Origin of the sequence: Dyella sp. AD56, assembly GCF_002878475.1 — a bacterium.
GTDB lineage: Bacteria > Pseudomonadota > Gammaproteobacteria > Xanthomonadales > Rhodanobacteraceae > Dyella.
The window spans coordinates 1-44,213 of the sequence record NZ_NRDP01000014.1; the positions used below are offsets into that span (position 1 = coordinate 1).

42 protein-coding genes and 1 pseudogene are annotated in these 44,213 nt (G+C 60.5%); 22 read left to right on the top strand and 21 right to left on the bottom strand.

The window, feature by feature from the left end:
- Positions 1 to 178, bottom strand: a 178-nt coding sequence (locus DyAD56_RS10855) for a transposase (protein WP_146010483.1), incomplete at its 3' end; no start/stop codon positions are given.
- A 189-nt stretch (positions 179 to 367) separates the two neighbouring features.
- Here DyAD56_RS10855 and DyAD56_RS10865 point away from each other — a divergent pair.
- Complete coding sequence (locus tag DyAD56_RS10865; RefSeq protein ID WP_158241312.1) at positions 368 to 1,258, top strand: inovirus-type Gp2 protein; 891 nt, start codon at positions 368 to 370, stop codon at positions 1,256 to 1,258.
- 16 nt (positions 1,259 to 1,274) lie between these two features.
- Here the strand turns inward: DyAD56_RS10865 and DyAD56_RS10870 are convergent, their stop codons facing one another.
- From DyAD56_RS10870 to DyAD56_RS10890, 5 genes are all read right to left on the bottom strand, one after another.
- Positions 1,275 to 1,955, bottom strand: coding sequence for a hypothetical protein (locus DyAD56_RS10870; protein WP_146010484.1), 681 nt, complete (start codon positions 1,953 to 1,955; stop codon positions 1,275 to 1,277).
- Positions 1,956 to 2,067: 112 nt separating this feature from the next.
- Positions 2,068 to 2,919, bottom strand: a complete 852-nt coding sequence (locus DyAD56_RS10875; RefSeq protein ID WP_102302792.1) for an HNH endonuclease — start codon at positions 2,917 to 2,919, stop codon at positions 2,068 to 2,070.
- A gap of 3 nt (positions 2,920 to 2,922) precedes the next feature.
- The gene (locus DyAD56_RS10880; RefSeq protein WP_102302793.1) at positions 2,923 to 4,485 is read right to left on the bottom strand and encodes an AAA family ATPase; all 1,563 of its coding nucleotides are present in this window, start codon (positions 4,483 to 4,485) and stop codon (positions 2,923 to 2,925) included.
- Between the two features lie 66 nt (positions 4,486 to 4,551).
- The gene (locus tag DyAD56_RS10885) at positions 4,552 to 5,571 is read right to left on the bottom strand and encodes a hypothetical protein (RefSeq protein WP_102302794.1); all 1,020 of its coding nucleotides are present in this window, start codon (positions 5,569 to 5,571) and stop codon (positions 4,552 to 4,554) included.
- Positions 5,568 to 6,821 carry a hypothetical protein gene (locus DyAD56_RS10890; protein WP_102302795.1) on the bottom strand — a complete coding sequence of 418 codons (1,254 nt, stop codon included), beginning with the start codon at positions 6,819 to 6,821 and terminating at the stop codon, positions 5,568 to 5,570. Before DyAD56_RS10890 ends, DyAD56_RS10885 begins: the two co-directional genes overlap by 4 nt.
- Before the next feature lie 538 nt (positions 6,822 to 7,359).
- On the opposite strand from DyAD56_RS10890, the gene DyAD56_RS10895 reads away from it, so the two are divergent.
- The 4 genes from DyAD56_RS10895 to DyAD56_RS10910 are packed head-to-tail and all read left to right on the top strand — an operon-like array spanning position 7,360 to position 9,472.
- Positions 7,360 to 7,785 carry a YeeE/YedE family protein gene (locus DyAD56_RS10895; RefSeq protein WP_102302796.1) on the top strand — a complete coding sequence of 142 codons (426 nt, stop codon included), beginning with the start codon at positions 7,360 to 7,362 and terminating at the stop codon, positions 7,783 to 7,785.
- Positions 7,782 to 8,213 carry a DUF6691 family protein gene (locus DyAD56_RS10900; protein ID WP_199178943.1) on the top strand — a complete coding sequence of 144 codons (432 nt, stop codon included), beginning with the start codon at positions 7,782 to 7,784 and terminating at the stop codon, positions 8,211 to 8,213. Before DyAD56_RS10895 ends, DyAD56_RS10900 begins: the two co-directional genes overlap by 4 nt.
- A gap of 8 nt (positions 8,214 to 8,221) precedes the next feature.
- Complete coding sequence (locus DyAD56_RS10905; protein ID WP_102302797.1) at positions 8,222 to 9,088, top strand: MBL fold metallo-hydrolase; 867 nt, start codon at positions 8,222 to 8,224, stop codon at positions 9,086 to 9,088.
- 39 nt (positions 9,089 to 9,127) lie between these two features.
- Positions 9,128 to 9,472, top strand: a complete 345-nt coding sequence (locus tag DyAD56_RS10910; RefSeq protein ID WP_233202378.1) for a metalloregulator ArsR/SmtB family transcription factor — start codon at positions 9,128 to 9,130, stop codon at positions 9,470 to 9,472.
- A 63-nt stretch (positions 9,473 to 9,535) separates the two neighbouring features.
- On the opposite strand, the gene DyAD56_RS10915 is transcribed toward DyAD56_RS10910, so the two are convergent.
- A complete protein-coding gene (locus tag DyAD56_RS10915; protein ID WP_102302798.1) occupies positions 9,536 to 9,742 on the bottom strand; it encodes a CsbD family protein in 207 nt (68 codons plus the stop codon).
- 278 nt (positions 9,743 to 10,020) lie between these two features.
- Here DyAD56_RS10915 and DyAD56_RS10920 point away from each other — a divergent pair, with 278 nt between their 5' ends.
- Positions 10,021 to 10,569: a DUF308 domain-containing protein gene (locus tag DyAD56_RS10920; RefSeq protein ID WP_102302799.1), complete on the top strand. Its 549-nt coding sequence runs from the start codon at positions 10,021 to 10,023 to the stop codon at positions 10,567 to 10,569.
- A 75-nt stretch (positions 10,570 to 10,644) separates the two neighbouring features.
- On the opposite strand, the gene DyAD56_RS10925 is transcribed toward DyAD56_RS10920, so the two are convergent.
- Both DyAD56_RS10925 and queF read right to left on the bottom strand, forming a co-directional pair.
- Positions 10,645 to 11,250: a hypothetical protein gene (locus DyAD56_RS10925; RefSeq protein ID WP_102302800.1), complete on the bottom strand. Its 606-nt coding sequence runs from the start codon at positions 11,248 to 11,250 to the stop codon at positions 10,645 to 10,647.
- 148 nt (positions 11,251 to 11,398) lie between these two features.
- Positions 11,399 to 12,223, bottom strand: coding sequence for an NADPH-dependent 7-cyano-7-deazaguanine reductase QueF (queF, locus tag DyAD56_RS10930; protein WP_102302801.1), 825 nt, complete (start codon positions 12,221 to 12,223; stop codon positions 11,399 to 11,401).
- 207 nt (positions 12,224 to 12,430) lie between these two features.
- On the opposite strand from queF, the gene DyAD56_RS10935 reads away from it, so the two are divergent.
- The 4 genes from DyAD56_RS10935 to DyAD56_RS10950 all read left to right on the top strand — a co-directional run bounded on the left by DyAD56_RS10935 (position 12,431) and on the right by DyAD56_RS10950 (position 20,240).
- Positions 12,431 to 14,341 (top strand): M1 family metallopeptidase, encoded by a 1,911-nt coding sequence (locus DyAD56_RS10935; protein ID WP_233202379.1) that lies wholly within the window; start codon positions 12,431 to 12,433, stop codon positions 14,339 to 14,341.
- A gap of 121 nt (positions 14,342 to 14,462) precedes the next feature.
- Positions 14,463 to 16,652 carry a penicillin acylase family protein gene (locus tag DyAD56_RS10940; RefSeq protein WP_102302803.1) on the top strand — a complete coding sequence of 730 codons (2,190 nt, stop codon included), beginning with the start codon at positions 14,463 to 14,465 and terminating at the stop codon, positions 16,650 to 16,652.
- A 456-nt stretch (positions 16,653 to 17,108) separates the two neighbouring features.
- Positions 17,109 to 18,713, top strand: coding sequence for a S8 family serine peptidase (locus DyAD56_RS10945; RefSeq protein ID WP_102302804.1), 1,605 nt, complete (start codon positions 17,109 to 17,111; stop codon positions 18,711 to 18,713).
- A gap of 210 nt (positions 18,714 to 18,923) precedes the next feature.
- The gene (locus tag DyAD56_RS10950; protein ID WP_102302805.1) at positions 18,924 to 20,240 is read left to right on the top strand and encodes an amidohydrolase family protein; all 1,317 of its coding nucleotides are present in this window, start codon (positions 18,924 to 18,926) and stop codon (positions 20,238 to 20,240) included.
- Positions 20,241 to 20,291: 51 nt separating this feature from the next.
- Here DyAD56_RS10950 and DyAD56_RS10955 read toward each other — a convergent pair whose 3' ends face one another.
- Positions 20,292 to 20,903, bottom strand: a complete 612-nt coding sequence (locus tag DyAD56_RS10955) for a LysE family translocator (protein ID WP_102302806.1) — start codon at positions 20,901 to 20,903, stop codon at positions 20,292 to 20,294.
- Between the two features lie 104 nt (positions 20,904 to 21,007).
- On the opposite strand from DyAD56_RS10955, the gene DyAD56_RS10960 reads away from it, so the two are divergent.
- From DyAD56_RS10960 to DyAD56_RS10970, 3 genes are all read left to right on the top strand, one after another.
- On the top strand, positions 21,008 to 21,472 hold the full coding sequence (locus DyAD56_RS10960; RefSeq protein WP_199178945.1) for an Lrp/AsnC family transcriptional regulator: 465 nt from the start codon (positions 21,008 to 21,010) through the stop codon (positions 21,470 to 21,472).
- 78 nt (positions 21,473 to 21,550) lie between these two features.
- On the top strand, positions 21,551 to 22,018 hold the full coding sequence (locus DyAD56_RS10965) for a nuclear transport factor 2 family protein (RefSeq protein ID WP_102302807.1): 468 nt from the start codon (positions 21,551 to 21,553) through the stop codon (positions 22,016 to 22,018).
- A 50-nt stretch (positions 22,019 to 22,068) separates the two neighbouring features.
- Positions 22,069 to 22,419 carry a UBP-type zinc finger domain-containing protein gene (locus tag DyAD56_RS10970; RefSeq protein ID WP_102302808.1) on the top strand — a complete coding sequence of 117 codons (351 nt, stop codon included), beginning with the start codon at positions 22,069 to 22,071 and terminating at the stop codon, positions 22,417 to 22,419.
- A 4-nt stretch (positions 22,420 to 22,423) separates the two neighbouring features.
- Here DyAD56_RS10970 and DyAD56_RS10975 read toward each other — a convergent pair whose 3' ends face one another.
- Positions 22,424 to 23,650 (bottom strand): MFS transporter, encoded by a 1,227-nt coding sequence (locus DyAD56_RS10975; RefSeq protein ID WP_199178946.1) that lies wholly within the window; start codon positions 23,648 to 23,650, stop codon positions 22,424 to 22,426.
- A 228-nt stretch (positions 23,651 to 23,878) separates the two neighbouring features.
- Between DyAD56_RS10975 and DyAD56_RS10980 the strand changes: the two genes are divergently transcribed.
- Positions 23,879 to 24,868 (top strand): alpha/beta hydrolase, encoded by a 990-nt coding sequence (locus tag DyAD56_RS10980; RefSeq protein ID WP_102302809.1) that lies wholly within the window; start codon positions 23,879 to 23,881, stop codon positions 24,866 to 24,868.
- A 42-nt stretch (positions 24,869 to 24,910) separates the two neighbouring features.
- On the opposite strand, the gene DyAD56_RS10985 is transcribed toward DyAD56_RS10980, so the two are convergent.
- Positions 24,911 to 25,468, bottom strand: coding sequence for an isoprenylcysteine carboxylmethyltransferase family protein (locus DyAD56_RS10985; RefSeq protein ID WP_158241313.1), 558 nt, complete (start codon positions 25,466 to 25,468; stop codon positions 24,911 to 24,913).
- Between the two features lie 182 nt (positions 25,469 to 25,650).
- On the opposite strand from DyAD56_RS10985, the gene DyAD56_RS10990 reads away from it, so the two are divergent.
- A complete protein-coding gene (locus DyAD56_RS10990) occupies positions 25,651 to 27,411 on the top strand; it encodes an aspartyl protease family protein (protein WP_102302811.1) in 1,761 nt (586 codons plus the stop codon).
- A 112-nt stretch (positions 27,412 to 27,523) separates the two neighbouring features.
- Here DyAD56_RS10990 and DyAD56_RS10995 read toward each other — a convergent pair whose 3' ends face one another.
- Positions 27,524 to 27,991, bottom strand: a complete 468-nt coding sequence (locus tag DyAD56_RS10995) for a MarR family transcriptional regulator (RefSeq protein ID WP_199178947.1) — start codon at positions 27,989 to 27,991, stop codon at positions 27,524 to 27,526.
- Positions 27,992 to 28,052: 61 nt separating this feature from the next.
- On the opposite strand from DyAD56_RS10995, the gene DyAD56_RS11000 reads away from it, so the two are divergent.
- Positions 28,053 to 29,198, top strand: a complete 1,146-nt coding sequence (locus DyAD56_RS11000; protein ID WP_102302812.1) for an NAD(P)/FAD-dependent oxidoreductase — start codon at positions 28,053 to 28,055, stop codon at positions 29,196 to 29,198.
- Between the two features lie 14 nt (positions 29,199 to 29,212).
- Here DyAD56_RS11000 and DyAD56_RS11005 read toward each other — a convergent pair whose 3' ends face one another.
- The 3 genes from DyAD56_RS11005 to DyAD56_RS11015 are packed head-to-tail and all read right to left on the bottom strand — an operon-like array spanning position 29,213 to position 32,697.
- A complete protein-coding gene (locus DyAD56_RS11005; RefSeq protein WP_102302813.1) occupies positions 29,213 to 29,653 on the bottom strand; it encodes a MarR family transcriptional regulator in 441 nt (146 codons plus the stop codon).
- Positions 29,650 to 31,092 (bottom strand): MFS transporter, encoded by a 1,443-nt coding sequence (locus tag DyAD56_RS11010; protein ID WP_102302814.1) that lies wholly within the window; start codon positions 31,090 to 31,092, stop codon positions 29,650 to 29,652. Before DyAD56_RS11010 ends, DyAD56_RS11005 begins: the two co-directional genes overlap by 4 nt.
- Before the next feature lie 54 nt (positions 31,093 to 31,146).
- Positions 31,147 to 32,697 carry an FAD-dependent monooxygenase gene (locus tag DyAD56_RS11015; RefSeq protein ID WP_102302815.1) on the bottom strand — a complete coding sequence of 517 codons (1,551 nt, stop codon included), beginning with the start codon at positions 32,695 to 32,697 and terminating at the stop codon, positions 31,147 to 31,149.
- A gap of 84 nt (positions 32,698 to 32,781) precedes the next feature.
- Here DyAD56_RS11015 and DyAD56_RS11020 point away from each other — a divergent pair, with 84 nt between their 5' ends.
- Positions 32,782 to 33,420, top strand: coding sequence for a TetR/AcrR family transcriptional regulator (locus tag DyAD56_RS11020; RefSeq protein WP_102302816.1), 639 nt, complete (start codon positions 32,782 to 32,784; stop codon positions 33,418 to 33,420).
- A gap of 129 nt (positions 33,421 to 33,549) precedes the next feature.
- On the opposite strand, the gene DyAD56_RS11025 is transcribed toward DyAD56_RS11020, so the two are convergent.
- A complete protein-coding gene (locus DyAD56_RS11025) occupies positions 33,550 to 36,393 on the bottom strand; it encodes a TonB-dependent receptor (protein ID WP_102302817.1) in 2,844 nt (947 codons plus the stop codon).
- Positions 36,394 to 37,220: 827 nt separating this feature from the next.
- On the opposite strand from DyAD56_RS11025, the gene DyAD56_RS11030 reads away from it, so the two are divergent.
- Complete coding sequence (locus DyAD56_RS11030) at positions 37,221 to 38,402, top strand: hypothetical protein (protein ID WP_102302818.1); 1,182 nt, start codon at positions 37,221 to 37,223, stop codon at positions 38,400 to 38,402.
- A gap of 90 nt (positions 38,403 to 38,492) precedes the next feature.
- Here DyAD56_RS11030 and DyAD56_RS11035 read toward each other — a convergent pair whose 3' ends face one another.
- The 3 genes from DyAD56_RS11035 to DyAD56_RS11045 form a co-directional block, all read right to left on the bottom strand.
- Complete coding sequence (locus tag DyAD56_RS11035; protein ID WP_233202380.1) at positions 38,493 to 39,386, bottom strand: pepsin/retropepsin-like aspartic protease family protein; 894 nt, start codon at positions 39,384 to 39,386, stop codon at positions 38,493 to 38,495.
- 65 nt (positions 39,387 to 39,451) lie between these two features.
- Positions 39,452 to 39,673 carry a helix-turn-helix transcriptional regulator gene (locus DyAD56_RS11040; RefSeq protein ID WP_102302820.1) on the bottom strand — a complete coding sequence of 74 codons (222 nt, stop codon included), beginning with the start codon at positions 39,671 to 39,673 and terminating at the stop codon, positions 39,452 to 39,454.
- Positions 39,673 to 40,371: a DUF2975 domain-containing protein gene (locus DyAD56_RS11045; RefSeq protein ID WP_146010485.1), complete on the bottom strand. Its 699-nt coding sequence runs from the start codon at positions 40,369 to 40,371 to the stop codon at positions 39,673 to 39,675. The genes DyAD56_RS11040 and DyAD56_RS11045 overlap by 1 nt, the downstream gene beginning before the upstream one ends.
- 127 nt (positions 40,372 to 40,498) lie before the next feature.
- Here DyAD56_RS11045 and DyAD56_RS11050 point away from each other — a divergent pair, with 127 nt between their 5' ends.
- On the top strand, positions 40,499 to 41,029 hold the full coding sequence (locus DyAD56_RS11050) for a DUF3455 domain-containing protein (RefSeq protein ID WP_158241315.1): 531 nt from the start codon (positions 40,499 to 40,501) through the stop codon (positions 41,027 to 41,029).
- 241 nt (positions 41,030 to 41,270) lie between these two features.
- Here DyAD56_RS11050 and DyAD56_RS11055 read toward each other — a convergent pair whose 3' ends face one another.
- Positions 41,271 to 42,716, bottom strand: a complete 1,446-nt coding sequence (locus DyAD56_RS11055; RefSeq protein ID WP_102302823.1) for a DUF1254 domain-containing protein — start codon at positions 42,714 to 42,716, stop codon at positions 41,271 to 41,273.
- Between the two features lie 479 nt (positions 42,717 to 43,195).
- Between DyAD56_RS11055 and DyAD56_RS11060 the strand changes: the two genes are divergently transcribed.
- From DyAD56_RS11060 to DyAD56_RS11070, 3 genes and pseudogenes are all read left to right on the top strand, one after another.
- Positions 43,196 to 43,459 (top strand): hypothetical protein, encoded by a 264-nt coding sequence (locus DyAD56_RS11060; protein WP_102302824.1) that lies wholly within the window; start codon positions 43,196 to 43,198, stop codon positions 43,457 to 43,459.
- An 82-nt stretch (positions 43,460 to 43,541) separates the two neighbouring features.
- Positions 43,542 to 43,883: a hypothetical protein gene (locus DyAD56_RS11065; protein ID WP_102302825.1), complete on the top strand. Its 342-nt coding sequence runs from the start codon at positions 43,542 to 43,544 to the stop codon at positions 43,881 to 43,883.
- Between the two features lie 126 nt (positions 43,884 to 44,009).
- A pseudogene (locus DyAD56_RS11070) lies at positions 44,010 to 44,213 on the top strand (IS3 family transposase); the annotation flags it as partial.

Below are 44,213 nucleotides of genomic sequence, written 5' to 3' on the forward strand. Positions count from 1 at the left end.
TCTCCAGATCCTTCAGTCGCTTTGCTTCGGGCACGCTCATGCCTCCGAATTTACTGCGCCACAGGTAATAAGAAGCCTCACTGAAGCCGTGCTTGCGGCACTGCTCCTTGACTGGCATGCCGGCTTCAACCTCTCGCAGGAAGCCGATGATCTGCTCTTCGGTAAAACGCTTCTTCACGTCCAATCTCCTTCGGTTGGGGGATTGGACTCCAAATCGAATCGCTACTCAAAAGCGGGGGGACGTCGAGGTATTCGGAGTGCGTTCCCGAAAGAAAAGCATCAACTTCATCCGCTGGTTGAGCTGTTCGAACGGCACATGGAGAGGTACGGATTTTGGCGCGGATATCGGCCCAGTGGCGAGTCCGACGTGCGTCGGCTCAACGCCTGTGTGACAGCCATACGCAATGAGGCGAAGTCCGCGGCTTTCCGCAATCGCCTGGACAAGCACCTCAAGCTGGTTCGCAACAATACGCGTAGCGCACTCGATCTAGTCCACGCGTTATTTGGGTTGTATAGCCAGCTACTCGTGATTCGTATTGATCTTAGCTACGAGCGCCACCCGCGAAAGGGATGGCTAGCTCTGCCAGTTATGGATGGTGATGCATTCAGTGATCGAGCCCGGCTGATTCGCTACCTGATGCGCAAATGTCCATGTCGACCGGTGGCCTACGTGTGGAAAACCGAGTGGGCGGAGCACACTGGTTGGCACACACACTTGCTGCTGTTCTTCGATGGAAATCGGCATCAGCATGACATCTCGATTGCTCGCATGCTTGGCAAGCACTGGAACGAAGAAATAACCCGAGGTAAAGGGCGACATCACATCAGTAACTTCGATCAGCATCAAGCGCGTGGCGTCGGAAGGATCCGTTACGATGATGCCGCCAAACTGTGGGCGTTGTGCACCATTGTGGTGCCTTATGTCACGAAGACTGATTATTACCTCAAATTGGTCGTGCCTCCCAAGACGCGCACCTTCGGGCGTAGTGGGCTACCCAAGATTCCCGCGAAGAAAATGGGCCGTCCGAGAATCAATACCTCAACACGAATGTTCGACTATACCGGCGTGCTGAATCACCCAGGCTATAGCAGGCGTGGGGTGGGGAAGCAGCAACCAAAATTCAACATGCCCCAGGGGCTGGCATATCGCAAACAGTTTGGTACGGAGCAGGACGCGGACAGCTCGTCCCGCACGAGCAAATACCAGGCTCTGGGGAGTGAACGCGACGCTTGCATCAAGATGGGATGGCAGATCTAGTCGGGCGCACCGCGTTTCAGTCACCGGAGACGTGGGTGGACCGGCCATGATAGGCCTCATGAACGTAAGGCTGCTTTTGTTGTAGCCATTGCAAGACCAGCGTACCGGGATCGACTTTCCACAGGAGTCCGAAAGTCAGCCTGTACTCATCCAGAAGTGTCTGCAACTCAGCCTGACCGGCGGCGGCAGCTTGATCGATGTTTCTCCAACCATCCTTGGGACGAATCTCAAGAAGACGTTTGGCGAAGCGTTGTATGCATTCTTCCTGAGTGGACAGCTTGTCTCGCTGATGTATGCGACGTTTTTCGAGTTTGGGGAGTATCGCGGACGCTTGGGCAATATATGTCTGAGCGGCGTCGATGTAGCCTTGTTCAAGTGAGGCGGTTGCTTGAATCAGAAAAATGGCGGCATCGGCGACTTTTGCACGCATTCCCGTGTCCATGACGGTGCTACGTGGATACAGCTCCAATAGCTGAGCTTTGGCATCTTGACGGTGCTCCGGACTCAATGCGCGGCGACAGATCACCTTGAATTCGATGCATTGATCCGGGGTAAGGTAAGGTTCGGTGAGCGCTAGGAAGATCAAATTCAACCCCACCTCAAGATTGCTAGGTTGCAGCGGAATATCGCTCTCACATACCTGGAAATCGCTGTGATTATTATCTCCACGAGCAGATTTCTTTGACCTTGGCGCCATGGATGGAGTCGGTAAATATTTGAATTTTAAAGATGTCAGTGCGCGAGCCCGTATGTGCTAGGCACATCAGCGTGTGCTCAAGGCGAAGGCGCTTAGCGGATCCAACTGATCACTACGGCTGCGCCTGAGCCCGAGCTACTTCGAAGCCACCGTCGCAGAAATCGTTGTTGCTGGCTAGCGCTCGATAGAGCTTGGCGAGCCAGTAGTTAGGGCCCGACACTTCCTCGAAGTCCTCCGCTCCCTCAATGAGCTTTTCCGCGACGCGCTCTGCGTCTTCACCCTGGCCATAAGCTCGACGAAGCGCGGGATATAGCGCTCCCAAATGTTCGAAGCCCATACGTCTGTAACGGTCGGCGAGGTCGAGTTTGTTGAAGTGTGATCGCAGATGCTGGAACGTCCGAAGCGCCATCCCGGGAGGCCGGATCAGCCGGTAGGACAGGATCAGCGCATCCTCTTCTATGCGCGTGCGCACCGTCAGAAACGCCATGTCCGGGATTACGTCGTAACAGGGGTGTAAGAACATCCGCACGTTCGTCCCTTCACCCAGTATCCCGTCACGCTTGCGCGTGTTACAGACCGCGCAACACGGCACGAGATTATTCGGGAATACTGCGAACTCGGGGTACTGCTCTTTCGGCAGATAATGATCGAGCGTCGATGATTCGTTGATCCCGCAGAATGGGCACCGTGCGACACTATTTCTCTTCAAGAGATCGCCGCGGAGTACCGTCATCGGTTCGGTCTCCACGGTGAACGCGTGCCTTATCGCCTCTTTCTGTAGATCGGTTAGCAGCGCTTCATCGAGCTCGCCGACCTCTGGTGCGGCATCCTCGTAGCCCTGATAGGCGGTGAGCACCTTAGCGCGCGACGCCCGCATTCGTCCCCGCCGCGGTTGGCGCTTGGCCGTGGCGATCTCATCGAATACGTTCGTTGCATCAACGGCGAGCAGCGGAATCGAGCGCATCCGCTACTCCTCAATCTCATCGCGAATGCTCAGAATGTAGGAGCGCGCCGCGAAGCCAAGCTTGCGACCAAACGCTTCCTCGATCTCTTCAAGCGTATTTCGACGCGCCAGCGCACTCAGCGTCTCATGCCAGTCGGTCGAGCCGTCGCCGAGATTGAAAACCTCCTGCGTGATGACGCCGATACTTTCCGCGAACGTCTCCACGCTCGGCGCCACGACCCGGCTCTGATCAGCCGCCCGGCGCAGCACCTGAACGTATTTTGCCGGGGTTTCTTGAAGCACTACCGGCGAGTGGGTGGCGATGATTGCATAGCCGTCGAAGGCTTCGAGGCATGCCCGCACGCTCTTGAGAAACGCAGCAAGCAGCGGTGGATGAAGGTGGGTTTCGGGCTCGTCGATGAGAACCAGCGTCGGCTCCGACCCCGAGATGTGAGCTGTGAGTTCGGTGACGATCTTGAGCACCACCTTGTGACCACTACTCAGGCTCCGGAAAAGCTCGCCGAGCTCGTCATCGTCGCGATCGGCGTAGAGCTTGGTTAATCCAATGCGTTGGAAGGATGGATCGCGTAAGAGAGGCTTCAATACCTCCAGCAAGTTCTCTACACGGTCGGCTGCACGGACACGCGCCAGTGCCGATAAAAACTGTGCTTCGATTTCTGCTGGGGTGCGCAGTCGATAGGCTTGCTCACCGTTCGGTGCGTCATCATCCGATCGCTCGCGAAGGCCACAATAGACGTATCCAAAAATTTCTCTGCTCTCTTGGAGCTTCTCCTTCTCCTCTTCGGTGCGCCCCGGAATGACAAAGGTGTCAAACGCGCTGTAGGACACTACGACCACGGTCTTGAAGGGCGGCGCGATGCCGACGAACCGGCCGGCCGCGTTGTCCAGTAAGTCCTCTTTACTGCCATAGCCGTACCCACTCGCCACAATGGCTAGGTTCGAGAGCAGTCGGGTTTTGCCGGTGCCGTTGTAGCCTATCAAGGCGTTGATACGATTCGGTAAGCGGCCCCGTCGTCGAAAATCAAAGTCGATCGTGAAGGCGTTCGCGCGTCGCGCCACTCGTGTCTTAAACTTGACCATGAACCCCGCGCTTCGCCGCTTCGTTGGCAGGGCGGGTGCACGCAGTAACCGTGCGGCGTCTCCGATCGTCCGCTCGGCCCCACCAAAGCGCAGCAGTGATACGCGGTACGCCTCGCTGTCTTCCACGCTGGCCTTGATGTCGTCGTCAAACGCGACATCTCGAAGGCCGCTGAAGTACGGTTCGAAGATATCGCGTCCAAGTTTGTAGATCGTCTCGTAATAGTCTAGATCTGCGCCTAGCGAGGCATAGCCGGCGGGCAATTTCGTAAAGGGCCGTTTGGGCATTTTGGTGTACCCACTGGTTCGACCCGCCTCAATGATCTTGATGTTGCCCAGATCGTAGCTTTCGTCGGCCGATAAATGCAGCGTGACGTGGAAGGTCGTCTTGTAGCCATAGTCATCCCAGTTATCCTCGACGAGCACAGCATGTGGATAACGCTTGGTCTTGGGCGAGTCGCCTGACCTAAACTTGACGACGAACCTCATTCCAATCTCTCCGTTGTAGTCGTGGCGGCAGGTGGACGCCGCGTGTGTTCTCTATCTCGTCGGTAATCAGGCCAATGCAATTTTCCGGTCGATCCCGCAGAAATCAGCTAGAACGCCAATCACGGATTGAACCTGCGCTGGTAACGCGGATGGGGTAGGTACCTGCGGGGAAAAGGCTGCGGCTTCAAGTGCGAGAGCCACGTCAAAGGAGCTTGAACCTGATAGGTTTTTGGCGAAGAACTCAGCCAGCAGGTCGGCCTTGACGTTGCTGGCTTGCTGCCGGATCTCGTGTTGCAAGGTACTGGCTAGGCCCGGCTGGGCGGCAACGCTCTCGACAAGTGCAGCCGCCATGCGACCGACCTTCTCCGTGAACTCCTGCCCAGACACGCCATAACGGATACCGCGCTCGATGATCTGGCGTCGTTGCTCTTGATCCTCGGCGATGAACTCTCTCAGTATGAAGTCCATAGCTATCATGAAATGCGAACACGAGGCATATAGCAGCCTCCATGCCTGGTTGTTGGACGCGATCTGAGCGAGCAGGTATTCAATGTCATCGAGCCAAGCGTTACAGCCGTCGAAGTTGAGCGAATGGAGCAGCCGGGACTTGCTTTCCTCGTAGCGACCGCGCCAGTCGCCGCCCAGCCGACCCAGCGAGCTGGAGTCTAGGTCGGCAAGGAAGTCCTCTTCGGTAATGCGCTCCTTATGGCTGCGGGCGCTTTTGGTGAGGCGAGTTAGGAATTTGCCATCCAACACCTTGACGTTGTGTTGCAGACCGAAATCGCGCACGTCAGGGCGCGAGTCGGTAGTGGCGACGATGCAAGAATCCAGCCCGAGCACGGCTTGCAGACCCTTAGCCCAGAAGATGCGTTCCAAGGCCTGGGGTGTCTTCTTGTTCTTGATGTCGACGCAGATGCGTTCCCTACTCATGGGGGAGTTGCGCGCATAGAGCCACAGGTCGACGTCGGTCACGTCGAATCGGCGGAATGTGAACTTGACGCCTCTAGCGACGTAATAGCCGATGCTCAGAAAGTAGTTCCTCAGTGCTTCTTCGGCGATGGCGCCCTTGATGGGTTGATTGGTCATCTCTTGAGCCCGCCAGTCCTGATTTCCTGAAGCAAGTTGCGTGCGTTGATCTTGACCGCCTCGGTGGCGTTCTTGCGCTGAACCTCTCGATTGGATTCAGGGACCACGTATTCGGTGATGCGCGCTCCGGGAATGTGCGAAACGCTTTCCGCCGTGATGTCGCCATCTTCGATAACCGCGAGCGCCAGTCGTCCTACCTCGGGCTTGAGCAGCTTCATAGTGAACATTCCGCCGTCGGCGGGGGAAACGGCGACGACGCCTTTGAGTTCGAGCGCTTGATAGTCACTGCCGATGGCCGTCGCAGGACCGACGCTGTGGCCATTAATCAGCTTATTCATCAGCGCCGAAACCATCTGGATGCGGCCGCGATAATAACTGCTGACGGTCATGCCATAGGTGAGCGAGGCGACCAGCGCCTTGGCTAGGTCGAAGGCATCGTCGGCGATCGAATTGCTGAACTTGGAGAAGGCCGCCGGACGGGTTACGAAGTGGTTCTTTCCTTGGTCGTTGCCGACAACGCTGACATCGAACAAGCCGATGGAATGCAAGCGGGAGAACAGTTCCTGCCCTAATATCCTGGTTACAGCGTCGAGTGGCAGGCAGCCTGTCTCCTGCAGTTTCTGGTTGACCTCCCTAAGCTGGCTGGCTTCGCCCGGCTTCAGCGATGACAGAATCGCATTGACCTTGCGCGCCTCATCCCGCCGAAACAGATTGCCGTTGAACAGGAGCCTTTCCTGCGCGGAGATCGGCTCTGAGTCGAAGAATCCGATTTTGGTTGCTAACTCCAACGTGTCGCCCATCTGCTTGCTGGAAAGCTTGAGCTGGTCGGAGACGAGTTCGGTAACGGCTCTGTCGGTCGTCGGGTTTTCGGATGCGATCTCGGAAACGACGATGACCGCATCTTCGTGAGCTTCATGCTCACTTTCGTCGAATATGCGTGCGGTATGTTCGAGCACGCTGTGGCCTGTCAGGCCTAGAACTTCCACGCCGCCATTGCCGGGCATCACCAATCGTTGTCGGGCGAGCTCGGTGATAATCGCCGGCATCTCCGTCCTAGGGCTGATATGGTTTGCACGTGCTAGCGCCTCTAGGCGGGGCTGGGTGACGACGCCCTGCCTTTCGGCCGAAATGGCGGACAACAACGTTCCGCTCTTGCCAGCGAATGCGATGGCGTCAAAATCTTGGTTGGTTGTTGCTTGAAGTTTTCTGCCGTGATGAAGCAGCCAGGCGCCCTGCGTCTTCTTGTCCATAAGTTCCCCCTTTTCTCTCCCCTTGAGCTCGCTCCGCTTCCACAGGACGCAGCCTGCGGGAGCCTGCCCGGGTCTTGGTGGTGCGATCCCGGTGCAGCCCGTTCATCGTAGCCGAACAGCATTGGGTCGGCCGATTCCGGGGCTACGGCTGCCAGAGGGCTACCCTAAGTTTTGCAGTGAGGGCCCCGCATAGAAGAGTGGTGATTGCTGCGGCCACCTGAATTTCGGTCCCCATTGGCCTATTCGAGAGCCGACTTCTAGCCAAGTAATGCCGCAGCCGGCTGCGCTGGAAGAAGTGAGTAAGATAGTGAGTAACGTTGGTTGGTTCGTAATTGGAAAGTAAGTTATATCAATGAGTTGATTTGAAAATTCGAGGGACTCCGGGGCCATTTTTCCCGCCTTTCTGGCGTTGACGACGCATCGTCATTCCGTTCGATAACCTTCTTCGTGCGACATCGCGTCAGCGACGTCGGCTTGTTCGTGTTCCGCATGTTCTATATATTAGAAATATCTAATATATGAATATTTAGGAGTAACCATGCATCCCTGGTTGCTTTCCCTCGCGGGCGGGGTCTTGATCGGCCTTGCCGCCGTGCTGCTGATGGCGACGCTGGGCCGCGTCGCGGGCATTAGCGGCATTGCCAGCAGTTTGCTGAGCGGCGCGCGTGACTGGCCGTGGCGTGCCGCGTTTGTCGCGGGGCTGGTGATCTCACCGCTGTTGCTGTGGCTTGTCCGCGGAGAAAGCGGCATCGGCATGCCGCAGGTGTCATGGCCGTGGATGGCGTTCGCCGGCCTTCTGGTGGGGTTTGGTACACGACTGGGCAGTGGTTGCACTAGCGGGCATGGCGTGTGCGGTATCGCGAGATTGTCGCCGCGTTCGTTCGCCGCCACCGTGGTGTTCGTCGCATTCGGCATGGCAACGGTAGCCGTGGTTCGTCATTGGCTGGGAGGGTTGCCCACATGAAATCGCTCGTGGCCTTGTTCGCAGGACTGCTGTTCGGCGTGGGACTCGGCATCGCCGGCATGACGCAACCTGCCGTCGTGCTTGGTTTCCTCGACGTGGCTGGTGCATGGAATCCACGCTTGCTGTTCGTGATGGCGGGTGCGGTGCTTACCACCGCCATCGGCTATCGCTTGGTCTGGCGTGCGCGCAAACCGCGACTGGAGGCATCGTTCGAGATGCCGTCCGCACGACGCATCGATGGTCGCCTGTTGGTTGGCTCGGCGTTGTTCGGCATCGGCTGGGGTATCGCCGGCTATTGCCCGGGACCCGCGCTGGCATCACTCGGTAGCGGCATCGGCTCGGTGTGGTTGCTGGTGGCGTCGATGATGTTGGGCTGGTGGCTGGCGTCGCGCTGGCCGTTGCGCTCCAATCCCCATTCATCGACATGAGGTGCGCCGTGCAACGACCCGACGTGAAAGCCTTCTTCGACGAGGCCACCAACACCTTCAGCTACGTGGCGTGGGATCCCGCGACGAGCAAAGCGGCCGTGATCGACAGCGTGCTCGATTACGACCCGGTCTCCGGCCGTACGCGCCACCATTCGGCTGATGCGCTGGTCGATTTCGTGCGGGAGCAGGGGTTGGACGTGGAATGGGTCATCGATACGCATGTGCACGCGGATCATCTTTCCGCAGCGCCCTATGTGCAGTCGCTGCTCGGGGGCAAGCTCGGTATTGGCGAGCACATCCGTGACGTGCAGGAAACCTTTGGCCGGATCTTCAACGCTGGCAGTGAATTCCAGCGTGACGGCAGCCAGTTCGATCATCTGTTCAAGGACGGCGAGCGTTACCAGCTTGGCAGCATCGACGCCGTGGCGCTGCACACGCCGGGACATACGCCGGCCTGCATGACGCACGTCATCGGTGATGCCGCATTCGTGGGCGATACCTTATTCATGCCGGACTTCGGCACCGCGCGCTGCGATTTTCCGGGTGGCGATGCGCGCACGCTGTACCGCTCCATCCAGCGCATCTTTGCCTTGCCGGACGAAACCCGCATTTTTCTTTGCCACGATTACAAGACGCCGGGTCGCGACGGCTTCGTGCACGAAACCAGCGTGGGCGCCGAACGGCGCGACAACATTCACGTACGCGAAGGCACTGCTGAAGACGAGTTCGTGCACATGCGCAGCACACGCGACGCCACGCTCGCTATGCCGCGTCTGTTGCTGCCCGCTGTGCAGGTGAACATGCGTGCCGGACAGTTGCCGCCTGCCGAAGACAACGGCACGCGTTACCTCAAGATCCCGCTCGACGCGCTGTGATGGCTGGAGATACCACGTGCCAACGGAACTGGGTCACTCATGAGTCGTAGCAGGATGGGTGTCACCGCGCGTCGTTCGACGGCTGTCACGCCAGAGGCCATGCAGCGCCATGCCGAGGAAGCCGTGAGCGTGCTCAAGGCGCTCGGCAGCACTAATCGGTTGATGCTGGTTTGCCAGTTGTTGGATGGTGAGCGCTCAGTGGGCGATCTTGCTGATGCACTAGGTTTGGCGCAAAGCGTCGTTTCCCAGCACCTGTCGCTGTTGCGACGCGATGGATTGGTGGCCGGACGACGCGAAGGGCAATCGATCTATTACGCGATTCGCGATGAACGCGTCCATGCCCTCATGGCGCGCCTGTTTGAGCTCTACTGCGTCGATCAGTGATGCCACACGGTTCCACCGAAGCGCGCCCACTCCAGCGGAGCGAGCGCGCTTCGGTGGGTTGAATCAGTGGTGCTTGATACCTTTCTCGAAGGCCTTGACCTGCTTCATGGCCTCGTCTCGCGCCAGGCCATAGCGCTCCTGCAGTTTGCCTGACAGGTATTCGGCGTTGCCTTCGGCGACCTTGAGGTCGTCATCGGTAAGTTTTCCCCAGTGCTCCTTGATCTGGCCGCTGAGCTGTTTCCAATGCCCCTGGATGGTGTCTTGATTCATGACTAATCCTCATCGGTTATCGGACAAATGCAATGCGCATTGCGGGGATGGATTCGAACAGTCGCCAGGTTAAGTGCGCGTGCCGTTTGTGTCATGGCGGGTCGTGGGTATTCAGGGGCGTCTTGTTGCGTATGAGCGTCCGAGTGAATTGATGCGCAGTTTTCCTACAGCTTTATCCGGGCCACGACGATAGGAATAGCGTTCAACGGTATTTACGATCGTGGAAGTATCGACGAGCTGTCGTACAGAACCATTGAACCCACACGCGGAGAGATTTCATGCAAACGAGTGCACAACAATCAATGAAAGGAAGTGGATGGATTCTCATGTTCTACGGAATCATCTCAGTCCTCTTCGGCATCAGTTTGATGATGTACCCCATTAGCAGTGCGGTAGGGTTGGCATGGGCTATTGGTATCGTTTCGATTGCGGAGGGTCTGGTCAGCGTGATCGCCCTGTTCCGCAGGCACGTGACTATCTCCAAGGGCTGGCTATTGTTGTACGCGGTGGTCTCGCTGTTGTTCGGTGTGGCTGCCGTTTCACAACCCGCGGAGATGGCTGGCATCCTGTTCATCATGCTGACGGCATGGCTGATCATTGCGGGCATCGTGCGCGTTATTTTTGCTCTCTGTGCCCGCGGCGAAATCAAGGGAGATTGGGTGATTGGCCTCAGCGGCGTGCTCGCAATCGTGCTGGGTGTGTTGCTCTTCATGTACCCGGGCGCCGGCATATTCACGGTCACCATCTGGATCGGCGCGCTCGCGCTGGTCTACGGAGTTACCCAGATCATCGGTGGTTTCCGCTTGAACAAGCTTGCCAAGGTCTGAAGAAAGCACAGAAAGTCCAAGACAAAGAAGCGCCCTCGGGCGCTTCTTTTCTTTCCCATTGGCTGAACCAGTGGCTTAGCTGGAAGCCCTGACTTCGAAGTCTTCACTCGCCACTTGCTTACCGTTGAGCGAGATCACCACTTTGTATTTGCCCTTCGGCCATGCGTTGGGGTTCTGTACCTTGAAGGTGGTGACGGCAGGGCCATCGGTGGCAATCGATTCGGTGGTGCTGCTGAACAGCTCGTCCTTTCCATCGACATAGCTCCACTTGGCGTTCAGCGTCGCGTTGTCGGCGGCGCCGATGGTGGCGACGCTGGCATAGATAGCCTTGTCTTCCGGTGCGAACTGGCGCTGCTCTTTGCTGATCGCCAGAGCCGCATCGACCTGGCTGCCGATGGTCACCGCAGCAACCCGGATGGCACCGGCGCTGTTCACGCTGGCCGACTTTGCCGTGGTCTGGGCTGGAGCCGGCGCAGTGCTGGTGGGGGCTGGTGCGCTGCTCGGCGGTGCCGGTGTGGGGGCGGTCGCCGGAGGCGCGGGTGCTGCCGGTGCTGGCGCACTGGAGGTCGGCGCGGTAGGTGTGGTGTTGGAGGCTTCGTGGTTCTTGCCGCATGCGCTCAGCACAAGCAGGCCGGCAAGGGTCGCGCAGTACAAAGCCGTTTTGCGTGGCTGGATATTCATGTCTGACCCCATGGCTGGTGGCGGACTCACACCCGGCCGGCATTGAAGCACTGCCGGGCGCCTGATTCCGCTCAGGCTAGTCCCGGCGATCTGAAGCTGCGATTACTACGCTCTTTCATCGACGCGCTCTTCACGAGTATGTCGCGTTTTACTGGCGTGCGCCGCGCGGGTTGCCTGGGCGCTCGGTGCCCGTGCTGCGGTAGGGGTTGATGTCCAGCCCGCCGCGCCGCGTATAGCGTGCATAGACGATGAGTTGCTCCGGCCTGCAGCGCTCCATGACGTCGACGAAAATGCGCTCCACGCATTGCTCGTGAAACTCGTTGTGGTTGCGGAACGAGACCAGGTAACGCAGCAGCCCGGCACGGTCGATGGGTGCGCCGCGGTAGTGGACCTGCACGCTGCCCCAGTCCGGCTGCCCGGTCACCGGACAGTTGGAGCGCAGCAGGTTGGATACCAGTGCTTCCTCCATGATCGGTTTCGTGCCGTCGGCGGTGAGGTAATCGGCACGCGGCGGACCATAGTCATCGATGTCGATGGGCAGCGCGTCGATCAGCGTACCCATCAGGTCGATGACCGTATGGCCGCGCGCGCGCGCGTCGCTCAGCAGTACGCCCACCGGCGCACCGGCGGCAGCGGAAAGATCTTTGCCCAGCGTGCTGGCTAGCTGTTCGCGATCCGCGATGCGTTCTTGCGAAAAGCCGTTGAGGTACAGCTTGAACGACTTCGACTCGATGATGTTCGGCGAGGTCGCCGGCACACGAAACTCGGCCAGCGCCACCACCGGCTTGCCGCGCGCGTCGAGCCAGGACAGCTCATAGGCGTTCCAGACGTCCTCGCCATGGAACGGCAGCGGCGCGGTCACGCCGATCTCGTCGCGCTTGGCCTGGCGAGGGATCGGGAACAGCAGGGACGGGTCGTAGCGGTCGGCGTAGACGGTGGTCTTGCCGAGCGGGGAATGTTCGGGAGTGCTCATCCGCCCATTGTAGCCTCTTGGGCGCGCGGCCTCTTTCGGACACGTTCGCACAAAGCTGCGGGGCGGCCCATGACCACTGGCCCGGTTCACCTGGCGACCCGCTACCTATAGTGTCGGGTTCTATACGGGGAGCCTTGAGGAATACGCCTGATGAAGAAACTCGTCCTGGCCTGCGCAGTTGGCGCGGGTCTGCTTGCGGCTGGCGCTATGAGTGCGCCGGCCTTCGCCGACGGCACGGACGCCGCTTTCGATCCCCAGGTGCTGTTTGCGCCGCTATCGCTGCCCGATGCGGCCAACGCCTTTCGCGACGGCGCAGGCAAGCCCGGGCCGCAGTTCTGGCAAAACCGGGTGGACTACGCCATCCAGGCGAACATCGACCCCGCCACGCATACGCTACGCGGCGACGAAACCATCACCTATACCAATCACAGCCCGGATGCGCTGGACGTGTTGTGGGTGCAACTGGACCAGAACATCTACCGTCGCGACTCGCGAGCCTCACTCGGCTCGCCGCGTCCGCGCAGCGACTTTACCGACGGCTACCAGATCGACGCCGTGGAAGTGGACGGCAAACCCGTGCATTTCCTGGTCGACGACACGCGCATGCGCGTCGACCTGTCGCAGGCGCTGGCCGCCAGTGGCAAGCAGGCGAAGCTGCGCATCCGCTACCACTACACCGTGCCGGGTACTTGGGGTGGACGTACCGCGGTGACGCCGACCAAGAACGGCGACATCTATGAGATCGCCCAGTGGTTCCCGCGCATGGCGGTCTACGACGACTTGCGTGGCTGGGACACGCAGCCTTATCTCGGTTCGGAGTTCTACCTCGAGTACGGCGACATCGATTACGCCGTGACCGTGCCGTGGAATTACATCGTTGCCGGCTCCGGCGCGCTCACCAATGGCAACGAAGTACTTACCGCCACGCAGCAGAAGCGCCTCGCGGAAGCTGCGCAGAGCGATGCCACGGTGATGATCCGTTCGCCGCAGGAAGTGAACGACCCCACCAGCCATCCGAAGCAGAGCGGCACGCAGACTTGGCGCTTCCACATGGAGCACACGCGCGATGTGGCGTTTGCCGCTTCACCCGCTTTCATATGGGATGCGGCGCGCATCAACCTGCCCGAAGGCAAGCATGCGCTCGCCATGTCGGTGTATCCGGTGGAAGGCGTGGGCAAGGATGCGTGGAATCGCTCCACCGAATACGTGAAGGGCTCCATCGAGCACTTCTCCTCCAAGTGGTATGCGTATCCCTGGCCTGCTGCGGTGAACCTCGGTGGCCATGGCGCAGGCATGGAATACCCCGGCATCGTGTTCGACGGTTACGACGACAAGGGGCCGATGCTGTTCTGGATCACCGCGCATGAACTCGGCCACGGCTGGTTCCCGATGATCGTCGGCTCCAACGAGCGTCGCAACGCGTTCATGGATGAAGGCTTCAATACCTTCATCGACGTGTATGCCTCCGATGCGTTCAACAAGGGCGAGTTCGCACCGAAGCGCGACAGCGAGTACGCGCCCAAGGGCGGCAACCCGGTGGACGAGATCCTCCCCGTACTGGCCGACGCGAATGCACCCACGCTGTTGGCGCACTCCGATTCGATCTCGGAGAAGTACCGGCACTCGGTAAGCTACTTCAAGGGCGCGTTGGGTCTGGTGTTGCTGCGTGAGCAGATTCTGGGCCCCGAGCGCTTCGACCCAGCTTTCCGCAAGTACATCGCCACGTGGGCCTATCACCACCCGACGCCGTCGGATTTCTTCCGCTTCATGAGCAGCGAAGCCGGCGAGGATCTCTCGTGGTGGTGGCGCGGCTGGTATCTCAATAACTGGCAGCTCGACATGGGCATCACGGGCGCCAGCTACGTGGACAACGATCCAGTCAAGGGCGTGCAGGTCACGCTCGCGAGCAAGCAAAAGCTGGTGATGCCCGCCACGCTGCGCGTCGACTATGCCGATGGCAGTCATGAAGATGTGCGCGTGCCGGTCGAGGCATGGCGACAGAGCGCGACGCCGAAGCTGGCGCTGCATACGGGCAAGAAGATCAGCAAGTTTGAACTGGATCCGGACCACAAGTTGCCGGATGCGGATCGGGCAAATAACAGCTATTCGATGCCCTGATTTACATCGGAACCCTCCCACTTCGTCATTCCGGCGCATCCCGAAAAGGGGACAAGGGCCGGAATGACGCGGTAGGGAAGTGGTGGCGTCGTGCATCCGTGATGAGAGACGAGCAACTGTGATGATTACTACCTCGAAGCGCCTACTGTCCGTGTCCCTGCTGCTTGCGCTATCGGGTGCATCCCTTGCCCACGCGGCCAGCGACGACGAGAGCCGCTGTAAAGCCGAAGCCGCCGCCGTCACCATCACCCGCGACGACTGGGGTATTGCCCACGTACACGGCAAGACGGACGCCGATGCCGTGTTCGGCATGGCGTACACGCAGGCCGAGGATGACTTCAACCGCGTCGAGACGAACTACCTCAACTCGCTCGGTTGGTTGGCGAAGGCCGAGGGTGATAAGGCGATCTGGTCAGACTTGCGGCAGCAGTTGTGGATCGATCCGGCGGAACTGAAACGGCTTTACGCCAAGAGCCCTTCTTGGCTGCGCGAGCTGATGGACGCGTGGGCCGATGGCCTCAACTATTACCTCGCCACGCATCCGGACGTGCATCCGCGTGTGATCACGCATTTCGAACCGTGGATGGCCTTGAGCTTCAGCGAGGGCAGCATCGGTGGCGATATCGAGCGCGTGTCGTTGAAGGAACTGCAGGCGTTCTATGGCAAGTCCACCGACACCGTGGCCTTCGTCGATACACCATCCAGTTGGGTGGAGCCCACCGGTTCCAATGGCATTGCCATCGCACCGAAGCTGACGGCGGATGGCCACGCGCTGTTGCTGATCAATCCGCACACGTCGTTCTTCTTCCGTTCCGAGCTGCAGATGTCCAGCGATGCAGGACTGGACGTGTACGGCGCGGTGACCTGGGGGCAGTTCTTCATCTACCAGGGGTTCAACAAGCACATCGGTTTCATGCATACATCGACCACTGCCGATGTGGTGGACGAATTTGCCGAAACCATCGTGCACGACGGTGGCAAGCTCGGTTATCGCTACGGCAAGGAAACGAGGGACGTCACCACCCGGCCGATCACCATCACCTACCGCAAAGCGGACGGCTCGATGGGGCAGCGCACGTTCACCACGTATGCGACGCACCACGGTCCCATCGTGCGCGAGGAGGGCGGCAAGTGGGTCGCCACCGCGCTGATGAACAAGCCGATGGAGGCGTTGGAGCAGAGTTGGTTGCGCACCAAGGCCATCGACTTCGCCAGCTTTATGAAGATCGCAGAGCTAAAGGCGAACTCGTCGAACAACACCATCTTCGCGGACGACAAGGGCGAGATCGCGTACCTGCATCCGCAATTCATCCCCAAGCGCGACAACCGCTTCGATTACACCAAACCGGTGGACGGCAGCGATCCAACCACCGATTGGCAGGGCTTGCTGCCACTGGATGCGGCGCCGCATCTGCTCAATCCCGCCAACGGCTGGATCATGAACACCAACGACTGGCCGTATTCGGCGGCCGGCCCAGACAGCCCCAAGCGCGAGAACTACCCGCGCTACATGGATAGCGTGGGTGAGAACCCGCGCGGCATCCACGCCACCATGGTGCTTAGCGGCAAGCATGACTTCACCTTGCCGTCGTTGATCACGGCGGCGTTCGATTCGTATCTGCCGGCGTTCGCGCGGCAGATTCCCATCCTGGTGAAGGATTACGACGCGTTGCCTGCCAACGATCCGCTGAAGAAGAGGCTGGCCGGCCCCATCGCCCTGCTGCGGGGCTGGGATTACCGCTGGGGCATCGCATCCATGCCGACGTCGCTGGCGGTGTTCTGGGGTGACACGCTGTGGGACAAGGTCGACAAGTCCGATGTATCCGAAGGGCTTTCGATCTACGACATCATGGCCGAACGCGCCGGCCCCAAGGCGCGTCTTGATGCCTTGGTGGAAGCCTCCGATCGGCTGCAGAAGGACTTCGGCAGCTGGGGTGTGCCGTGGGGTGAGGTGAACCGCTACCAGCGCATCAACGGCGATATCCAGCAACCGTTCGACGACAGCAAGCCGAGCATCCCCGTGCCGTTCACCTCATCGCGCTGGGGCTCGCTCGCCTCGTTCGGCGCGCATCGCTGGCCGGGCACGCGACGCTACTACGGCACCGGCGGCAACAGCTTCGTGGCGGTGGTGGAGTTTGGCGACAAGGTGCGGGCTCGCGCCATCACGGCGGGCGGCGAAAGCGGCCATCCGGAGTCGCCGCATTTCAACGATGAAGCCGAGCGCTACACCACCGGCAACCTGCGCGCCGTGTACTTCTGGCCCGAGGATTTGCAGGGCCACGTCGAGCGTACCTACCACCCGGGAACGTAACAACGTTCGATTTGTCTGGGCCAAGAGCGCCATTTGTGTGATTGAAATCACATAAGTGGCGCATGTTTGTGCCGTGTTCGGTAATTTTTTGCGGTTCCTTCACCTCCGCCGTGAATCAATGGCCCTCGTCGCGAATTCATGCGACGTGCCGCGCCAGGGGTGAGGAATCGCGCGACACACCATGAATGACACATCGATCGGCAGGCCCTTGGGTCCGTCGAGTGGGTAAGTGTTCGCGTCTGCTTTTGGGGTTTCCGTCCACGTCGATTCGGGTCGCTGCGCCTTGCGCGGCGTGGGCTGGTGCGTGTTCGCGGCGGGTCAGGGACGACTCCCGCGATCCAGAGAAATCAACTGTCGAAGACCCGATGCATCGGGGCGGCCGGCCTATGAGCCAAGGCCCGGTCCGGCTGGACGCCGGAGGACCGCTTCGACCCAACCTTGGTATGGGGAGCTCGAATGGAACGTCATACGTATAAGCGTTTGCTGGCCGTTTCGATGTTGTTGACCTTGTCTGCATCTGCGTCCGCTGCGGAGTTCGGCACGTCACCGCCGCCTTCCGCCAACTTCGACGTGAGTCCACTGCAGAACGATCAGACCTATAGCGGTTTCATCATTACCTACAAGAGCGGTAGCTCCGAACGGAGCAATGCCAATGTGGCGGTGCAGAACATTGGTGTCGCCGCATCGCGCGCCAAGCTGACCGCAGGAACGGCCGCTGCACCGCGCGTGCTCAATGTGCGCTATGCACGCAAGCTGGCGACCGGCGCCGATCTGGTGCATACCGATCGCGCGCTGTCGTCCACCGAGGCGGCGACACTGATCAAGCAGATTGCAGCCGATCCGTCGGTGGCCTATGTGGAACCCGAATACATGCTCAAGCGCGTGGACGATATCCGTCCTGCCGCCGCCGCGACGTTCACCACGCCGAATGACCCGTACTACGCCACGTATCAGTGGGACTACCTCACGCCCAGCGGCGCGAACTTCTTCGACAGCTCGCTCAACGCGAACGTCGCCAACTGGGGTGCCGCTAATATCCAGCAGGCATGGAGCCTCGCTGACGGTACCGGCGTCACCATTGCGAGCCTGGATACCGGCGTCACCAACCACCCGGATCTCGACCTCTCGCTGGCCAACGCCGGCTACGATTTCATCAGCACCGCATCGGTGTCGGGGCGTTCGACCAATGGCCGCGCGGCCGGCGGTTGGGATACCGGTGACTGGACCACCGCCAATCAATGCGGCTCGAATCAGGCTGCCGAGGACAGCAGCTGGCACGGCACGCACGTGTTCGGCACGGCAGGCGGCGAGATCACCAACAACAGCACCGGCATGGCGGGTACCTCATACAACTCGCGAGTGGTGCCGGTGCGCGTGCTTGGCCATTGCGGCGGATCCAATGCCGATATCGCCGATGCCATCACCTGGTCGTCGGGCGGCAGCGTGTCGGGCGTGCCGGCCAATGCCAATCCGGCCAAGGTGCTGAGCCTCAGCCTCGGCGGCTCGGGTACATGCCCGTCCAGCAGCGTGCTGGGGCAGGCGATCACTGGCGCGGTCGGCCGCGGCGCTACCGTGGTGGTGGCTGCCGGTAACAGCAACGCCAACGCCGCGAATTACTCGCCGGCCAGCTGCGCAGGTGCAGTGGTGGTGGCGGCGACGGGCGTGACGAGCACACGCGCCTATTACTCCAACTACGGCACCATCGTCACCATCGCCGCCCCCGGTGGCGGCGTCTACAAGGGTGATGCGTCCAGCGGCACGCAGGCGACCACCGGCTTCATCTGGTCGACCATCAATGCCGGCACCACCACCCCGACCACGGCGACTTACGGTGGCATGGCAGGCACCTCGCAGGCCACGCCGCACGTGGCGGGTATCGTGGCGTTGATGCAGAGCTATCGTCTGTCGCTCGGCAAGGCGTTGCTGACGCCGTCCCAGGTGACCTCGTTGCTCAAGTCCACGGCCACCGTGCCGCACGTGACGCCGAGTGGCAGCAAGCCGATTGGCGCGGGTATTGTCAACGCGTATGCCGCGGTGCAGGCGGCAGGAAACCAGCCGTAACACCCGCGGGACCGGCGCATAAGCGCCGGTCCCGTTCTGGTGGGTTCGATCAGATAACGGGAGTGGCAGTCCGTGTAGGCCACCGGTCATGGACAGGCGTGGTCATCCCTGCGGTAAGGTGCCGAAAGGGGGAGCGGCATGGACGCGGCGCGATGCGCTGTGTCGGGCTATTCGCCCGTCACTTCTCGTCATCGCCTGCGGAGTCATTCCATGCGCTTGTTGCCCCTCTTTGCTGCCATCACCCTTGGCCTTGGTGCGTCCGCTGTAGCCGCGGCTGACGATGCGCCCGTGCCAACGCGCGTCGCTGTACGCGCCGCCCACCTTGTCGACACCAAAGCCGGCACCGTGCGCGACAACCCGCTGGTGATCATCGAAGGCGATCACATCGTCGAAGTGCGTTACGACGGGCAAGTGCCCGCAGGCGTCAAGGTCATCGATCTCGGCAGCGCCACGCTGCTGCCCGGCCTGATCGACTGCCACGTGCACCTTACCGGCGATCCGAGCGAAGTGAAGGGCGACTATTACGAGACCATACTCAAGCGCACCGCCATCGATTCGGCGATCCTCTCGCCCACCTACGCCAAGCGCACACTGGATGCGGGCTTTACCACTGTGCGTAATGTCGGCGCTGACGACTACGTTGATATCTCGTTGCGCGATGCGATCAATCGCGGTGACATCCCAGGCCCACGCATGCTGGTGTCCGGCCCGCCGCTCGGCGCGACGGGCGGCCATGCCGACGGCACCACGGGTTTCTCACCGTGGATCGAGTTTCACGACGTCAACGGTGTGGCCGACGGCGTCGATGCCATCCGCCATCGCGTGCGGGAGAACGTCAAGCACGGCGCCGACGTCATCAAGTTCATGGCGAGTGCGGGCGTGCTCAGCGCGGAAACCTCGGTGCGCGCGCCGCAATACTCACAGGAAGAAATGAACGCCGTGGTCGACGAAGCGCATCGCTGGGGCAAGAAGGTCGCCGCGCACGCGCATGGTGCCGAAGCCATCAAGATGGCCATTCGCGCGGGCGTCGATTCGGTGGAGCACAGCAGCCTGATCGATGACGAAGGCCTGAAGCTAGCGAAGCAGCACGGCACGTATCTGGATTTCGACGTGTACAACGACGACTACATCCTCAGCGAATACGCCAAGAAGGGCTTCCCAGCGAGCACCATCGAAAAAGAGAGGATGGTGGGTCGTCTGCAGCGCGAGAATTTCCAGCGCGCGGTGAAGGCCGGCGAGAAGATGACCTTCGGCACCGACGCCGGCGTGTATCCGCATGGCTGGAATGCCAAGCAGTTTGCCGTGATGACCAAGTGGGGCATGACGCCCATGCAGGCGATCCAGGCGGCCACGGTGACTGCAGCGGATCTGCTCGGCATGACGGGCAAGGTGGGTGCCGTGGCGCCGGGTTACTACGCCGACCTCGTCGCGGTAAACGGCGACCCGCTCCAGGACGTATCGCAGCTTGAGCACGTAGCGTTCGTCATGAAGGGCGGCGACGTCGACAAGAACGACCTCAAACGCTGACGCCGTAACACCGTGACACCGTAGCCCGGATTGCGCTTCGCTTCATCCGGGCTACGTGCTTGCAAGTTTGGCGGCTGCGGCGATAAGCATGCCGCCGGACACGCCTTCCACGCAGCGCCGTCGGCGATCGCTCAGCCCGCCAGCCTTGCCGGTACGGGCGAGCACCACACTCAGTGCGCTGTACACCAGTGCGCACAGCGCGATGAAGATGGCCGACAACAACATCGCCTGCCATGCGACCGCGTGCCCCGGATGCACGAACTGCGGCAACAGCGCGAAATAGATCATCATCCCCTTGGGATTGAGCGCTGCCGTAAAAAAGCCGCGGCGTAGTTGCGACGTCACCTGCGCGGTTGGCAGTGCAATAAGGCCGGGTCGCATCGCTGAACGTAGCAAGCGCACGGCAAGGTAAATCAGATACGCCACACCTGCCCAGCGCAGCGCATGGAACAACACGGGCGAGGTGGTAATCACCGCCGCAAGGCCGAACGCCACCAGCAGTGAGTGCAGTGCATAGCCAGTGCACACGCCTGCCGTCGCACGCAACCCGGCGCGAACATCGCCGGATATGGCCTGCGACGCGATGTAGAGCATGTCCGGCCCCGGCACGCAGATCAGCGGGAGCACGGTGGCGACGAACAGCAGCAGCGTATGGATGTCCATGCCATCAGGCTACGCGGCAGCGCCCTGCATAGGGTGCTAACTATCGCGCCAATACCACAATGTTTGGCATATCATGCCAATCTCTTCGCCAAGGGTGACGCACCATGCCAATCCGGCTGGACGAGACCGACAAGCGGATTCTGCGCGCCCTGCAGGAGAATGCGCGGCTGCCGAATACCGACCTTGCGAACGAAGTGGGTCTGTCGCCATCGCCCTGCCTGCGGCGGGTGAAGCTGCTGGAAGAAGCGGGCGTTATCGAACGCTATGTCACCGTGCTCGATCCGTCCAAGGTGGGCGCTGGACTCACGCTGTTTACCCGCGTGTGGCTGGTCGCACAGGACGCCGACACCATCGACCAGTTCATCCGTGCCATGCATCGACTGCCACAGGTGATGGAGTGCTACATCATGCTGGGCGAAAGCGATGCGCTGTTACGCGTAGCAGTGGCGGACCTCGACGATTACCGGCACTTCCAGTCAACCCATCTCACGCGCGCCAACGGCATCCAGAACGTCAAGACCGATATGCCCAGCCAAGTGGTCAAACGCACGTACGCATTGCCTTTGTAGAGTCCGCAGTCTTTCTCAATGCGTGGATGAAATCCGCGCTACGCTTGCTCTTTGCTTGGTCAGTCATCGAGGTGTTCCATGGAAGTCCGTGCGCCGGTTCCACCCTTCACCGCCGAAACCGCAGTACAGAAAGTAAGGCTGGCCGAGGACGGCTGGAACAGCCGCGATCCCGCCCGAGTGGTGCTGGCGTACTCGCCGGATACCTACTGGCGCAATCGAGCCGAGTTCGTCCACGGGCGTGACGAAGCGCAGGCCTTCCTTACGCGTAAGTGGAACCGTGAGTTGGACTACCGCCTGATCAAGGAACTGTGGACGTTCGCTGGCAACCGCATCGCGGTCCGTTTCGCCTATGAATGGCACGACGACTCCGGCCAGTGGTACCGCAGCTATGGCAACGAGAACTGGCAGTTCGACGAACACGGGCTGATGACGCATCGCCACGCATCCATCAACGATCTGCGCATCACCGACGCAGAACGCAAATACCACTGGCCACTCGGGCGCCGTCCGGACGACCATCCGGGACTGAGCGAGCTGGGTTTCTGACCGCAGCGCCGCTGACGAGATCGGCCATCATCACCATGAGGAGCGGGGACATGAGCAAGCAGGAATCAGGTATCAACCTTGATGCCGTACCCAGCGGCGATGGCTGCGTGGAATGCCTGAAGAGTGGCGGCTGGTGGTTCCATCTACGCCGCTGTGCCGAATGCGGCCACGTCGGCTGTTGCGACAGCTCACCCCATCAGCACGCCAGCAAGCACTTTCATGCCACCGGTCACCCCGTGATCGCCAACTTCGAGCCGGACGACCGTTGGCTCTACGACTACCGCACGGGCGATGCGTTCTACGGCCCGGAGCTGCAGCCGCCCTTGTTCCATCCGCTGGATCAACCCACACCGGGGCCGAAGGGCAAAGTGCCGAAGAACTGGGAAGACCTGCTGAGTTGACGATTCAGCAGGATTCGCACGCCGTCATTTCGTCATCGCGCCGATCCATCGCCATCGACACGAACCACAGCAACAAGCCACCCAAGGCGAGACCGCTGCCTACCCAGCCGGGTGAGGTCCAGCCGTAGCCGTGCGCAATCGCCAGACCGCCAAGGAACGGGCCGAGTGCGTTTGCCGCGTTGAACGCGGAATGATTGAGCGAGGCGGCCAGGCCTTGCGCATCGCCGGCTACATCCATCAAGCGCGTCTGCAGCACCGTGCCCAGCGCGCCGCCCATACCGATCAGGAACACGATGGCACCCAGGGCCCACACGTTGCCGGCAGTGAACGGGAACACGGCCAGCGTCAGCATGCTCCACACCAGCAGACCACCCGCCGTGCGCATTAGCGCGCGATCGGCAAGCATCGGCACGATCAGGTTGCCCAGCGTCATGCCGATGCCGAACACACCCATCACCCAAGGCACCGCATCCAGCGACATATGCGTCACCTTGAGCAGGATGTCGGCGAGATAGGTGTACACCGCAAACAGACCGCCGAAACCGATGGCGCCAATACCTAGCGTCATCCATACCTGCGGGCGCTTCAGTGCGCCGAGTTCACGCAGCGGGCTCGCCTTGGCGTCGGCGGGCGTATTCGGCGCAAAGGTGTAGACCGCGATCATGGTGGCAACGCCAAGCAGGGCGACCAGCGCAAAGCTCCAACGCCAACCCACCGACTGGCCCAGCCAGCTCGCCAGTGGCACGCCGACGATGGTGGCGCAAGTAAGGCCCAGGAACATCTGGCCAACCGCGCGTGTGCGGCGGTTGGCGGGCACTAGCGAACTGGCTACCAACGCGGCCACACCGAAGTACGCGCCGTGCGGCAAGCCGCTGAGAAAACGAAACACCAGCATCCAGTGATAGCTGGGCGACAGGCCGGTGAGCCCATTGAACACCGTGAACATCGCCATCAGCATCAACAGCAGCCCGCGACGCGGCAAGCGCGCGCCGAGCACGGTGATCACGGGAGCACCCACCACCACACCGAGTGCATACGCACTGATCGCATGGCCGGCGGTCGGCGCATCGATGCCAAGTCCCTGCGCGAACAGCGGCAGCATGCTCATCGTGGCGAACTCGGTCGTGCCGATGGCGAAGCCACCTACGGCGAGCGCAAGGATGACGAGCCCAACGTGGGGAACGCGAATGGGCGGGGTGCCCGGATCAAGAGCGGGTGCGGAAGCGGACATAGGGAATGCTCGGGCCTTGGGGAGAGGCGCAGTGGTGCGTTGCAGCATGAGAAGCATAGCGCCATAAGGACGATGAGGCCAGCTAAGCGTTCATCACCGCGCCGATCAGCGAATCGCTAGAACTGCGCAAGCGATGCGCCCCACCGTCCGCGCACGCTGTGTCCTCCGGCGCGGCGCGGTGCGCCTCCCGTCCCATCCACGACCCATGGACCGAAAGGTGGAGGCGATATGCGTAAGCACGCATGGATAGGCTTGATGGCCGCGTTGTGGCTGTGCGCCGGCATGGCGTTGGCGACCACCGGTACCGCAAATCTGCTGAACCGGCAGATGCATCCCTGGCAACCGGCGTCGCCGGCCGAACAGATACCGCTGTGGCCGGAAGGCCTGAAGATAGCGCCGCCTTCCATGCCGGGCGAAGAAGACTTCGGCACCAGCACGCAACCGCTCGCCGGTTTGCCCGTTACCGTGATTGAGCACGTGTCGCGCCCGACCATGACCATCTATCCACCCAAAGGGAAAAACACCGGTGCGGCCGTGGTGGTGTTTCCCGGCGGTGGCTATCGCGTTCTCGCCATTGATCTGGAAGGCACCGAGATCTGCGACTGGCTCACTTCGCGCGGCATCACCTGCGTGCTGCTGAAATACCGCGTGCCTGGTTCCGGTCCGTATTACAACGAAGAGTGCAACTGCGCGAGGCAACCCACCGTGCCCATGGCACTGCAGGACGCGCAGCGAACCATCGCGTTGCTACGCGAGCGCGCGGCAAGCCTCGGTGTTGATCCGCGCAAGATCGGCGTGGTCGGTTTCTCCGCCGGTGGGCGCATGGTGGCTGACGTCAGCAACCACACCAAGCTTAGCTACAAGCCTATCGATGACGCGGACACGCAAAGCGTGCGGCCCGATTTCGCCATGGCGCTTTATCCCGGACACTTGTGGAAAGGCCCCGGCATCACGCTCAGGCAGGACGTGAAGATCGACCCGCATGGACCGCCCACGCTCATCATCCAAGCTGGCGACGACCCGGTGGATGACGTGCGCGAATCAGTGACGTACTACGTCGCGCTACAGCAGGCGGGCGTGCCCGTGGAAATGCACTTGTACGCGCACGGCGGTCACGCCTTCGGGGTCCGCAGCACGTCCAACCCGATCACGCAGTGGCCAGCGCTGGCCGAGGCCTGGATGAGCAAGCTAGGCGTCCTTGCCGCGCCAGTGCACTAAAACCATCACGGCTTTGCCCTGCGCCGGGTACAGCGCAGGGCATCACCAGACGAAGGGAAGAAACCGTTTCACCTTCGACGCGTACTGCCGATAGTCGGGGAACGCCTCGGCAAGCGCCTGCTCCTCGACCCGGATGCGAAAGAAAAACGCGGGCAAGGTAACGACGGACAACAAGACAAGCGCAATCACATTGCCAAGCGCCAGCCCCAGGCCGACAAATGCCAACCAGCCGCCGAAATAACCGGGATGGCGCACGAAGCGATAAGGGCCTGCGATCACCAACCGATGATCGCTCTGCACCGCTACGTTCGCCGAGAAAAACTTCCGCAGCGTCCACATGCCCGCCCACCGGATGCAGAACCCACTGACCATAACCACCACGCCTACGATCTTGGTCAGTGGCGCAAAGGGCGCGTTGCCCACGTTGAGAAAGTAGAGCGCAATGGACAGCCACGGAAGAACCATGTTGCTGGTGGCCAGAATGATCAGTGACCGGTGATCCACATTCGCGCCGCTTCGATCACGAGCAGGGCGGAGGATCAGCCCTTCCGAAAAGAACCAGAGGGCGAAAAGCGCTATGGCAACAGACTCGACCTTCATGGCATTCCCCATGTTTCGGGTACTACATCGTGGCCCGGCCGAAGCCCGGAAGGCCCAGCCCCTTGATCGCTGGCGCATGATAGCGCCAGTGGGGGCGTTGGCATCGGTGGACTCGTTGCGAAGCACATTGCATCGCATCTTTTAACAAATATATTCTGCCGTCGTGGCCAACGGGAGTGGACATGCTGCGTCTATGCTGCATTGGAGTAGGTCTTTTGCTGGCGAGTCAGGCGTGGGCTGACGGTTGCCAATTGAAGGATTACGGCACGTTGCCCGTGCAAATGGTGGGGAACCGGGCCACGACCACCGTGAAGATCAACGGGAAAGACACTCGTTTCATCATCGATACCGGCGCCTTCTTCAACATCATGTCGAAAGCCAACGCGGAATCGCTTGGGCTTCCTTTGCAACCCGCACCTTTTGGTTATCGCGTCAGCGGCATCGGTGGGTCCGCGGATATCCAGCAAGCGCACGTCAAGGAGTTCGGCATACTTGATACGACGCTCAAGAACGTCGATTTCATCGTCGGTGGTACCGATGCCGGTGACGGGTTGCTTGGCGCCAATCTGCTCGATATTGCGGATATGGAGATCGATCTTGCGCACGGCAAGATTACGTTGTTCAAGGTGGAGGGTTGCGGGAACGCCTTGCTCGCGTATTGGGTGAAGGATGGCAAGTACAACGTCGCCGATCTCGTTCCGTCAGATAACCAGTACGACAGGCGCACCTTTGTCAGTGTGACCATCAACGGCAAGAAAGTGAGGGCCGTACTCGATTCGGGCGCCATGGCCACCGTGCTGAGTCGTGACGCCGCCGAGCGGGCCGGCATTGATTTGAATGGGCCGGATGCGAAGGCGGGGAGCAGGAGTATCGGCGTTGGTTCCAAGCCGGTGAAGACGTGGACCGTGAAGGTGGACTCGTTCACCGTCGGCTCGGAAACCATCCAGCACAGCCAGATGCAGGTGATCGACGGAAGGATGGGTGGCGACACCGACATGCTGCTTGGTGTGGACTTTCTGCTTGCCCACCATATGTTCATTGCCAACAGCAAGAAGAAGGTCTATTTCACCTACAACGGTGGGCGTGTATTTACATTCGCCGCGGCCGCCGAAGATGGCGACACTTCCAACGCAGGCACGACCGCAGGCTCAACAGGTGCGGCCACCAAGAACGCGAGCGATTACGCGTTATCGGGCCAGGCGCATCTGTCGCGCGGTGAGTTCAATGCCGCGATAACCGACCTGGACGAGGCGATCCGCCTGGCGCCGGATCAAGCGGCCTACTATGTCGCCCGTGCGAGGGCACATCAGGCGAGCAAGCAGCCAGACGCCGCGCTTTCCGATCTGGACAAGGCGTTGAGTCTGGATCCAAAGAACGCCGATACATTAGTGCAGCGTGCGCGGCTTCGGATCACGCGGAAGGATCGCGCAGGCGCCACAGCCGATGCGATGGCGGCCAGCGAGTTGGCGCCTGCAGGCTCTACGCTGGCGCGCGGGGTTGCCGGTCTCTACATCGAGCTCGACCAGCCTGCCGCCGCATTGCCATTGCTTGACGATTGGATTCGCCTGCACAAGGACGATGCCATGCTCGGCACCGCCCTCAATGAGCGCTGCTGGGCGCGAAGCCTGAGCAATCAGGTGCTCGATGATGCGCTGAAGGATTGCCGCAAGGCCATAAAGCGTGACGGCGAAAATCCGGCCTATCTCGACAGTCTCGGCTTGGTCGAGTTGCGACTTGGTCAGTATCCCGAGTCGATCAAGGCATACGAGAAGGCGGTCGCCCAACACCCTGATTCCGCTTGGTCGCGCTATGGCCTTGGCCTGGCAAAGATCCGCAGTGGCCAGATGGAAGCAGGCCGCGCCGATCTCGCTGCAGCGCATACGCTCGATGCAGAGATTGAGGCACGCGCAGCCAAGTATGGTTTGACTGCCGCAAGTCCGTAGGGCCGACACGACGTATGTTGGCGGCATAGTCAGACCGTTGGATTCAGAAGGTATCCAGGCCGATCCGTATGCGATCGTCAAATCGGGTGACGCAAGACGCCATCCAGGGCCACTAGTCAGCGGCGTTTTCCTCGGCGACAAGTCGATCGAGATTGGTGTTGAGGCGCTTCAGCAAATCGACAAGCTGTTCGATCTCGTGCTTGCTGAATCCGCTGAAGGCATCCTTGTTGCCGCTATCCAGCGCCTCTCGGACCTTCGGGACCTTGGATAAGGCGCGCCGGGTCAAAGAGACCAAGCTGCTCCGGCCATCCTGCGGATCGGGCTGGCGCTGGATCAATCCATCACGCTCCATGCGCGAAAGCATCTGTGCCATGGAGGGCTGCTCAATCTTCGCCAACGTTGCGAGCTGCTTCTGGGACATCGCCCCACCATCGCGCAGCATATAGAGCACCGGCATCTGGCCGATGGCGAAGCCGAGTGGCTTGATCTGACGATCGCCAAGCCGGGCAAAGCTGCGCGACGCCATGTTGATGAGTGGAGCGGGATTGCCGAACAGGCTCCAATCCATAGCGCTTGACATATGAATAGCTACCTATATTGTTATATAGGTTCCAATGTATATCCTCAGGCAGGTATTGTCGATGACTGATCAGCTGCGTATTGCCATTGTCGGCGGGGGCCCGGGTGGTCTTGCCCTTGCTCGCATACTCGCCTTGGGCGGTATGGCGTCCACCGTGTTCGAACGTGAAACTCATGCCAAGGTTCGACCGCAGGGTGGCACGCTCGACCTGCATGCCGATTCCGGTCAGTTGGCCCTGCGTCGCGCCGGTCTTGAGCGCGAGTTTCTAGCCATTGCTCGCTACGAGGATCAGGGAAGCCGCCTATGCGACAAGGCTGGCCACATCCTGTTGGCCGATGACGATGCGAGCGCGGGTGATCGTCCAGAGGTGGATCGCACGGCGCTGAGAGACATGCTGCTCGCCTCTCTCCCGTCGAACACCGTGCGGTGGGATCACGCGGTCACGCAGGTACAGCCGAACACCGACGGAACCTATGACATCATTTTTGCGCACGGCAGCAGCGAGACGTTCGATCTGGTGGTGGGTGCGGACGGCACTTGGTCGATGGTGCGTCCACTGGTGTCGCGTTATGAGCCTCAGTACTCGGGCCTGACCTTTATCGAGTTCGGCCTTGATGACGTGGATTCCCGGCATCCCGAGCTTTCGTTGCTAGTGGGTCGCGGAAAGCTCGGCGCCGAGGGTAATGATGGGCGTGCGCTCATCATTCAACGCAACGGTCATGCCCATCTCCGGGGATACGCTATCTTTCGCGTGCCTTCGGACTGGGCTGCGAAGCACTTCGACTTCTCTTCACCAGCAACGGCGCGGGCGCGCCTTGTTGCCGAGTTCGATGGCTGGGCCAATCCACTACTCGACCTGATTCGTGCGAGTAACGACGTGATGGTCCCGCGGCAGATCTACGCGTTGCCCGTGGGCCACCACTGGGCGCATCGCGCAGGAGTGACGCTCTTGGGCGATGCCGCGCACGTGATGTCGCCTTTCGGCGGCGAAGGCGTAAATGCCGCATTGCTCGATGCCGCCGAACTGGGGCGGCACTTGATCGACCATCGTGATTGGAGGTCCGCCGTCAGGGACTATGAGAGCGAGATGTTCTCTCGCGTCGTAGAAGCAGCCAGGGCCTCTGCCGAAGCCGCCGCCACCGAGCTTTCGCACATCTCGCTTAGCCTGAGTCTTGAGGTGATGAAAGAGCACATGCACGGGCGCTGATCCGCGCGCCGGTTCTAGGGCTCGTGGCGCTGTATCTTTTCCAGTATGCGGCGGAGATGCGCGAGGTCAGTGTCGGATAGCTGCTGGACGGCGGCGGGCGCATCGTCGCGCACCGTGCGGTGCATCAGTTCGATGAGTTTCCGGCCCGCGGGAGTGAGCGACACCAGCTTCGCTCGTCGATTGTCCGGATGCGGTTGCCGCTGGACCAGACCACGATCCTCCAGATCATTCACCGCGACCGTGGTGGCTGGTGCGTCGCTGCTGGTCATGTCGGCCAACTGTTTCAAGGTCACCGGCGCGTCGATCAGCCGCCGCAGTACGCGCACCCGGCTGAAGGGCAGCCCGGTGACTTCGCTCACCTGACGGCGCCACTCGCCACGCGTTTCCCACACTAGGCTTACGAGCATCTGCCAGAGGTGGTCGGCTTCACTCCCGCTGGTGGGGTGTCGGCTCATGCCGGCGCTCCCGCGGGTGCTTCTTCCATCAGATGCGCCGCATGACGGGTCGTGTCGCGCGCCCACCCCGTGTTGGACAACCATGCCAACAGCACGATGGTGGCGCCACCGCCGGTCATCAGCCACCAGAACGGGTGCGATGCCTCCGCGAATCCGTCATGCATATGCGAGCCAAGGATGGTGCCCGCGAGAGCGACACCCAGCGAGGCGCCGACCTGCCTGCTGGTCGAGGCCACCGCTGCGGCGAGGCCAGCCTGCGCCTTGGGCATGCCGGACACGGCTGTGTTGGTGATCGGCGCGTTCACCATGCCGAAGCCAATCCCGAAGATCACATAGGTCAACAACAACCAGGGTAGCGACGTCGTAGCGGTGAGCTGCGTCATCATCACCGCGCTGATGATGGTCGCCACACCGGCGGCCAGCAGCGATGGCCGCGTGCCATAGGTACCGACCAGCCGCCCGGAGAGTGGCGAGCAAAGAATCGTCGCCGCTGCGAGCGGCAACGTGCACAACCCGGTTTGGAAGGCCGACAGGCCGCGTACGCCCTGCAGGTACAAGGTGTTGAGGAACAGAAAGCCGGAGAAGGCCGAGAAGCTACAAACGGCGATCACCGTGGCGCTGCTGAAAGGCGCACTGCGAAAGAACCGAACATCGATCAACGGATCGTGACGCCGGGGCTCATAGACAAGCAGCGTGATCAGCGCAAACACGGCGATGGCGAACAGGCCGATGATGGTGGTCGAGCCCCATCCCGCGTGGGGGCCTTCGATAACCGCATAGGTCACCGTAGCCAGGATGGCGAACACCAGCAGCTGTCCGATGGGATCCACGCGCCGCGGCTTCGGCGCTCTGGATTCAGGAATGTAGCGTGCGGCCAGCAGCATCGCTGCGGCACCCACGGGCAGATTGACCCAGAAGATCGAACGCCAGCCAACGCTTTCGGTCAGCGCACCGCCGATCACCGGGCCCAACGCCATCGACACGCCGGCGACCGCGCCCCAGATGCCGATAGCGCGGGCACGCGCCTTTGGCTCATAGAACGTATTGGCGATGATCGACATGGCGACCGGATTGAGCATGGTCGCGCCCAACGCCTGCACCACGCGGAATGCGGCCAGCCCATAAATATTCGGTGCAAGGCTGCATAGCAGCGAGCCCAGCATGAATAGCGCCATGCCTGACTGAAACACGCGGCGTCGCCCGAAGCGGTCGGCCATCGAACCCGCCAGCATCAGCAGGCTTGCCACCACCATGGTGTAGGCATCGATCACCCATTGCAGCCCGGATATCGACGCCCCCAGATCCCGCCGGATCGCGGGCAGGGCGACATTCACGATGGTGGCGTCCATCGCCACCATCAGCAGGCTCAGGCAGCAGATGCCCAGGATGAGGTTCGGATGGGTTGTTGCCCGCCCATCGGAGCTGATAGTTGTGTTCATACAACTATTGTGGATTCACAATAATGCCGCGTCAATAGGCCGCCCGGAACGGGATCAACCGTCTGACGGGGCCCGCTCCGGCGCCGCCTTGCCGAACCATCGCGACGCGGCGCTGGCCGCTTCATCCGGATCAGGCGTGGCCTCGGTGGCCCAGGCCACCAGGCCATCAGGCCGTACGAGCAGGGCGCTCAGGCCCATGGTGTCCACGGCGTCACTGGCGACATAGATAACGCGATCATCCCAGCGGTTCGCTAGCCTCTGAAGCGGCGCATCGGCGTTGAAGTCCAGAAGCACGGCTTTTCCCGATCGGAGCCGCTCGCTGAGTTTTGTTCCGTCAACCAGTTCGAGATCGGGGGCACTGCATCCCACCAGCGGATGGCCATCGCCGAGATCGTGGCGGAGACCAACACCCCATACGCGTCTGGCGAAGTACGTCGCGCCGTCGGGCGTGTCGATGAGGTCACGGATGATGGCCTCCAACGCACGCGTACTTCGGCTCGGCCGCATAAGCGCGACTTGTGCGCGTGACCAATCCAGAACTTGCGCGCCGATCGGCATGCGTTCACTTGCATAGGTGTCGAGCAAGCCATCTGGCGCATCGCCACGGAGCGTGGCAGCGAGTTTCCATCCCAGGTTCATGGCGTCGCCAAGCCCGAGGTTGAGTCCCTGGCCGCCCAGGGGCGAGTGGACGTGCGCGGCGTCGCCAGCGAGCAGCACCCGGCCGCGGCGATACGATGTCGCCTGGTAGGCGCGATCGGTCCAGGTAGCCGCAAGTCGAAGAGTAGCCACGGTGACGTCGGTGCCAGAGACTCGACGCAGTACGGTTTGCACATGATCGAGTGTGATCGGCTGGGTGCGATGAAAAGCGCCCCCGTCGAAGTCGACCATGCCAATCGTTCCGGGTCGCGCGTAGGTGTACATGCCCGTTGGTGTGTAATGGCGGCCCGGCTGGAGTTTGTCCGGCTCAGCCAGCTCGACGTCGATGGAGTACCCGGTGAACTCGGGCTCGGTACCGGCGAACTCGAAGCCACCCGCCTTGCGTACGGTGCTGCGCCCGCCATCGCACCCGACGAGCCAGCGCGCGTGAAAGGTCTCTCCAGCCGTGCGAATGATCACGACATCGTCCGATGAATCGACACCTTCGACACCCGTGCCGCGCCTGATATCGACACCCGTCGACGCTGCGCGAGCGGCCAGGACAGATTCGAGGGACTCCAGATCGACGGCCATGTTGGAACCGGCCGGACCCGGTCGGTGATACGGCCACGTCGAGGTGTCGATCTTGTCGTGGTAGAACTGGATGCCGGCAAAGTGTCCGCCTGGACGGCGGGGCTGGTTCATCCAATGCGCTGCCGCTGCGTTGTTTGCACCGGAGCCTGCGTTCGACGACTGCAGCGCGGCGATGTCGTCCAGCAGGCCACGACGATAGAGGGATTCGATCGTGGGCACCGTAAGGCCGCGCATGCCGAAAGGCAGGCGCTTCAAGGGTGAACGCAGATCGTGGGCTTGCTCCAACACCAACACGGAGAGACCCGCAAGGCGCAGTTCACAAGCGAGAAACAAGCCGACAGGACCCGCGCCGGCAATAGCGACGTCGTAAATCAAGGCAGTCTCCTTAAGACAGCATCGGGCCTTCGGGGATGATCGGTGGCCACGGCATAAATCTTACATTCAGTATAATATTTGCATATGAACACCAGCAAGCCAGATCAGCCTGGGCTCCGTGACCGCAAGAAGGCAGCAACGCGCCAGGCGATTTCCGACGTCGCCACGCGCCTGTTTGTCGAACACGGTTTCGACAATGTGTCGGTCGATGACATAGCGCGCGAAGCGGACGTCGCGCGGAAGACCGTGTTCAACTACTTCGCGCGCAAGGAGGACCTGATCTTTGACCGCGAGGAAGAAACGCGTGCCTTGGTACGCGCGGCGGTTGTTGGTCGCGGCAAGCAGTTACCCGTTCACGCATTCCAGGCGTTGATGCGCGGACTGCTGGAAGGGCGGCATCCACTGTTGCGGATCTCGAAACGCACGGACCAGTTCTGGCGTACCGTCGCCGAGAGCACGGCGCTGACCACGCGCGCGCGCGAGCTTCAGGTGACGCTCGCGGATGATCTCGCCGTCATGCTGAGCGATGCCGTGGGCAAGCCACACGTGGACCCCGACGCACGCCTCGCCGCAGCCATGTTGATGGACACCATGGTGATTGCGTACGGCGAAGCACTTCGCGCCTTTCGCGGAAAGCAAAAGCCCGAAGCGGCGTTCGGGGGAGTAATGGAGCGTGGCTTTGTCGGCGTCAACGCGGCTTTCGCCGGGACACCCTATGCCTGATACCCATGGTTGATCGGCAGATCAGCACGCGGGGCACAGATCAACGAACGTGCTAAATGGTGGAGTGCGAGTTGCCCACGCACTCCACCGGTTGCTCACCTAGGGAAACAAACGTCGCAACGTCCTGTGTTACGACTTCTGTCCGAAGTGATAGTCGAGTTCGATCCACCACTGCCGCCCGTAGATGTCGTACGTGCTGGACGGATAGTTGGGCCATCCGCCTGTCCGGTCGACAGGGAATCGATTGGCGATGTTGTTAACGATCAAGGACACCGAGGTCTGCTTGTTCACCTGGTAGCCGACGCTCGTATTGAACAGCGTGTAAGGCGTCCGGTACGCCGTTTGGTCGAGCTGCGGAATACGGCCATAGCGGATGCCGTTGATCGTTGCCGACCAGGCGTTGAGTCGCCAGCTCAGTGTTCCATCGATCTTGCTTCGCCATTCGTTCTGGTAGGCGATGCTCAGGTCGTCCTGCACAGCGTCCCCAGTGAACTGCTCGTACTTGTGATCAAAGACCGTGGTGTAGTTCAGCTTGAAATCGAAGCGACCAAAGCGCTCACCCCATCGGATATCCGCGGTCGCGTCCAGGCCGCTGGTGTGTTCGTTGGCGGCATTGATGGGATTAATGTCGACCGACGTTACATAGTTGGGGTTCACCAGTGCATTGGGCGCATTTCTATGCACGCGGGTGATGGCATCACGGCACAGAGCGGATTGCGGATCGACAGTCGTGCCAGCCAGCGTCTTTCCTTCCAGGCAGTCGGCATCCGTCCGTAAAAGCTGGTCGACACTGAGATCGGTGACTTCGTTGGTGATGGCGATGTGGTAGTAGTCGACCGAAAGATCGAGGTTCTGCGTGGGCGACCAGACTAGCCCATAGGTGAAGGAGCGCGCCTCCTCCGGTTTCAGATTGCGGTTGCCGCTCTGGGTATAGTTGATGTCAAAGACCTGATCGCAACTACCGTACGGCTGGCCACCCTGGCGGCACAGATAGTAGTCGGTCATACCCGGTTGATAGCCGAGCGTCTGGTTGGAGAAGATGTAGTTCATGTCCGGGGCGCGGAAGCTGGTCGCGTAGCTTCCGCGTACCAGCAGGCCATCGATCGGACGGTACTCCAGGCCGAGGTTGTAGGTCGGCTTGCCGATCGCATTGCCCGCAAAATGGAAGCGGTCATAGCGAGCGGCGCCGGACACAGTCAGCGATTTCAGTACGGGCGCATTGAACTCAACGCCAACGGCTTGGTTGCGACGCGTTCCCTGCGAGCCATCGGCACTCGACGTCCCCCAGAAATACCCCTCGTCAATGCGAGGATCGGGATTATTTCGATAGCCCTGATCCCCTAGCTCAGCCAACGCGGCGACATTGAAATCGCCATTGGGCAACTCAAACAGCGGGCCATTCACGACCAGGCTGGCGGATTGTGTCCACGACGTATTCTTGCTCGTGCTGGACGCGGCGATGGATGAGTAGTCCTGCGCGGATAGCGGGCTATAGAGCTTCGACAGGTTCGGCGCATAGACCGGGAATGGCGTACCGCTGACATTCTGCGTACCGATCTGCGAGCCAAGGAAGAACGAATCCACATTGCTCAGCAGGCGATACCTGGTCTGGTCGCTGCTGTAATGGGACGTCGTAAAGTTCGCGTCGTACTGCCAGCGGCTATCACCAAAGCTTCCCTTGGCGCCGAGCGAGGCCGTCCACGACCGCTCCAGGTAGACGTGATTGTAGGCACTGAGGCCAATGCCTTCATCCGGGGCAATCGTGCGCTGCAAGTTCTCCAGTTGGCCCGTGTTCGCATCCCAGAACGGACCAACAACCGTCGAGGTTCCCCACGAGGGCGGGCCGATCAGCGTGCTGGTGACTTTCGTGTCATCGGCAAGAAAGTCGCCATAGAGTGAGGTGTGATCGTTGAGCGCGTAGTGAAGCGAAGCAAAGGCCGATGCCTGCCGCTTTCCGGCGCCGATCGTGCCGTCGTTGTAGTAGCGATCACTTCCGCAATAGGTGCCGGGCCGATTGGGGTCGTTGCTGGTGGCGAGACCCACACTTCCGCCCATCAGGCCGGATAGCCCCGAACATGCACCGCGTGGTGGAGTGATATAGCCCCCGGAGATGGGGTCGCGAATCGAAGCCACCGAAGGAACCGATGTGGTGGGATCAAGTGCGCCACGCGTATACGAAGCACTCAGGTTCCGGTCGCCAAACGTTAGCGGCTGCACATGATTGAGCTCCAGGCCGACGAGGCCGCTCAACTTCCCATCATTGATGCCCTGGGTCAGCTGAAGACGTTGGTTTGCGCCGCCGCCGCCTTGGGTTCCGCCCGTGCGAACGTTGATATCGGTGCCGTCATAGTGCTGCTTGAGGATGATGTTGACGACGCCAGCGATGGCATCGGAGCCGTAAATGGCAGAGGCACCCGCATCCGTGATCTCAATCCGCTCGATGAACTCTGAGGGGATATTGGCGAGATTGACTGCGTTCACTTCGCCGTTGTACGCGACGGGATACTCCGCGAGGCGATGACCATTGACCAGCACCAATGTGTGGTTCGGTCCCAGGCCGCGAAGGCTGACGAAGCTGCCAGCCGGCGTGAACGTACTGCCGAAGTCCTGCCCGGTGGTGATGCCCGTGTTCTGCGTAGCCTGAGAAATGGCATCGAACGCATTCCGATAGCCCTTGGCGTCAATGTCGGCGGCCGTAATCACAGTGACCGGCGATGGTCCTTCCAAGTCCGAGCGCGGAATACGTGAGCCGGTAACGACCACTTGATCGAGTTGTTTGACCGACTTCTTATCGTTGTTCGTATCCGTCGGCGCTACCGACTGGTCTTGCGCGCTAGCGGGGATATCACCCGTGGATGGCGAGCTCGTCTGCGCCCATGCAGAGGCAGAAAGCGTGATACCAACGGCGATGGCTATCGCGCGTCGATGGAGTCGCTTCACCGTCGGCGCAGGTGTTGGGGCTGGTCGTGGCATGGTGTGGCTGATCCCTGGTGTGACACGTCAGTCCAGCACCGTCCTGGCGCCAGATGAAGTGTTCTTAGTGAGGTGTGACCGCTGCTGGGGAGGGTCAGTGGACTGGTACGGCTGTGCGTGCCTTCAACAAGACCGGGCGGCAGCGATGCCGCAGTAACAGAGGTGGTCTTGGAATTCGTTGACGTGCATAACTTGATGACTCATCCGGGAGTGGTCGCCGTTGGGCGAGTGGACGTCCATACGTCTATTCTTCGTGAGTTACATGGCATGTCAACCAATATTGGCGATGTGAACAGCCGCCGACCGACGGCGGGACGGTCTCGCGGGGATGCGTCGGCGTCACCCTTGCCGATCGTTAAAAGAGGCGCTTGCGCTGTTTTTTGCCGACGTTGACCGCGATATCGCAGAAAACGATGGTCGTATTCGCGGGGCGATGAAGGGTGGGCTTATGCCAAGACTCGCCTAAGCTTATGAGAAATAACCATGATGGATTGGCCCTCGCGTCAGCGTCGTTTCATAGCGATCGGGTTTCCCTGCGGAAGTCGGCGGGCGATGTTTGCAGTGATTCGTATGCCGTCAGTCATGTGTCCATCGACACAGGTTCCAGGGCGACGCGTTCTATAAGCTGCCGCACGGTCGAGCCGCATCAGGTCAATCAAGCGTGTGCTTGCTGTTCGCAAGGTGCACGCAAGGGATGGCCGCCATCGGTTGCGGAACGCCGGTTCCCGGAAGACGTGAATCCACATACCGGAACGAGTCACGCGCCCAGAGACCCCCGGGCGCGCTCGCACCGGATACGCGTTGAACCTCCTGCCAGGCACACCTACATGCCCAACGACGTCCCGTTCTCCCGTATCGCCATGCCAGCCCGCAAGACACTGTCATGGGCGGTGCTGGCGCTTGCATGCCTTCACGGTAGCGCCATCGCTAGCGATGCCCCATTGACGCCACAGGCAGGAAGCCATTGGCAGAAGCTGCCGACCGAGCCATACAAGGGAAAGCAGGACGACATTTACTTCGTGAATAAGGACGTCGGCTTTTACGTCAACGGCAAAGGCAACATTTGGCGAAGCACCGACGGCGGCCGTAGCTGGCAGAACGTCCTCAAGCAGCCGGGCACCTACTTCCGCGCCATCGGCATGGTCGATGCGCAGCACGGATTCGCCGGAAACATCGGTACGGGCTACTACCCGGGCGTCACGGATAGCACGCCGCTCTACGAGACTACCGATGGCGGCGAGCACTGGCACGCCGTGACCAACATACCCGGGCCCGCCATGCAGGGTGTCTGCGGCATCGACATTCTCCATCCCGATGGCGCAGCGCAAAGCGACTCGTCCACAGTCATTCATGCGGCGGGACGCGTGATGGGCCCGGCCCGGTTGCTCAGCTCGCTGGACGGTGGAAAAACCTGGACCAACACCGATATGACGCCCTGGATCGCCATGATCGTGGACGTCAAATTTTTCGACAGCAAGAACGGCGTGATCTACGGCGGCTCGGACGCGGACCTGGCCAAGTCACACGCCGTGATCATCACCACGCATGATGGTGGTGCCCATTGGACGCGCGTCTACGAATCGAAGCGGCAGTCCGAACTGATCTGGAAAGGGTCCTTCGCGACGCGGCGCATAGGCTACGCCACCATCCAGAACTACGACACGGATGTAAAAGCGACCCAACGCTGGCTGGCAAAAACCACCGACGGCGGCAAGACATGGAAAGAACTGCCCTTGGTGGACGACAAGGAAGTCACCGAGTTCGGCGTGGGCTTCGCCAATGCTGATCTTGGCTGGGTAGGTACCACTAAGGGCGGCTTCGAGACGACGGACGGTGGCGCACACTGGGCGCACGTGGACATGGGGCGCGTGATCAACAAGTTCCGCATTCTTCCTGATGGCCAGCACTTCACCGCCTATGCCATTGGCTCAGACGTCTACAAGTACACCAGCGAAGCGCTGCCGGCCGTCCCCGAGGCGGCGGCGACCGTCAAGGTCGACAAGCCGTAAGGAAGTATCGTCCTTGCATGGCTATGTGTTGCGTCCTGACAAGGCCGGCTTATTGCCAGCCTTGTTAGTGGATAGGGGTATACGACCACGCTAGCGGCTGGTCGCGTGCTCCGGTGTGCACGTCGACTCATCAAACCAGAATCGCTTGGCGTCGTGGTCGTAGACCAATCGGTAGTCTTGCATGATGTCCAGGCCGAAGATCATGGCCGGCCCGTTACCTATGCCAAATGTGTTGAACACAGGCAGATCCATCACGCGGGCCTGTACGTTGGATGCTTCGATGCCGGCGAAACCCACGGTTCCAATCGGCCCCTTGCGGGACGGCATCCCTTTGGAATTCGCGCCGTAGATTGTTTCGCTGTCGTGGAACGTCGACGAGGCGGGGTCCAGGCCTGCAGCGCGAACGAACAGGCTGTTGATCCGCGTGTCGCGAGAACCCGTATCAAGTACGGCAACGCCGTGTACGCCATGAACCGTGACATCAAAAGTTAGCTGCGTACCGTTCTTGACCACACCTGCTTGCAGCATGCGAGCCTTGGGCGAAAGCAAGGTCGCCATGTCCACGGGCTTGGGCCAGATATGCACCTGGCTGCATGGGAAATCGAAAACGGCGACGCTCCCATCCATCAAATCATTGCCAACAACGCCTACTTGGCGTTCGACATCGTGGCGGTCGGGGTAGCTGTCCACCGTGACATTCACCAGCGCGCGCCCGTCGACCTCGATGCGTTTCAGCGCGTATGTCGGGATGTTTGCCGAGCCGGTCATCCCGTCGATGACCTCCGACGGGCCTGGCGTCAGATGTTGTTGTTTGGCAAACCAGGCGTACACACCGGAGATATCGGCGCCCGTATCCAGAATAACGGGGTAAGGTCCCTTCCCATCGATAAAAGCGGGCACGAGCAAGTGTCCATTGCCGCCCGGTGTCAGCGGCACGGCGGCAAAGGCAGTCAAGGAAAGCAGCGAGCAACACGCTGCCGTCACCAAGATACGGTGCATATCATTCTCCACAGGGGCGGATGAACTAGGGGGATGGCGCGTGGATTCGGCTACGCGGACTCGTCTTCGTCAGGTTGAAACTCGAGCAGATCTCCCGGCTGGCAGGAGAGATAACGACAGATGGCCTCTAGCGTCGCGAAGCGGATGCCTTTGACCTTTCCCGATTTCAGCAAGGACAGATTGGCTTCGGTGATACCCACGGCGCTCGCCAATTCGTTGGAGCGAATTTTTCGCTTGGCCAGCATCACATCGAGACGCACGACGATGGCCATCAAATGAAACCTTCGCGCTCGCGATCGATGTCGCAACCAAAGGAAACGACGTAGCTCAGTGCGAAAAGGACGATGCCGGCCACCAGTGCGTCGATCTGCCGGATCTCAAACTTGAAAGCCACCGCGCTCATGCCGGCCGCGTACAAAGTGGCGTGAGTGAGCAATGGAGCAACAGCGTAGGCGAGCAACGCCCAGGCCATGCCTCGGACATGCCCGGCGTTTCGTTCGGTGAAGACAAGCCCTTTGCCATACATGCGAAACAAGCTGAAAAAATGCCAGAGCGCTACCAGCCCTGGGGCAAGCCGGATCGCCAACAGCACCGCCGCCAGGCAAGATTGCCAGACCGCGAAATGAGTGATCGGCACGAACGTGGTCGGCAATGCTTCTTTCATCCAAGGGTTGAGCACAAAGGAAAACCCGCCCTTGGTCAGGCCCGCCAGATCACCCATGCGAAGCGTGACCACTGCTATGGCTGCGATATCGATCAGCAGAATGAGTACCAGGCAAACAGCCGCCGCGCCGGCAATGAACTTGCCGCGCTGGATAAGCCGAGCATCGGGTCGAATGCCTGTAGTGGCATCCACGGGTTCTGCGCCACGGGATCGCACCGGACTTTGAGTCATGGTTCTTGCTCGGCTGGCACCACTATGGCGCAGAAATAAATTATCGTAAAACAATAATTTCAGCAAGGGTGCCATTGGGGGTGCCTGCCAAGGCGTGGGCGGTGCATCATTAACCGAGCGCCACAAGGGGGCCTCCGCTTTCGATCCACAGCGGATGCGATGACCCCACTGGGCAATGCGTGGTTTTAGCGAGGACAGGTCCATGACCGTAAAAGCCATACGTGGAATAGCCGCCGCCGTCGTGTTGCTGGCGGCGGGCGCACAAGCCTCTCGGGCGGAAGAAGCGGTGCCGGCCGCACTGCAGCCGCCCAACGGCTACACCGCTGCCTTCTCGGCAAAGGCCGCCGGAGTTCAGATCTATACGAGCACAGCCGCGGCTGGTTCGGCACCGACATGGACCTTCGAGGCGCCGCTGGCTGAGCTGAGCGCGCGCGATGAAGTGATCCATCACTATGCCGGCCCTTCATGGGAGGCCGCTGATGGCAGCAAGGTCACGCGCGATACGTCCGCGCCGGTGATGACCGTGCCTGCGAAACAAGCCGGTGCCGATATATCGTGGCTACTCATCAAGGTCGCCGCCGATCCCGCTCCGGGCGTCTTGAGCAAGGTCGTTTACGTTCAACGTATCTCAACGAGTGGCGGTATCGCGCCCGCGAAGCCACCGACTCGGGCAGGCACCAAAGTGGGTGTTCCCTATACGGCAACCTATGTGTTCTACGTAAAGTCGAACTGAGGTTTCGCCAAAGCTCGTCCGGTTACCGGATCGGCGGCATTTGGCGTGTGCCACCGTGCTGTTTCGTCCGCGCATTGACACTGGTCGAGCGCGAAGATATCTCGCGATCAGTGGCAAGGAGTCATTCGCTCAGGACCATTGCCTCGCAGCTTCATCGTGTGCCATTTGTGCGTTCGCCATGCAGTTTCCGTCACTTCCATAAGGGAGCAGTGGTGAGCCGACTACCAGCCACGGGGACCGCCTACCTCTGCAGCTCCAGATCCGGCAGCTTCCACGCCTTGTCGAAAAACGCTTTTTCAGGGCCATAGAGCCTGAATAGCAGTTCGAAACGACCGTGGGGGCTGGTTGGCATCCAGTTCACTTCCTGCCCGGCAGGCGCCTTGGGGCCAAAGACAATGTCTACGCTGCCATCAGGGTTCTTCTTCAGCCCCGGTGTGTTCGATCCACGACTCGACCATGAAGTGTCGCGTATCAATGCGTGCGTCTCGGCGTCGTAGGCGGTAGCCGACCAATAGAGCTTCACCGGCGGATTGGCGGGCACGTGAAGTCGATACGTCCTGTTGCCGTCGAGCGCGTTGCCTTGGCTGTCGCGCGTCACCATCAGATAGAACTGCCCCGCGCCGAGTTGCTTGGCGGAGAAATAGCCAAGCGAGTACATCACCGCGCGATTGTCCACCGGGTAGCTATTCGTGTCGGGAAAGTTGTCGGACATGCCCTTGATGGTTTCCGCTGTGACAGGTAACGCCCAGTGGGCACCGTCATAAAAGGGCGACTTGGCTAGCGCTTCGTCAGTCCACAGACGGATCAATGCATGAGCTTCCTTGGCGCCTCTTTCCACTGCCGCCTTGTTGGCCTCTTCCAGATGCACGGGCTGTCCTTTCACGATGCCAAGGCTGCCAAGCGTGTCGATCATGACGCGGTCGCGTTCCAGCCAAGGCTCGGCCTGCACAAAACGATTCAATGCGTCGAAGTAATGGCCATCGTAGGGAATGGTGGCGTCATATGGCTTGTCGTATGCATCGACGAAGCGTGTCTCGGAAGCGCCATTCGCGTCCGTGGAAAGGGGGTATAGCTTGATGCGTCGACCGTAAGCCACCGCATCGGCAATGTCCTTGTCCCCACCGCTCTTCAGGTTCGACCTTAGAAGGGCAAATCCACGGAAAGTGCTCGAACGTACCGCGATATATCCCTCGGGAACCGTGTGCTTGTAATTCGGCGGGAGTATCAGATATCTACCGCCCTTACCTTTGTCTGTGCCGGCTGGCCCGACATCCGCGATGGCGTTTTGCCAGCCGTCGTCGATGCTGCCGGTGATGGAGCCATCGTTGCTGGCAGCGGGAACGTCGAGAACGACCGGCCCATTCGTGGTGTCGTAGAACGGGGTGAAATAGATGGTCTCGGGGTTCGGTGTCAGTGTCTGGTTTCTCCAGTTCACCGGTCGTGACCAGTAGATGACCTGATTAGGCGCACCACCCATGGCGATGAATGCGTCCAGCATCAATTGGAAATTGACGGCCGGCATTCCCCACACAACCGCCTCGACAGCGCGTCGCTCGACGCTTCGCTGTTGTAGGTCTTCCTGCGATGGCGATGTGGCCGGACTGGCCGAAGCAGTGTGGGCATAGGAAGCTGGCATGCCACACACAAGCGTCACTGCCAGAACAGTGGCCAACAGGGTCGGTTTCATGGACGTCTCCAATACCGGTACATTCCGCAAGGCCGGGCCAGGCGCCTCACACTCTGGTATCACATCACAGCCGTTGAAGAAGATGCTTCGGTGGAACTACGGCGTCGGAGCCAGTAAATCTACGCAATAATTGCAGCCTGTCGGGAAGAGTGGTGATGTCCGCTTTCGACCGCCGTTTCAACCGGTCAACGCAACACTTTGGCCAAATCGCATTGCCACACATTTCAACGTCTTACGCCCATCCCCGTGGCCCGTCTAACGATCCTGGCCTGCAATAAGTCGAATCGCACCTTGAATTGAGGCACCTTCCGTCTGCTGGCCTTCGAGCCATTGAACTGGGCTCCGTATCCAATCGCAACGGGCCTTCTCCTGTCACCGTGTCGAGGTGTTGCGTTGACCGATTGAGCCCGCAACCCATAGCGTACATTTCACAACGAGTCGATATTTCCGCCCACATCGCCATCCGGAGCCGCTAAGGCATGATTCCTCACCTGTCCGCGTTGATCGAGATGAACCTCCGGGGTGAGATGCCCATGGAAGAAATAGTTGCTCATGTAGTGAAAAGCATCGCTTTGGAAGGGGGTGAAGGTGATTTTGAAACGCTCTCTTTGGAACTTAAGAAAGAGGTTCTAGAGAAATTGGCGCGGTATCAGAAGTCAGGTGATTGGTTCCTGGTCTCAAACACCGGCATGGAAAACTATGGTCCTTATGCCGAAGCGTTCTTGAGAAAAATTCGACGATAGCAAGCGTCCGCTTTCGACCCATAGCGGACATTTCTATCGGGTGTGCGATTCACAGATCCCATTGATTGCAAGGAGCTTGGACGTGTCTCAGGACGATCAGAACCCATTAATGCGTCGCGCATACGTCGTTCGTGCTTCCAGCCACTTGCTGGTACACCTTGCAAAGCATGATGAAGCAGACCTTGCAGAATCGCTTTCACTCCCCTCTGTCGTAATGACAGAACCCCTCCAGTACGAAGGTAAGCTAGAAGGCCATCGATCGCTGATTCTCAGTAAATGCAAGAGCGGCTTCATCGCCGAACTCTCCGAGCAGATTGGCGACCGGTTCACCAGCTTATTCGGTGATCTACCGGCGATTGCCGTATTTGATGCTTGGTGGCTGGCAGAAGAGGCCGATACCGTCGAAATCGCAACAGATTGGTAAGCGGCCTAATGTCCGCTATCGACCCGAAGCGGACTCAAATATAGGAGAGAATCGCCATGACGGGAGTAGGCGGTACTGAATCGCCCCGGGATTGGTGGAGGCTCCAACTCTTGAGAAGATGGAGCCATGAAGAAGTCAAACAAGTTCTCACCTGAGATCCGTGAGCGCGCTGTGCGCATGGTGCAAGAGCATCGCGGAGAGTATCCGTCGCTGTGGGCGGCGGTCGAATCGATTGCCCCGAAGATTGGCTGCGTGCCGCAGACGTTGCTGGAATGGATCAAGCGTGAAGAGGTCGATACCGGCGTACGTCCTGGCGTGACCAGCAGCGAG

What these genes read in the sequence shown, in the direction of transcription:
- DyAD56_RS10935 (WP_233202379.1), top strand. Translation starts at nt 12,431, where the DNA reads ATGAGTGCGCCGGCCTTCGCCGACGGCACGGACGCCGCTTTCGATCCC.
- DyAD56_RS10960 (WP_199178945.1), top strand. Translation starts at nt 21,008, where the DNA reads ATGCCAATCCGGCTGGACGAGACCGACAAGCGGATTCTGCGCGCCCTG.
- DyAD56_RS10875 (WP_102302792.1), bottom strand. Translation starts at nt 2,919, where the DNA reads ATGCGCTCGATTCCGCTGCTCGCCGTTGATGCAACGAACGTATTCGAT.
- DyAD56_RS10970 (WP_102302808.1), top strand. Translation starts at nt 22,069, where the DNA reads ATGAGCAAGCAGGAATCAGGTATCAACCTTGATGCCGTACCCAGCGGC.
- DyAD56_RS10890 (WP_102302795.1), bottom strand. Translation starts at nt 6,821, where the DNA reads ATGGACAAGAAGACGCAGGGCGCCTGGCTGCTTCATCACGGCAGAAAA.
- DyAD56_RS11020 (WP_102302816.1), top strand. Translation starts at nt 32,782, where the DNA reads ATGAACACCAGCAAGCCAGATCAGCCTGGGCTCCGTGACCGCAAGAAG.
- DyAD56_RS11025 (WP_102302817.1), bottom strand. Translation starts at nt 36,393, where the DNA reads ATGCCACGACCAGCCCCAACACCTGCGCCGACGGTGAAGCGACTCCAT.
- DyAD56_RS10950 (WP_102302805.1), top strand. Translation starts at nt 18,924, where the DNA reads ATGCGCTTGTTGCCCCTCTTTGCTGCCATCACCCTTGGCCTTGGTGCG.
- DyAD56_RS10945 (WP_102302804.1), top strand. Translation starts at nt 17,109, where the DNA reads ATGGAACGTCATACGTATAAGCGTTTGCTGGCCGTTTCGATGTTGTTG.
- DyAD56_RS10995 (WP_199178947.1), bottom strand. Translation starts at nt 27,991, where the DNA reads ATGTCAAGCGCTATGGATTGGAGCCTGTTCGGCAATCCCGCTCCACTC.
- DyAD56_RS10870 (WP_146010484.1), bottom strand. Translation starts at nt 1,955, where the DNA reads ATGGCGCCAAGGTCAAAGAAATCTGCTCGTGGAGATAATAATCACAGC.
- DyAD56_RS11010 (WP_102302814.1), bottom strand. Translation starts at nt 31,092, where the DNA reads ATGAACACAACTATCAGCTCCGATGGGCGGGCAACAACCCATCCGAAC.
- DyAD56_RS10915 (WP_102302798.1), bottom strand. Translation starts at nt 9,742, where the DNA reads ATGAATCAAGACACCATCCAGGGGCATTGGAAACAGCTCAGCGGCCAG.
- DyAD56_RS11040 (WP_102302820.1), bottom strand. Translation starts at nt 39,673, where the DNA reads ATGGCCATCGTCGTGCGTCTCGATGTGATGCTGGCCAAGCGAAAAATT.
- DyAD56_RS10910 (WP_233202378.1), top strand. Translation starts at nt 9,128, where the DNA reads ATGAGTCGTAGCAGGATGGGTGTCACCGCGCGTCGTTCGACGGCTGTC.
- DyAD56_RS10985 (WP_158241313.1), bottom strand. Translation starts at nt 25,468, where the DNA reads ATGAAGGTCGAGTCTGTTGCCATAGCGCTTTTCGCCCTCTGGTTCTTT.
- DyAD56_RS10920 (WP_102302799.1), top strand. Translation starts at nt 10,021, where the DNA reads ATGCAAACGAGTGCACAACAATCAATGAAAGGAAGTGGATGGATTCTC.
- DyAD56_RS10925 (WP_102302800.1), bottom strand. Translation starts at nt 11,250, where the DNA reads ATGAATATCCAGCCACGCAAAACGGCTTTGTACTGCGCGACCCTTGCC.
- DyAD56_RS11055 (WP_102302823.1), bottom strand. Translation starts at nt 42,716, where the DNA reads ATGAAACCGACCCTGTTGGCCACTGTTCTGGCAGTGACGCTTGTGTGT.
- DyAD56_RS11000 (WP_102302812.1), top strand. Translation starts at nt 28,053, where the DNA reads ATGACTGATCAGCTGCGTATTGCCATTGTCGGCGGGGGCCCGGGTGGT.
- DyAD56_RS10955 (WP_102302806.1), bottom strand. Translation starts at nt 20,903, where the DNA reads ATGGACATCCATACGCTGCTGCTGTTCGTCGCCACCGTGCTCCCGCTG.
- DyAD56_RS11045 (WP_146010485.1), bottom strand. Translation starts at nt 40,371, where the DNA reads ATGGCACCCTTGCTGAAATTATTGTTTTACGATAATTTATTTCTGCGC.
- DyAD56_RS11005 (WP_102302813.1), bottom strand. Translation starts at nt 29,653, where the DNA reads ATGAGCCGACACCCCACCAGCGGGAGTGAAGCCGACCACCTCTGGCAG.
- DyAD56_RS10965 (WP_102302807.1), top strand. Translation starts at nt 21,551, where the DNA reads ATGGAAGTCCGTGCGCCGGTTCCACCCTTCACCGCCGAAACCGCAGTA.
- DyAD56_RS10990 (WP_102302811.1), top strand. Translation starts at nt 25,651, where the DNA reads ATGCTGCGTCTATGCTGCATTGGAGTAGGTCTTTTGCTGGCGAGTCAG.
- DyAD56_RS11060 (WP_102302824.1), top strand. Translation starts at nt 43,196, where the DNA reads ATGATTCCTCACCTGTCCGCGTTGATCGAGATGAACCTCCGGGGTGAG.
- queF (WP_102302801.1), bottom strand. Translation starts at nt 12,223, where the DNA reads ATGAGCACTCCCGAACATTCCCCGCTCGGCAAGACCACCGTCTACGCC.
- DyAD56_RS10900 (WP_199178943.1), top strand. Translation starts at nt 7,782, where the DNA reads ATGAAATCGCTCGTGGCCTTGTTCGCAGGACTGCTGTTCGGCGTGGGA.
- DyAD56_RS10895 (WP_102302796.1), top strand. Translation starts at nt 7,360, where the DNA reads ATGCATCCCTGGTTGCTTTCCCTCGCGGGCGGGGTCTTGATCGGCCTT.
- DyAD56_RS10980 (WP_102302809.1), top strand. Translation starts at nt 23,879, where the DNA reads ATGCGTAAGCACGCATGGATAGGCTTGATGGCCGCGTTGTGGCTGTGC.
- DyAD56_RS10885 (WP_102302794.1), bottom strand. Translation starts at nt 5,571, where the DNA reads ATGACCAATCAACCCATCAAGGGCGCCATCGCCGAAGAAGCACTGAGG.
- DyAD56_RS11050 (WP_158241315.1), top strand. Translation starts at nt 40,499, where the DNA reads ATGACCGTAAAAGCCATACGTGGAATAGCCGCCGCCGTCGTGTTGCTG.
- DyAD56_RS10975 (WP_199178946.1), bottom strand. Translation starts at nt 23,650, where the DNA reads ATGTCCGCTTCCGCACCCGCTCTTGATCCGGGCACCCCGCCCATTCGC.
- DyAD56_RS10940 (WP_102302803.1), top strand. Translation starts at nt 14,463, where the DNA reads ATGATTACTACCTCGAAGCGCCTACTGTCCGTGTCCCTGCTGCTTGCG.
- DyAD56_RS11030 (WP_102302818.1), top strand. Translation starts at nt 37,221, where the DNA reads ATGCCCAACGACGTCCCGTTCTCCCGTATCGCCATGCCAGCCCGCAAG.
- DyAD56_RS10880 (WP_102302793.1), bottom strand. Translation starts at nt 4,485, where the DNA reads ATGAGGTTCGTCGTCAAGTTTAGGTCAGGCGACTCGCCCAAGACCAAG.